This window comes from Corynebacterium otitidis ATCC 51513 (assembly GCF_000296405.1).
Classification (GTDB): Bacteria; Actinomycetota; Actinomycetes; order Mycobacteriales; family Mycobacteriaceae; genus Corynebacterium; species Corynebacterium otitidis.
Genome location: NZ_JH815195.1, coordinates 253,023 through 309,037, shown reverse-complemented (window position 1 = coordinate 309,037; position 56,015 = coordinate 253,023). Strand labels below are relative to the sequence as shown.

General features: G+C 71.9%; 47 protein-coding genes and 1 tRNA gene (1 of these 48 only partly in view). 20 read left to right on the top strand and 28 right to left on the bottom strand.

Going from position 1 to position 56,015, the window contains the following annotated elements; translation table 11 throughout:
• The 6 genes from HMPREF9719_RS08830 to HMPREF9719_RS08805 form a co-directional block, all read right to left on the bottom strand.
• Positions 1-399, bottom strand: the 5' portion of a protein-coding gene (locus HMPREF9719_RS08830) for a serine/threonine-protein kinase (protein WP_174269543.1). Its footprint begins 1,179 nt before the window's first position; 399 of the gene's 1,578 nt are visible here — the first part of the coding sequence; the start codon lies at positions 397-399; the stop codon falls past the left edge of the window.
• A gap of 79 nt (positions 400-478) precedes the next feature.
• Entirely contained in the window at positions 479-1,909 is a 1,431-nt protein-coding gene (locus HMPREF9719_RS08825) for a peptidoglycan D,D-transpeptidase FtsI family protein (RefSeq protein WP_004601648.1), read from the bottom strand.
• A gap of 10 nt (positions 1,910-1,919) precedes the next feature.
• On the bottom strand, positions 1,920-3,338 hold the full coding sequence (locus HMPREF9719_RS08820; protein WP_004601647.1) for an FtsW/RodA/SpoVE family cell cycle protein: 1,419 nt from the start codon (positions 3,336-3,338) through the stop codon (positions 1,920-1,922).
• Positions 3,339-4,862, bottom strand: coding sequence for a PP2C family protein-serine/threonine phosphatase (locus HMPREF9719_RS08815; RefSeq protein ID WP_004601646.1), 1,524 nt, complete (start codon positions 4,860-4,862; stop codon positions 3,339-3,341).
• A complete protein-coding gene (locus HMPREF9719_RS08810; protein WP_004601645.1) occupies positions 4,859-5,335 on the bottom strand; it encodes an FHA domain-containing protein FhaB/FipA in 477 nt (158 codons plus the stop codon). The genes HMPREF9719_RS08815 and HMPREF9719_RS08810 overlap by 4 nt, the downstream gene beginning before the upstream one ends.
• A 15-nt stretch (positions 5,336-5,350) precedes the next feature.
• A complete protein-coding gene (locus HMPREF9719_RS08805; protein ID WP_004601644.1) occupies positions 5,351-6,349 on the bottom strand; it encodes a DUF3662 and FHA domain-containing protein in 999 nt (332 codons plus the stop codon).
• A 307-nt stretch (positions 6,350-6,656) separates the two neighbouring features.
• Here HMPREF9719_RS08805 and HMPREF9719_RS08800 point away from each other — a divergent pair.
• Both HMPREF9719_RS08800 and HMPREF9719_RS08795 read left to right on the top strand, forming a co-directional pair.
• Positions 6,657-6,740 (top strand) — tRNA-Leu (locus HMPREF9719_RS08800).
• 177 nt (positions 6,741-6,917) lie between these two features.
• A complete protein-coding gene (locus HMPREF9719_RS08795; protein ID WP_004601643.1) occupies positions 6,918-7,685 on the top strand; it encodes an SDR family NAD(P)-dependent oxidoreductase in 768 nt (255 codons plus the stop codon).
• A gap of 146 nt (positions 7,686-7,831) precedes the next feature.
• On the opposite strand, the gene HMPREF9719_RS08790 is transcribed toward HMPREF9719_RS08795, so the two are convergent.
• Together HMPREF9719_RS08790 and HMPREF9719_RS08785 are read right to left on the bottom strand one after the other, a co-directional pair.
• The gene (locus HMPREF9719_RS08790; protein WP_004601642.1) at positions 7,832-8,407 is read right to left on the bottom strand and encodes an NADPH-dependent FMN reductase; all 576 of its coding nucleotides are present in this window, start codon (positions 8,405-8,407) and stop codon (positions 7,832-7,834) included.
• 74 nt (positions 8,408-8,481) lie between these two features.
• Complete coding sequence (locus tag HMPREF9719_RS08785) at positions 8,482-9,738, bottom strand: alpha/beta hydrolase (RefSeq protein WP_004601641.1); 1,257 nt, start codon at positions 9,736-9,738, stop codon at positions 8,482-8,484.
• 112 nt (positions 9,739-9,850) lie between these two features.
• Here HMPREF9719_RS08785 and HMPREF9719_RS08780 point away from each other — a divergent pair, with 112 nt between their 5' ends.
• Entirely contained in the window at positions 9,851-10,486 is a 636-nt protein-coding gene (locus HMPREF9719_RS08780) for a mismatch-specific DNA-glycosylase (RefSeq protein WP_004601640.1), read from the top strand.
• A gap of 48 nt (positions 10,487-10,534) precedes the next feature.
• Here HMPREF9719_RS08780 and HMPREF9719_RS09555 read toward each other — a convergent pair whose 3' ends face one another.
• Positions 10,535-11,065 (bottom strand): O-acetyl-ADP-ribose deacetylase, encoded by a 531-nt coding sequence (locus tag HMPREF9719_RS09555; RefSeq protein WP_004601639.1) that lies wholly within the window; start codon positions 11,063-11,065, stop codon positions 10,535-10,537.
• Positions 11,066-11,114: 49 nt separating this feature from the next.
• Here HMPREF9719_RS09555 and HMPREF9719_RS08770 point away from each other — a divergent pair, with 49 nt between their 5' ends.
• Positions 11,115-12,218, top strand: a complete 1,104-nt coding sequence (locus tag HMPREF9719_RS08770; protein ID WP_004601638.1) for an NAD(P)-binding domain-containing protein — start codon at positions 11,115-11,117, stop codon at positions 12,216-12,218.
• On the opposite strand, the gene nrdF is transcribed toward HMPREF9719_RS08770, so the two are convergent.
• Together nrdF and nrdI are read right to left on the bottom strand one after the other, a co-directional pair.
• Entirely contained in the window at positions 12,215-13,234 is a 1,020-nt protein-coding gene (gene nrdF, locus HMPREF9719_RS08765) for a class 1b ribonucleoside-diphosphate reductase subunit beta (protein ID WP_004601637.1), read from the bottom strand. The two genes, HMPREF9719_RS08770 and nrdF, sit on opposite strands and share 4 nt — an antisense overlap.
• Before the next feature lie 97 nt (positions 13,235-13,331).
• Positions 13,332-13,817, bottom strand: a complete 486-nt coding sequence (gene nrdI / locus HMPREF9719_RS08760) for a class Ib ribonucleoside-diphosphate reductase assembly flavoprotein NrdI (RefSeq protein ID WP_004601636.1) — start codon at positions 13,815-13,817, stop codon at positions 13,332-13,334.
• Between the two features lie 257 nt (positions 13,818-14,074).
• Between nrdI and HMPREF9719_RS08755 the strand changes: the two genes are divergently transcribed.
• Entirely contained in the window at positions 14,075-14,539 is a 465-nt protein-coding gene (locus HMPREF9719_RS08755; protein WP_004601635.1) for a hypothetical protein, read from the top strand.
• Positions 14,540-14,684: 145 nt separating this feature from the next.
• Here HMPREF9719_RS08755 and HMPREF9719_RS08750 read toward each other — a convergent pair whose 3' ends face one another.
• From HMPREF9719_RS08750 to HMPREF9719_RS08730, 5 genes are all read right to left on the bottom strand, one after another.
• Positions 14,685-16,193 (bottom strand): flavin-containing monooxygenase, encoded by a 1,509-nt coding sequence (locus HMPREF9719_RS08750; protein WP_004601634.1) that lies wholly within the window; start codon positions 16,191-16,193, stop codon positions 14,685-14,687.
• Between the two features lie 62 nt (positions 16,194-16,255).
• Complete coding sequence (locus tag HMPREF9719_RS08745) at positions 16,256-17,110, bottom strand: alpha/beta fold hydrolase (RefSeq protein ID WP_004601633.1); 855 nt, start codon at positions 17,108-17,110, stop codon at positions 16,256-16,258.
• Between the two features lie 188 nt (positions 17,111-17,298).
• Positions 17,299-18,690 (bottom strand): M20/M25/M40 family metallo-hydrolase, encoded by a 1,392-nt coding sequence (locus HMPREF9719_RS08740; protein WP_004601632.1) that lies wholly within the window; start codon positions 18,688-18,690, stop codon positions 17,299-17,301.
• Positions 18,668-19,837: an LLM class flavin-dependent oxidoreductase gene (locus tag HMPREF9719_RS08735; RefSeq protein WP_004601631.1), complete on the bottom strand. Its 1,170-nt coding sequence runs from the start codon at positions 19,835-19,837 to the stop codon at positions 18,668-18,670. The genes HMPREF9719_RS08740 and HMPREF9719_RS08735 overlap by 23 nt, the downstream gene beginning before the upstream one ends.
• A 97-nt stretch (positions 19,838-19,934) precedes the next feature.
• A complete protein-coding gene (locus HMPREF9719_RS08730; RefSeq protein WP_004601630.1) occupies positions 19,935-22,022 on the bottom strand; it encodes an acyl-CoA dehydrogenase family protein in 2,088 nt (695 codons plus the stop codon).
• A 155-nt stretch (positions 22,023-22,177) separates the two neighbouring features.
• Between HMPREF9719_RS08730 and HMPREF9719_RS08725 the strand changes: the two genes are divergently transcribed.
• The 3 genes from HMPREF9719_RS08725 (at position 22,178) to HMPREF9719_RS08715 (ending at position 25,882) form a co-directional block, all read left to right on the top strand.
• Positions 22,178-23,449: an acetyl-CoA C-acetyltransferase gene (locus HMPREF9719_RS08725; protein WP_004601629.1), complete on the top strand. Its 1,272-nt coding sequence runs from the start codon at positions 22,178-22,180 to the stop codon at positions 23,447-23,449.
• An 85-nt stretch (positions 23,450-23,534) separates the two neighbouring features.
• The gene (locus tag HMPREF9719_RS08720) at positions 23,535-24,905 is read left to right on the top strand and encodes a 3-oxoacyl-ACP reductase (RefSeq protein ID WP_004601628.1); all 1,371 of its coding nucleotides are present in this window, start codon (positions 23,535-23,537) and stop codon (positions 24,903-24,905) included.
• A gap of 95 nt (positions 24,906-25,000) precedes the next feature.
• Positions 25,001-25,882 (top strand): MaoC family dehydratase, encoded by an 882-nt coding sequence (locus HMPREF9719_RS08715; RefSeq protein ID WP_004601627.1) that lies wholly within the window; start codon positions 25,001-25,003, stop codon positions 25,880-25,882.
• On the opposite strand, the gene nadC is transcribed toward HMPREF9719_RS08715, so the two are convergent.
• Entirely contained in the window at positions 25,856-26,797 is a 942-nt protein-coding gene (nadC, locus tag HMPREF9719_RS08710) for a carboxylating nicotinate-nucleotide diphosphorylase (protein ID WP_004601626.1), read from the bottom strand. The two genes, HMPREF9719_RS08715 and nadC, sit on opposite strands and share 27 nt — an antisense overlap.
• A gap of 250 nt (positions 26,798-27,047) precedes the next feature.
• Here nadC and HMPREF9719_RS08705 point away from each other — a divergent pair, with 250 nt between their 5' ends.
• Positions 27,048-28,118, top strand: a complete 1,071-nt coding sequence (locus HMPREF9719_RS08705) for a 2,3-butanediol dehydrogenase (protein ID WP_004601625.1) — start codon at positions 27,048-27,050, stop codon at positions 28,116-28,118.
• A 144-nt stretch (positions 28,119-28,262) separates the two neighbouring features.
• Here the strand turns inward: HMPREF9719_RS08705 and galE are convergent, their stop codons facing one another.
• Entirely contained in the window at positions 28,263-29,264 is a 1,002-nt protein-coding gene (galE, locus tag HMPREF9719_RS08700) for a UDP-glucose 4-epimerase GalE (RefSeq protein WP_004601624.1), read from the bottom strand.
• 595 nt (positions 29,265-29,859) lie between these two features.
• On the opposite strand from galE, the gene HMPREF9719_RS08695 reads away from it, so the two are divergent.
• From HMPREF9719_RS08695 to HMPREF9719_RS08660, 8 genes are all read left to right on the top strand, one after another.
• Positions 29,860-30,462: a superoxide dismutase gene (locus HMPREF9719_RS08695; protein WP_004601623.1), complete on the top strand. Its 603-nt coding sequence runs from the start codon at positions 29,860-29,862 to the stop codon at positions 30,460-30,462.
• Positions 30,463-30,681: 219 nt separating this feature from the next.
• A complete protein-coding gene (locus HMPREF9719_RS08690) occupies positions 30,682-31,824 on the top strand; it encodes a zinc-binding dehydrogenase (RefSeq protein ID WP_004601622.1) in 1,143 nt (380 codons plus the stop codon).
• Between the two features lie 127 nt (positions 31,825-31,951).
• A complete protein-coding gene (locus tag HMPREF9719_RS08685) occupies positions 31,952-33,442 on the top strand; it encodes a flavin-containing monooxygenase (protein ID WP_004601621.1) in 1,491 nt (496 codons plus the stop codon).
• Positions 33,439-34,533, top strand: a complete 1,095-nt coding sequence (locus HMPREF9719_RS08680) for an alpha/beta hydrolase (RefSeq protein WP_004601620.1) — start codon at positions 33,439-33,441, stop codon at positions 34,531-34,533. Before HMPREF9719_RS08685 ends, HMPREF9719_RS08680 begins: the two co-directional genes overlap by 4 nt.
• 14 nt (positions 34,534-34,547) lie before the next feature.
• Positions 34,548-35,564, top strand: coding sequence for an alpha/beta hydrolase (locus HMPREF9719_RS08675; RefSeq protein ID WP_004601619.1), 1,017 nt, complete (start codon positions 34,548-34,550; stop codon positions 35,562-35,564).
• 9 nt (positions 35,565-35,573) lie between these two features.
• Positions 35,574-36,434 (top strand): polyphosphate kinase 2, encoded by an 861-nt coding sequence (gene ppk2, locus HMPREF9719_RS08670; protein ID WP_004601618.1) that lies wholly within the window; start codon positions 35,574-35,576, stop codon positions 36,432-36,434.
• Between the two features lie 410 nt (positions 36,435-36,844).
• A complete protein-coding gene (locus tag HMPREF9719_RS08665; RefSeq protein WP_004601617.1) occupies positions 36,845-37,333 on the top strand; it encodes a ferritin in 489 nt (162 codons plus the stop codon).
• A gap of 285 nt (positions 37,334-37,618) precedes the next feature.
• Positions 37,619-39,229 (top strand): bifunctional hydroxymethylpyrimidine kinase/phosphomethylpyrimidine kinase, encoded by a 1,611-nt coding sequence (locus HMPREF9719_RS08660; protein WP_237737909.1) that lies wholly within the window; start codon positions 37,619-37,621, stop codon positions 39,227-39,229.
• Between the two features lie 124 nt (positions 39,230-39,353).
• Here HMPREF9719_RS08660 and HMPREF9719_RS08655 read toward each other — a convergent pair whose 3' ends face one another.
• The 4 genes from HMPREF9719_RS08655 to hutU form a co-directional block, all read right to left on the bottom strand.
• Complete coding sequence (locus HMPREF9719_RS08655; RefSeq protein WP_004601615.1) at positions 39,354-40,331, bottom strand: LPXTG cell wall anchor domain-containing protein; 978 nt, start codon at positions 40,329-40,331, stop codon at positions 39,354-39,356.
• A 410-nt stretch (positions 40,332-40,741) separates the two neighbouring features.
• Positions 40,742-41,476, bottom strand: coding sequence for a hypothetical protein (locus HMPREF9719_RS08650; RefSeq protein ID WP_004601614.1), 735 nt, complete (start codon positions 41,474-41,476; stop codon positions 40,742-40,744).
• A gap of 269 nt (positions 41,477-41,745) precedes the next feature.
• Positions 41,746-42,936: an imidazolonepropionase gene (hutI, locus tag HMPREF9719_RS08645; RefSeq protein WP_004601613.1), complete on the bottom strand. Its 1,191-nt coding sequence runs from the start codon at positions 42,934-42,936 to the stop codon at positions 41,746-41,748.
• Positions 42,937-44,616 carry a urocanate hydratase gene (gene hutU, locus HMPREF9719_RS08640; protein WP_004601612.1) on the bottom strand — a complete coding sequence of 560 codons (1,680 nt, stop codon included), beginning with the start codon at positions 44,614-44,616 and terminating at the stop codon, positions 42,937-42,939.
• Positions 44,617-44,791: 175 nt separating this feature from the next.
• On the opposite strand from hutU, the gene hutG reads away from it, so the two are divergent.
• Positions 44,792-45,778 (top strand): formimidoylglutamase, encoded by a 987-nt coding sequence (gene hutG / locus HMPREF9719_RS08635; protein ID WP_004601611.1) that lies wholly within the window; start codon positions 44,792-44,794, stop codon positions 45,776-45,778.
• A gap of 25 nt (positions 45,779-45,803) precedes the next feature.
• On the opposite strand, the gene HMPREF9719_RS08630 is transcribed toward hutG, so the two are convergent.
• Positions 45,804-47,162, bottom strand: coding sequence for a YjiH family protein (locus tag HMPREF9719_RS08630; protein WP_004601610.1), 1,359 nt, complete (start codon positions 47,160-47,162; stop codon positions 45,804-45,806).
• Between the two features lie 254 nt (positions 47,163-47,416).
• Between HMPREF9719_RS08630 and HMPREF9719_RS08620 the strand changes: the two genes are divergently transcribed.
• Positions 47,417-48,952: a peptide MFS transporter gene (locus HMPREF9719_RS08620; protein WP_004601609.1), complete on the top strand. Its 1,536-nt coding sequence runs from the start codon at positions 47,417-47,419 to the stop codon at positions 48,950-48,952.
• On the opposite strand, the gene HMPREF9719_RS08615 is transcribed toward HMPREF9719_RS08620, so the two are convergent.
• From HMPREF9719_RS08615 to HMPREF9719_RS08600, 4 genes are all read right to left on the bottom strand, one after another.
• Positions 48,953-49,540 (bottom strand): DNA-3-methyladenine glycosylase, encoded by a 588-nt coding sequence (locus HMPREF9719_RS08615; protein WP_004601608.1) that lies wholly within the window; start codon positions 49,538-49,540, stop codon positions 48,953-48,955.
• 65 nt (positions 49,541-49,605) lie between these two features.
• Positions 49,606-50,022 carry a phage holin family protein gene (locus tag HMPREF9719_RS08610; protein WP_004601607.1) on the bottom strand — a complete coding sequence of 139 codons (417 nt, stop codon included), beginning with the start codon at positions 50,020-50,022 and terminating at the stop codon, positions 49,606-49,608.
• A gap of 130 nt (positions 50,023-50,152) precedes the next feature.
• On the bottom strand, positions 50,153-51,523 hold the full coding sequence (locus tag HMPREF9719_RS08605; protein ID WP_004601606.1) for a dicarboxylate/amino acid:cation symporter: 1,371 nt from the start codon (positions 51,521-51,523) through the stop codon (positions 50,153-50,155).
• Between the two features lie 169 nt (positions 51,524-51,692).
• Positions 51,693-52,850 (bottom strand): ROK family protein, encoded by a 1,158-nt coding sequence (locus tag HMPREF9719_RS08600; RefSeq protein ID WP_004601605.1) that lies wholly within the window; start codon positions 52,848-52,850, stop codon positions 51,693-51,695.
• A 333-nt stretch (positions 52,851-53,183) separates the two neighbouring features.
• Between HMPREF9719_RS08600 and HMPREF9719_RS08595 the strand changes: the two genes are divergently transcribed.
• Positions 53,184-54,875 (top strand): DUF885 domain-containing protein, encoded by a 1,692-nt coding sequence (locus HMPREF9719_RS08595; RefSeq protein ID WP_004601604.1) that lies wholly within the window; start codon positions 53,184-53,186, stop codon positions 54,873-54,875.
• 57 nt (positions 54,876-54,932) lie between these two features.
• On the opposite strand, the gene HMPREF9719_RS09860 is transcribed toward HMPREF9719_RS08595, so the two are convergent.
• On the bottom strand, positions 54,933-56,015 hold a 1,083-nt coding region (locus tag HMPREF9719_RS09860), incomplete at its 5' end, for an ATP-dependent helicase C-terminal domain-containing protein (protein ID WP_004601603.1).

Here is a 56,015-nt window from a genome sequence, read left to right as displayed (position 1 = left end):
GGCCTGCTCGAGAAGGTCGAGGCTGAGCTCCTCGTCGAGGGAGCCCTCCCGGGCGATCAGGTCGGCGAGCGTCTCGCCGCGCACGTACTCCATGATGATGAAGCAGTGCGTCGTGCCCGCCTGGTCGGTGACCTCCCGGTAGTCGTAGGTCGCAACCACGTGGTCGGAGTCGATGGCGGTCGCGGCCTTCGCCTCGTTGCGGAATCGCTCGAGGAATTCCGGCGCGTTGGAGAACTCCGGGCGCAGCGCCTTGACGGCGACCTCCCGGTCGCGCGCGACGTCGTCGGCGAGCCACACGGTGGACATGCCGCCGTGGCCGATGACCCACTGCAGCCGGTAGTCCTCGCCGAGGAGGAGCTGCAGGCGCTCGCGCTCGGGGTCGCGGCCCGGCCCGGCCATGATCTCGGTGTCGTCGCTAGCCACGTCGCCTCCTTCTCAACTCCTCACTCGTCGTTTCCCGTTCTACCGTGCCCGGCCGCTAGCCGAGCGCCGCCTGGATGACGGCGCGGCCCAGCGGCGAGGCGACCTTCCCGCCCGTGGCGGATTGGCCCTGCCCGCCGCCGTCCTTGACGACGACGGCGACGGCGATGTCGGCGTCCTCCGTGGGGCCGAAGCCCACGTACCACGTGTGGGGCGCCTCGCCCTCGGCGCCGTGCTCCGCGGTGCCCGTCTTCGAGGCGATGTCCTCCCCGTTGTAGCCGGTGGTGTTCTTCTCCGACTCGATCATGAGCCCGCGCAGCTGGCCGGCGATATCCTCATCGACCGGGGCGTTGAGCTCCTTCGGCTCGATCGCGTCGATCTCGTTGAGGTCCGGGCCGGTGATCCGGCTGACGACGTGGGGCTCCATGCGGTGCCCGTTGTTCGCGACGGTCGCGGCCATGACCGCGGCCTGCAGCGCCGACATCGTCACGTCGCGCTGCCCGATCGCCGACTGGCCGACCGCCGCCTGGTCGGGCAGCTCGCCGAGCTCGCCCGAGGAGGTCGGAAGGCCTAAGTCGTAGTTCTCGCCCACGCCGAAGTCCTCGGCGGTGGATCGGAACTCGTCCTCGCCGACCGCGAGGCCGAGCTGCACGAACGCGGTGTTGCACGAGAGCTTGAACGCCGTCTCGAGGCTCACGTCCGAGCCGTCGGTGCACGCGTTGCCGTTGTAGTTCGTCAGCTCGGTCTCCGTGTTGGGCAGCGTGATCTGCGGGGCGCCGGTGAGCTGGCTATCGACCGTGTAGTCGCCCTTAAGCCCCGCGGCGGCGGTGATGATCTTGAAGATCGAGCCCGGCGGGAGGGTCTCCTGCGCCGCGTGGTTGAGCAGCGGGTTCGACGGGTCGGCGTTGAGCTCCTCCCACGCCTGCTCGGCGGTGTCGCCGTTGGCGAGCAGGTTCGGGTCATAGGACGGCGTCGAGGCCATCGCCACGACCTCGCCGGTCGAGGGCCGAATCGCGACGATCGAGCCCTCGTAGCCGTTGCTCGCGAGCTGGTCGTAGGCGACCTGCTGGACGTTGGGGTCGAGGGTGAGCTCGACGTTGTTGCCCGCCGGGTTGTCGCGCGTGAGGTGATCGAGCAGCTGCCGGGCGTAGAAGTCCGTGCCGTTGAGCACCCCGTTGTAGGTCTCCTCGAGCTGGGAGGTGCCGTACACGTCGGAGACGTAGCCCGTCACCGGGCTGAACTCCACGGCCTGGTCGCCGTACTCGCGCTGGTAGAGCTCGTCGGCGTCCTGGTACGACGACGCGAGCGTCGCGCCGCCGGCGATGATCTGCCCGCGCGGGGTGGACTTCACCTCGAGGAAGTTGCGCTGGTTCGCCGCGTTGAGGGCGTACTTCTCCTGGGAGAAGCCCTGCACGATCGTGAGCTGCAGGATGAGCGCGAGGACGAGGACGAAGGAGAACGTCGCCGTGTGCGAGATCGCCTTGTTCACCGGGGATCACCTACTCCGAGCTCGAGGAATCGGGGACGCGGGGGATGTAGCCCGTCGAGGGGCTGTCGTGGCGCTCGCCGGCGGCCGGCTGGGCGTCCTGGCGCTGGGCGCGCTCGGCCTGCTCCTCGGCGCTGGGCTGAGGGCGCTGCGCCGAGTCGGAGATCCGCATGAGGATCGCGAGCAGGATGTAGTTCGCCATGAGCGAGGAGCCGCCTGCCGACATGAACGGCGTCGTCAGGCCGGTCATGGGCAGCAGGGCGCTGATCCCGCCGACGACGACGAACACCTGGATGATGAGCGTGAGCGACAGGCCCGAGGCGACGAGCTTGCCGTAGCCGTCGGAGACCTGCACCGCGGCGCGCAGCCCCCGGGTGACGAGCACCGCGAAGAGCAGGATGATCACGGTGAGTCCGAAGAGCCCGAGCTCCTCGCCGACGGCCGCGAGGATGAAGTCCGACTCGACGACGGGGATGAGCTCGGGGTAGCCCTCGCCCAGCCCGGTGCCGGTGAACCCGCCCCAGGACAGCCCGAAGAGCCCCTGGGAGAGCTGGTAGCCCGTGCTGTCGAAGTTCGCCAGCGGGTCGATGAAGTTCGAGAAGCGGTCCTGGATCTTGTCGGAGATGAAGTAGATCCCCGCCCCGCCGATCGCGACGAGCGCGACGCCGATGATGAGCCACGAGGCCCGAGACGTCGCGAGGTAGATCATCCCCAAAACCGTGACGAAGAGCAGCAGCGCCGGCCCGAAGTCGTTGGAGACCCCCATGATCGCGATCGCGACGGCCCAGACGAAGAGCACCGGCGCGAGGTCCCGAAGCCGCGGGAAGTCGATGCCGAAGATCCGGTAGCCCGCCACGGTGAACAGCGCGCGCTTGTTGACGAGCAGCTGCGCGAAGAACAGCAACAGGAGGATCTTCGAGAACTCGCCCGGCTGGAGGCTGAACGGCCCGATGGTGATCCAGATGCGGGCGTCCGCGTTGATCGCCGCTGGCCACACGAGCGGCAGCGCGAGCAGCACGAGCCCGACGAGCCCGAACAGGTAGGAGTAGCGCGCCAGCGGCCGGTGGTCGCGCACCAGCGTGAGCACGAGGGTGAAGAGCACGACGCCGACGAAGCTCCACAGCACCTGCCTAGAGGCGAGCGTCGAGCCGTTGGCGAGGTCGATGCGGTAGACCATGACCAGCCCGATCCCGTTGAGCAGCGCGGTGACCGGCAGCATGATCTGGTCGGCGTGCGGCGCGATGAAGCACAGCGCGACGTGCGCGAGCGCGAAGAGCCCCACGAACCCGGCCAGCAGCCCGGCGAGCTCGCTGATGACGGCCTCGCCCGAGGACACCTCGAGCGCGGCGAGCATGACCGTGACGACGATCGCCGCGGCGATGAGCAGGCCGATCTCGATGCGCCTCGAGACCAGAGTCTTGAGCACCTGCATCTAGTTCACCTCCCGGCAGTCGGCCCCGCTGCTCGGCCGGGGCTTCTCGGACTCGGTCGGGTCGTCTTCAGCCGGCGACCCGGAGCCCGAGGGGGATTCCCCGGACTCGGTGGCCACGCACGGCGGCAGCGCCTGGTCGGCGAGCCGGCGCAGCTGGCCGGTGACCTCCTCGTAGCTCCCGCCCGGCAGCCCGCTAACCGAGCGCCTCGCCGAGTCGGGCAGGTCGTCGAGCGTGAACGTCGGGCAGGAGGCCTCGCCGCTCGACTCGGCGCCCGTGATCCGCAGCGAGCCGTCCTTGGTCAGGCACGCCTTCTGGTAGGGCTCGTGGAGGTCGCGGCCGAAGAGCGAGGAGTCGATGCCGCGCTCGATCTGCAGCTCGCCCTCGGCGTTCGCGCTGATGAAGTAGTTGCCCTGCGCGTAGCTCAAGGCCGCCCAGCCGCCGCCGAGGACGGCGATGAGCACGAGGAGCGCGACGATGATCGCCCAGGTCACCTTGCGGCGCGGGTGAGGCTCCTCGTCGTCCTCGCTGTCGCCGTCGTCGTCGGTGGCGACGCGGTTGCTGCGCGGGTGGTCGCGGACCTCCCCGCTCGCGGCGATGGTCTTCGGCATGCGCCGCAGCGCGGCCGCCCTACTCGCCGCCGTGTCGGGGCGGGCCGGCTCCTGGTCGGAGTCGACGAGCGCGCCGACCTTGAGCGGCCGGCCCTCGCCCGGCTGGGGAGAGGGCTCAGTCGCGCCCTGCTCGGCGACCTCCCCGACGACGACGGTGACGTTGTCCGGGCCGCCCGAGCGCAGCGCGAGCTCCACGAGCCGCTGCGCGGCGTGCTGCGGGCTGCCCTCGCCGAGCGCCTCCCGGATGGTGTCCGGGGTGACCGGGTCGGAGAGCCCGTCCGAGCACAGCAGGTAGCGGTCCCCGGGGCGCGCGTCGAGCACCTGAAGGGTCGGCTCGACGGGCCGGCCCGTGTAGGCCTTGAGGATGAGCGAGCGCTGCGGGTGGGTGGAGACCTCCTCCGGGTCGAGCTGCCCGGAGGCCACGAGCGACTGGACGTAGGTGTCGTCGATGGTGATCTGGGTAAGCTCCCCGTCGCGCAGCCGGTAGCCGCGCGAGTCGCCGACGTGGCAGAGCCCCAGCCGGGTGCCGTCGAACATTAAGGCGGTGAGCGTGGTGCCCATGCCCTCGGTCTCGGGGCGCTCCTCGATGGTCTCGGCAAGCGCCCGGTTCGCGGCCTCGGCGGCGCCAGCCATGAGCGCGAGCATCGACTCGCCGGGCTGCTCGTCGCCGGTGCGCGCCGCGGCCGCGGCGTCGCGGCCGGCCTTATTGGCGGCCTCCTCGACGAGCTCGGTGACGTCGCGGTCGAGGTGCTCGAGGTGGGTGATGAGGATCTGCGAGGCGACCTCGCCCGCGGCGTGGCCGCCCATCCCGTCGGCGAGCGCGAGGAGGTGCGGGCCGGCGTAGGCCGAGTCCTCGTTGTTCGAGCGCACCAGCCCGCGGTCCGAGTAGGCGGAGAAGCGAAGTTCGAGCGTCACGAGGCCAACCTCACCGTCGTGCGCCCCACCCGGATGTCCTGGCCGACGTCGACCCGCTCGGGCTGGTCGATGCGCGCGCCCGAGAGGTGGGTGCCGTTGCGCGAGTCGAGGTCCTCGACGAACCAGTGGTTGCCGCGGCGGAAGACGCGCGCGTGCCTGGAGGAGGCGTAGTCGTCGCCGAGCACGAAGTCGCAGTCCTCGCTGCGACCCAGGACGAGCTCGTCGATCGTGGAGATGTCCATGTGGGAGCCGGCGAGCGGCCCCTCGACGATGGTGATGCGCGTGGCGGGCTCGCCGCGCCGCTGCGCGGCGGCGCGCGGCTGCTTCCTCGAGGGACGCCCGGAGCGGGACCGGCCGCTCGAGCCGACGGCCTTCGTCGAGTCCCGGCGCATGGCGCGCACCGCGAGGAACACGAACAGCCACAGCAAGACGAGCAGCCCGATGCGGAAGCCCGTGACCACGAGTGAATCCATGTGTGCCTCCCGGGTCTACTGCTGGTTGGGCCAGATGATGCGGACTTCGATGTGCGAGTGCCCCATGGTGATGACGTCGCCGTCGGCGAGGAGCCAGTTGTCGATGGGCATCTCGTTGACGGTCGTGCCGTTCGTGGACTTCAGGTCGACGAGCACGGCGTCCTTACCGTCCCAGGTGATCTCCGCGTGCTGGCGGGACACACCCGTGTCGGGGAGGCGGAAGTCGGTGCCGTTGGCGCGGCCGATGATGTTGGAGCCCTCGCGGACGAGGTAGCTGCGCGAGGAGCCGTCCTGGAGCAGCAGGCTCACCGTCGGGCCCTGGGCGGCGTTCTTGTCCGCGTCGCCGGCGGGGGAGTCGCCCCGCTCGGCCGCGGGGCCCTGGCGTGCGGCCATGAGCTCCGTGGCGGCCTGCGCGGCCTGCTCGTCGCTGCCCCAGCCCCCGCGGGAGGGGGCGGGGCCGTCCGTCGTGCCGGACTCGTCTGCCATGGGGCTGCTCCCGTCTGTCGTCTCGCTGCCCGTGCCGGGCTCGACGGGGCCACGGTAGTCGCCGCGGTCCCCGCTTGGCACGTCGTCGTCCCCCTCGGGGCCGTCGTTGTCGTCGGTGTCGATGGTCTGGAAGCCGCTGACGTCCTCCGGGTCGGGGTCGCTCCACGAGGAGGCCCGCAGCTGCCCGGTGTGCATGCCCGTCTCCTCGGCGATGATGACCACCGGGGGCCCGTCGAGGGTCCAGACGTTGTTGCGCGCGAAGCGCCCCAGCCGGCCGGCGAGCTCCTCGGGCAGGCGCGGCGACTCCTCCTCGAGGCCGTCGAGGTCCTTCGCCGAGACGCCGACCTGGAAGACGTTGGGTCCGTACTCGACGCCCTCGTCGAGGACGAGGTTGTCCTCGAGCTCCTGCTTGAGGAGCTCCTCGATCTCCGCGGGTACGAGCCGGCCGCCGAAGACGCGGGCGAAGCCGTTATCCAGCCCCCGCTGGAGGGCGCTGTCGAACCGCGCGAACTTGCCCAAGATCGACATCGACGCCCTCCTTTACTCGTCTTCCTTCGTCGGCGTTCGGCTCGGTCTGTCGCGGGGCCCGCCGCGCGCCGGCGGCGCGCCCAGGTCAACCCGCTGGTAGGCACATGTTCCACACATTATAGGGTCCGGCGGGGCGTTTTGATATCGCCGGCGCGCGCCGCGGGGCCCGCGGCCGCGGCCCGCACCGAGCCTGACCGGCGGGTTCCCCGCGCACCTGGTGGTTTGCGCTTTGGGGCGGGTGGTCCTAAGGTGTGCCCCACGGTCGAGACAGACCGAGCCGGCAGGCTTACTTCGTTGGGCCGTCCGAGGGCGAGTGGCGGAATGGCAGACGCGCTGGCTTCAGGTGCCAGTGTCCTTTACGGACGTGGGGGTTCAAGTCCCCCTTCGCCCACAGCGGGGAGACAGAGATCTCCCGATTGAGGCCCCGTCCCGGGGGTAACCGGGGCGGGGCCTTTTGTCGTGCGCTTCCTTCCCGCGCGAGCGGCGCCCGGCCCGGAGGGCTTAAGGATCCCTAGACTGACTGGCGAGAGCAACACCTAAGAACACTCGCTAGGGAGGGGTCAGCATCATGGCCGAGAAGAGCAGGTTCAACGGAGAGGTCTCGCTGGTTACGGGCGCGGGCTCGGGGATCGGCGCGGCGATCGCCCGGCGGCTCGCCGCCGACGGCTCGACGGTCGTCGTCACCGACATCGACCTCGACGCCGCGACGAAGGTTGCCAAGGAGATCGAGGACGCCGGCGGCGAGGCCATCGCCCTGAAGCTCGACGCGACCTCCAAGGAGGACAATGAGGCCGCCGTCGCCGAGACCGTCGAGCGCTTCGGGGCCCTCCACCACGCGGTGAACAACGCCGGCATCACCCCGAAGCCGGCCCGCGTCGGGGAGACCGACCTCGACAACTGGGACAAGGTCATCGACCTCAACCTCAACGCCGTGGCCTACGGGCTGCACTACCAGCTCAAGCAGATGGCCACGCAGGAGGACCCGTCGCGGGCGTCGATCGTGACGATGTCCTCGATCCACGGGCAGACCGCGGTGCCGGGCGCGGCGGCCTACGCCACCGCCAAGCACGGGGTGGTGGGCCTGACGAAGAACGCCGCCGCCGAGTACGGCAAGGAGGGCATCCGCGTCAACGCGCTCGCCCCGGGCTACGTCGACACCCCGCTGCTTAAGGACCTCGACGACAACTACCGCGAGGGGCTCATCGCGAAGCACCCGCTCGGCCGCCTCGCGACCGCCGATGAGGTCGCCGCGTTCACCTCGTTCCTGCTCAGCGATGAGGCGTCGTTTAGCACCGGCGGCTACTACCTCCTCGACGGCGGCTACAACGCCGTCTAAGAAATCACCGCCGCCCCGGGCCCGGCAGGGCCTGGCGCACGGGGCTCGAGAACACACCACCCCGCCTCCCTCGGGGTGCGGCCGGAACGCCGCGGCGGCGCCCGCCGCAGGGGAGGCGGGGTGGATTCTTTGCTGGTCGGCGGAGCCTACTTGCGCGGGGTGTGCTCCTTGACGACGTCCGCGAAGCGCGAGACGTAGTCCGCGACGAAGTCGCGGGTCTTCTCGTTGTTGAAGCGGCCGTCCTCGTCGAGCAGCGTCGGCGACTGGCCGAGGAACACCTCGGGCTGGCCGGGGCTCGTCACGCCGAAGTACGACAGCGCGAGCCTGAGGTTCTTCTGCGAGCTGTAGCCGCCCATGCGGCCCACCGAGTGGCTGATGATGCCCACGGGCAGGTCCTTCCACGCGACGTCGCTGTTCGGCTTCGAGCCGATGTCGATGGCGTTCTTCAGGCAGGCGGGGATGGTGCGGTTGTTCTCCGCGGTGACGAAGAACACCCCGTCGGAGGCCTTGAGCTTTTCCCGGAAGGCGGTGTACTCCGCCGGGGTCTCCTTGTCGGTGACCTCGGGGTCGTCGTAGTCGAAGTCGTAGAGCGGCAGGTCGCGGATCTCGACGATCTCCGGCTCGAAGCCCTCGGGGAAGAGGCCGAGGACGTTGTGCGCGATCTTCCGGGCGTAGGAGCCGCGCCGCAGGCTGCCGATGATGACGCTGATCTTGTAGGCCACGAACTTACCTTTCCAATCGGTTGAACTCTTGTGGCCTTTATAGCAGCAGCGCGCGCCGCCGGCCGGGCCCCCGGCTAGCCCTCCGGGCCCGCGCCGGGCCCGAAGGCGCCGTGATCGGCGAAGAATCGAAGCATCGTCTCGCGCAGCACCTGGTTCCACACCCCGTGGAAGCTCAGCGCCGAGGCGTGGTCCGCGCGCGGCCGCACGATCTCGGTGAGCTCGCGGCCGTGAGCGGCCATCGCCTCGCGGAAGGCGGGGTAGCTCTCGGGAGGGACGAGCCGGTCGGCGTCGCTGCGCGCGAGGAACGTCGGCTGGGAGTTGTCGTCGACGAGGTTCGCGACCGTCACGGCGTTCGCGCGGTCGGGGTGCTCCTCGGGCGGGCCGCCGAGGTACTTCTCGACGGTCTCGCGGGAGCCGGGCCCGGCGGCCGGGTCGGGGTTGGTGGCGATGGCGCGCGGGTCGATCGCGGGGGAGTCGGCGTAGACCGCGCGGGGCACGGCGGGCTCGCCGCCGCAGTCGGGCCGCGTGCGCCCGGAGGCGGCGTCGTAGCTCGCGGCCATGGCCAGCGCCCCGCCCGCGGACTCGCCGTAGGTAAAGAGCCGGCCCGGGTTCCCGCCGAGCTCGGCGGCGTGCTCTGTGACCCAGGACAGCGCGCAGGAGACCTGACCGGCGGCGAGCCGCCACGTCGGGCGCTCGTGCGTGGCGAGCGTGTAGTCCGGCGCGAGCGCCACGAAGCCCTGCTCGGCGGCCCAGCGCATGTTGCGCGCCTGGGAGGAGCGGTCCATCGAGTCCCAGCCGCCGCCGTGGATATAGAGCAGCACCGGCGCGCCCGCCGCCGGCCGGTGCTCGGGGAGGTAGACGTCCATGAGCAGCTCCCCGTCGGGGCCCGAGTCGTAGACGACCGTCTCGTCCGGCGCGGCGCCCTCGTCGAGGCCCGCGGGGCGAAGCGCCGCGAGCGGGTCGACGTCGACGCCGAGGTCCCGCGCGGCGGCGACCTGCTGGCCGAAAAGCGTCGCGAAGCCCACCGTCGAGGCGACGAGGAGCGCCCCGGCGGCGAGCCCCAGCCGCCGCGCCCCGGCGAGTGTCACGAGCCCGGCTGCCCCCGCGAGCCCCGCGGCGCCGACGGTCAGCGGGCCCGCGTACTGCGGGGTGACGAGCGTTCCCACCCCGAGGTACGGCACGCGCGGGAGATAGGGCGACGCGGCGAGCCACCCGGCCACCAGCCCGCAGCCGGCGAGCAGCCCGCCTGCGGCGGCCGCCGCCCCGCGGCCCAGCCGCCGCGCGATGCGCCTGGTGCCCGTAGCCGGTTCCGCGCCGCGCCCCACCGCCATCAACCCCTCCCCGGATCCGGCGAATAATAATCTGGCCCGGAGGATAGGCCGCCGCGCGTCCCCGCGCGAGCGGCCGGGGCCGCGCGGCCGACGCGGCTAGCCTGGGGCGGGTATGAGTACCGCGCGACCCTCACCGCTCCGCGGCGCGCGCCCCACCAAGGCCGACCTCGAGCGCTTCGCCGGCCGGCCCGGGCCCGCCGCCGACGACCTCCTGCCCGAGACCGGCGAGCCGATCCGGCTGCTCATCGTGGGCATCAACCCAGGCCTGTGGACCGCGGCGGTCAACGCGCCGTTCGCCAGGCCCGGCAACCGGTTCTGGCCCTCGCTCGCGGCGGCCGGCATCACCGAGCGGGAGGTCGACGCCTCCCGGGGCTTAAGCGACGAGGACGAGGCCATGATCCTCGGCCTGGGCATCGGGATGACCAACCTCGTGCCGCGCGCGACCGCCCGCGCCGACGAGCTCACCAACGAGGAGCAGTGCGACGGCGCGGCGCGGCTCGCGCGGCTGGCGGCGAGCCGCCATCCCGCTGCGGTCGCCGTGGTCGGGGTGACGGCCTTCCGCACGGCGTTTCGCCGGCCCAAGGCGAGCCTCGGGAGGCAGGACACGGAAGGCCTCGAGGCCGGCGGCGAGGAGTGGCCCGGGGGCTCGGCGCTGTGGGTGCTGCCCAACCCGAGCGGCCTCAACGCCCACGAGACGGTCGACTCGCTCGCCGATCGGTGGCGCGAGGTGTGGCGCACGCTCGACTAGGCGCTCGCGGCCGGCCTCGGCGGCGATTGGTCCGCGGGTACCGGACAGTTATTCGCCGAGCTGGGCGCGGAACGCCGCCTCGGCGTTGTCCCCGAAGGGCACGAAGACGACCTCCTCGACGCTGCCCGCCGGAGAGCCGGCGTCCTTCGCCGCGGCGCGGCAGGACTCCACCGCGATGCGCGCGGCGTCGTCGATGGGCCAGCCGTACACCCCCGCGGAGATCGCCGGGAACGCCACTGAGGCCGCGCCGAGACTGGCCGCGAGCTCCAGCGACTCGCGGTAGCAGGACGCGAGGATTTCGGAGCGGTCCTCGCCCTTGGCGAAGACGGGCCCGACGGTGTGGATGACCCAGCGCGCCGGGAGCTTCCCGGCGGTGGTGGCCACCGCCTGGCCGCGCGGCAGCCCGTCGGGCAGCTCGGTCTCGCGGAGGCGCCGGCACTCGGCGAGGATCTCCGGGCCGCCGGCGCGGTGGATCGCGCCGTCGACGCCCCCGCCGCCGAGCAGCCCCGAGTTCGCCGCGTTGACGATCGCGTCCGCCCTGGTGGTGGTGATATCGCCGGGCTGCACAGTGAGTTTCATGCACCCCAGGTTAGGTGTGGGCCCGCGGCCGTGGTTCTACGGTGGAGGCGTGGAGAGCGTCGATATTGTCATCATCGGTGCCGGCCAGGCCGGCCTGGCCGTGGGCTATCACTTGCGCCGCGCGGCGCGCCGCTGGGCGCGCGACGGCCGGCCGGGGAAGCCGCCGAGCTTCGTGCTGCTCGACGCGGAGTCGCGGCCCGGCGGCTCGTGGCAGCACTACTGGGACTCGCTTCGCATCTTCACCCCGGCGGGCATGAGCTCGCTTCCCGGGATGCTCATGTCTCAGCCCCCGGGCGGTGGGAACCCCAGGGCCGCCGACGTGGTCGACTACTTCTCCTCCTACGAGGATCGCTACGACCTCCCGGTGGTGCGCGCCACCCCGGCGCTGTCCGTCACCCGGGGCGGGCCGGGCTTCGTCGTCGATACCCCGCGCGGCCAGTGGGGCGCGCGGGTGGTGGTGAGCGCGACCGGCACGTGGACCAACCCGCATATTCCTCGGCTGCCGGGATCGGACGAGTTCGCTGGGCGGATCTGCCACACGGTCGACTACCGCACGCCGGAGGAGTTCGCCGGCCAGCGCGTCATGGTTGTCGGGGCGGGTAACTCCGGCGCGCAGATCGCCGCGGACCTCACGGACGCGGCGGAGAAGGTGTGGTGGGCGACTACGGAGCCGCCCGAGCTCATGCCCGATGGCATCGGCGGGCGCGAGCTGTTCGCCCACATTAGCCGGTGGCTCGCCGGGGAGGACGTGGGGACGATTCCCGGGAGCATCGTCGCCACCGGCCCGGTCCGCCGGGCCCGCGACCGCGGTCTCGTTGCGCGGGTGCCGATGCCTAAGCGCCTCACCCAGGCCGGGGCGGTGTGGCCCGGCGGCGCCGAGGAGCGGGTCGACGCGGTGATCCTGTGCACCGGCTTCCGACCGAGCCTCGGGTATCTCGAGGGGCTCGAGGAAGAGGGCCTCACCCTGGAGCCGCACCCCGCGACCGACGAGGCGCAGCCCACCCGCTCCACCGAGATTCCGGGCCTCTACTTCGTGGGTTACGGGCAGTGGACCGGCGCCATGTCCGCGACGATCGTGGGGGTCGGGCGCAGCGCGAAGGGCGCGGCGCGCGCCGTGCTCGACGACCTAGCGCCGCGGGGGACTGCCAGCTAGAAGTCCCAGTCCTCGTCGGCGGTGTCCTCCGCGCGGCCGATGACGTACGAGGAGCCCGAGCCGGAGAAGAAGTCGTGGTTCTCGTCCGAGCCGGGCGCGAGCGCGGTGAGGATCTCCGGGCGCACCTCGGTCTCCTTAGGCGTGAAGGGCTCGGGCTGGCCGAGGTTCTGCATCGCCTTGTTCGCGTTGTAGCGCACGAAGACGGCGACGTCGTCGGCCATGCCCAGCGGCTCGTAGAGCGGGCCGGAGTAGGCCATCTCGAGCTCGTAGAGCCGCTCTAGGAGGTTACCGACGAAGTCCTCGAGCTCCCCGCGGCGCTCCTCGTGGCGCTCGAGGCCGCGCTGGAACTTGTAGCCCGAGTAGTAGCCGTGCACGGCCTTGTCGCGGAGGATGAGCCGCACGAGGTCGGCGGTGTTGGTGAGCCGGCCGCGCGCCGCGAAGTGCAGCGGTAGGTAGAACCCGGCGTAGAGCAGCAGCGAGGACAACAGCGTCGCGGAGGCCTTGCGCTTGAGCGGGTCGTCGCCGACGTAGTGCACCATGACCGCGCGCGCCCGCGCCTGGAGCTCGTCGTTGTCCACCGCCCAGCGGTAGGCCTCGTCGATCTCCGGGGTGGATGTCAGAGTCGAGAACACCGACGAGTACGAGCGGGCGTGCACCGACTGCATGAACGCGATGTTGGTGTAGACGGCCTGCTCGTGCTCGGTCATCCCGTCGGCGATCTGGGAGACCTCGCCCACGGTCGCCTGCACCGTGTCGAGCAGCGTGAGCCCGGTGAACACCCGGATCGTCTGGCGGCGCTCGATGTCTGAGAGCCGCTTCCAATCGGGCAGGTCGTTGGCGAGCGGCACCTTCTCCGGCAGCCAGAAGTTCGACGTCAGTCGACTCCACACCTCGAGGTCCTTCTCGTCCTCGACGCGGTTCCAGTTGATCGGGCGCATCTTGCCCTCCGGCTGGCGCCGGAACTCCGGCGGCGTAATGGAGATCTCGGCGAGCGGGTTGCGGGGGCTCGGGTTCATCGCGGTCCTTTCTGTGAGGTCGCCCCGCCTGCGGCCGCGGCGCCGAGCCGAGGCGGCAGGTGGGACGTGGGGTCTGTTGGGGGAGAGTCTTGGGGCGCTAGCTCGCGCCGGGGGCGCCCTCGGCGAAGAAGCGCTCGATGCCGTTGCGCACCCGCTCGACGTCGCGGCTCGTGCCGAGCAGCTCGAAGCGGTAGAGCTCCGGTACGCCGCACTTCGCGGCGACGATCGGCCCGGCGATGCAGTAGTCGGCGCCGAAGTTGCGGTTCCCGCTGGTGATCACCCCGCGGATGAGCGAGCGGTTGGTCTCGTCGTTGAGGAACGCGATGACCTGCTTCGGCACGGCGCGGCGCCGGGAGCCGCCGCCGTAGGTGGGCAGGATGAGCACGAACGGGCGCGAGACCCGGATCATGCCCTCGACCTTGGGGCGCAGCGGGATGCGCGCGGCCGGGATGCCGATCTTCTCGACGAAGCGGCGGGTGTTCTCGCTCGCGCTGGAGAAGTACACGACCCTCGGCGACTCCTCCGGCGGGATCTCCACGACCGGCGCCGGGCCCCTGCCCGGCGCCTCGTCCTTCGCGGTCAACGCACGCTCCTCTCCGCTCGGGTCCCGCCCGCGCCGGGCGGCCACGAGAGAAAGATATGTCGTAAGAATCTTAAAAGTCCAATGCAATGAACTTTCGGGGGGTGGCGCCAGCCCGACGCGCGGCGGGGGCCGGCCCGCGGGTCGTGGCGGGGTGCGCCGGGCGGCGCTAGCCTTGATAAGGAGGCTTTAAGAAAGCCGGGGAGGCGCCCCTCGAGGGGCGCCTCCCCGGCGACGACGAACGAGAGGACTGATTGATTATGTCCCTGCCCGCGCTCATCCTTCGCGGCACCGCCGGCGCCTTCCTGCTCCAGTCCGGCTGGGGCAAGAAGGATCTTCCTAAGAAGGGCTACGAGGGCCTGCAAGAGATGGCCAAGACCGGGGTTCCCCAGGTCGCGGACCTCGACCCGACGGTCTTCGGCAAGGTGCTCGCCTACGGTGAGCTCGGCCTGGGCGGCGCGCTCCTTACCCCGGTCGTCTCCAACCGGCTCGCCGGCCTCGGGCTCACCGCCTTCTCGGCCGGCATGCTCACCATGTACTTCCGCAACGACGAGATGACCCAGGACGACGGGATCCGCCCGAGCGCCAAGGGCGTCACGCTCGCCAAGGACAGCTGGCTGCTCGCCATCGGCCTGGCCCTCTTCTTCCTCAAGGACAAGAAGAAGGCGAAGAAGGACCGCAAGAAGAAGCGCAAGGCCGAGGCCAAGCGCTCCGAGGACAACTAGCGCCACCCGCCCGGCGCCGCGCCGGGCGCCGGCCCCGCGCCGCGGGGCCGGTCAACGCACGACCAGGCCCCGCCCGGCAGGATGACCGGGCGGGGCCTGAGGCGTCTGAGCCGGGGGCTGCGGCGCTAGGTAGTAGCGGCCGGCGCTAGGAGGCGGCGCTCGCCGCCGGCGCGGGCGCGAACTCGTAGCCCTCCGGGTCGAACTCGCCGTTCTCGTCGCGGAACGCGTAGGCGAAGTCCGGCCAGATCGTCGTGAGCTTCCCGCTGCGCGGATCGACGTACCACGAGTCGCAGTTGCCCTCGAGCCACACGGTGCCCATGGCGTGCTCGTCGATCTCGTCGACGTAGGCCGACTCGGCGTCCTCCCGCGTCGTGATGACCTCCGCGCCCTGGGCCCTGATGTGGTCGAGCGCCCCGAGGACGAACGCCGCCTGCGACTCGATGATGTGGACGATCGAGTTGTGGCCCAGCGACGTGTTCGGCCCGTTGATGGAGAACAGGTTGGGGAAGTTCGCCACCGTCGTGCTGTGGAAGGCCTGCATCCCGCGGCGCGACCACTGGTCGGCGAGCGTCTCGCCGGCGGCGTTCTCCACGAGGGCCGCGTAGGGCGGCTCGGTGATCTCGAAGCCGGTGGCGAAAACGATGACGTCGGCCTCGTAGGTCTCGCCAGAGGCGGCCTTAAGCGTCGAGCCCTCGACCGACTCGAGCGCCGAGGCCTCGAGCTCCACGTTGGGCTGCTGCAGCGCCGGATAGAAGGTGTTGCTCATGAGCCGGCGCTTGCAGCCCAGCTCGTAGTTGGGGGTGAGCTTCTCGCGCAGCTCGGGGTCGGGCACCTGGCGGCGCAGGTGATCGAGCGCCTGGCCGCGGCCCTCCTCGAGGAACTCGGGGATCCCGCGCCGGGCCGCGAAGGTGCGCTCGTTGTTCCAGAACAGCCGGTCGCGCAGGCTCTTCATCGTCGCGGGGTCGCGCCTAAAGAGCGTCTTCTCCTGCTGCGAGTAGGAGTCCTCGACGCGCGGCCCGATCCACGCCGGGGTGCGCTGGAAGACCGTCAAGGAGCCGGCGACCTTGGCGATCTCGGGGACGATCTGGATCGCCGAGGCGCCCGTGCCGACGACGGCGACCCGCTTGCCCGAGAGGTCGGCGTCCTGGTCCCACCGCGCGGAGTGGAAGACCTCCCCGGTGAAGCTCTCCAGCCCCGGGATGTCGGGCAGTTTCGGGTCGCTCAAGTGCCCGGTCGCGGTGACGAGGAACTGCGCGACGAACTCGCCCGCGGGGGTGGCGACGTGCCAGCGGGCCTCCTCGGGCACCCACCAGGCGCGCTCCATCGGCGCGTCGAAGACGACGTGCTCGTAGAGGCCCTCCTCGCGGGCGGTCTCCTTGAGGTAGTCGAGGATCTCCGGGCCGGGGGAGAACACGTGCGACCAGTCGGGGTTCGGCCGGAACGAGAACGAGTAGAGGTGGGAGGGGATGTCGCAGGCGGCGCCGGGGTAGCGGTTGTCGCGCCACGTGCCGCCGACCTCGTCGGCGCGCTCGATGATGGTGAAGTCGTCCTCGCCGCGCCGCTTGAGCAGCGCGCCGAGCGCCAGGCCGCCGAATCCGGCGCCGACGATGAGTGTCGTGGTGGTCGTGGTCGTCGTGGTCGGGCTGGTGGTCATGGGGTCGTCCTCCTAGGAGGGTGCGGCACCCGGCCCGGGTGGCCGGGCGGGCGCGGGGGTCGTTAGGACCCGGGTCGGGGGATGATCGTGCCGGCCGGGTGGCGTTCGGGGTCGTCGATGAAGCGCTGCACGTGGTGGCTGAGCTCCGCGGGGCGCTCGTGGACGATCCCGTGGCCGGAGTCGACGTCGGCGAGCCGGGAGTTGGGGATCGAGCCGAACAGCGCGCGCTGGTGGTGGGCGGGCACCATGATGTCCGCGGTGCCCGAGACGATGAGCGTGGGCTGTTCGATGGTCGGGGTGAGCTCCGTGATGTCCACCCGGCGGTTGAGGTCCATCTGCTGGTCGCCGAAGGACCCGAAGGAGATCCGCCCGAGGGCCTCCTCGAGCTGCTCTTTGGGCTGGCCGGTGAGGAACGCGCCGCTGTAGACGCAGAAGCCTGTGAAGCGCTGCAGCCCGGTGGTGTCGGCCTTGCGCAGCGCCCACCACGTGTCGTTGCGCAGGATCTGCTGGATGTCGGTCTTCTGCCAGCCGGCGACGAGCACGAGCCGGCCGACGAGGTCGGGGCGGGCCGCGGCGAGCTGCGCCGCGACGACCGCGCCGAGCGAGTAGCCGAGCAGCACGACCTTGCCGCCGGGGGCGGCGCGCTCGATGACGCCGGCGACCTGCCCGGCGAGCGCCTCGACGGTGAGGTCGCCTGCACCCTCGCTGGTCTGCGCCCAGTCGACGGCGATGGTGCGCTGCTTCGTGGCGAGCACCGGGTAGAGGAAGCCGAAGTGCGACCTCGCGGTGCCGCCGGTGCCGTGGACGAGGACCACGGTGTCGCCGGGGCGGCCGTGCTCGTCGCCGGAGTCGTAGAAGGTGATCTCGGTGCCGTCGACCGTCGCGCTCTTCGGCTCGAAGTCGGTGGATGCTGCCATCCCGCTTCCTTTCCCGGGCGCGCAGGGCGGCCCGCGGGTCGCTGAAAATGTGTCGTCTACATCACATCACTGTGTGCTACGACACTGCAGCGGGAGCGGGGAAGTGGCCGCCCGGAAAACTGTGATCCTCGTCACTAACGAGGCGGGCGACTCGCACGGCCCGGAGGCGCGCCGGGTCGCGAGGGGTGTTAGGCCAGCGGCGGGGTGTCGAGGAACCGGGCCGTGAGCCGGGCGTACGCGCCGACGGTGAGCTCGAGATCTTCGAGGTAGAGGTGCTCGTCGTGGGAGTGGAGCTGCCCGTTGACCTCGGCGAGGGTGCGGCCGCCGCCGTGGAGCGCGAAGCCGTAGCCCACCCCGCCGAGCCGGCGCGCGAAGCGCAGGTCCGAGCCGCCGGTCGCGAGCACGGGCACGACCTCGGCGTCGGGGAAGGTCTCGTGGACGGTCTCGACGATGGCGTCCCACAGCGGGCCCTCCGCGGGCGACTCGGAGGCGGGCTCGGTGATGAGGTGCTCGATCTCCACCTCGTCGGCGAGGTCCCCGAGGCCGGCCTTCAACACCTCGTCGATGTCGTCCTGGGTCTGCCCGGGCAGCGGGCGGATGTCGAGCTCGAGGTAGCCGCTCGAGGGCAAAACGTTGATCGGCCCGCCGGCGCGCGCCACCGTCTGCGCGATCGTTAAGTGCGAGAACGCGTCCGCGTATGCGGCGAGCGGGCCGAAGCGCTCGTAGGCGTCCCGGTCGGTGCCCTCGAGCAGCGCTCGCTCGGTCTCCTCGTCGAAGCCGAAGGCGCGCACGAAGCCCTGCCAGTAGTCGTTGTCGGTGACCTTCGGCTCGATGGCGTCGATGCGGCGGGCCACCTCGCCGAGCAGCGCGACCGTCGAGCGCTTGCCCCGGGGGGTGGAGCCGTGCCCGGCGTCCCCGGAGACGTGGATGCGCCGCTGGCCGGCACCCTTCTCCCCGACGTTGATGACCACGGCGTCGCGGTCGTGGCCCGCGAGCTTCGCGATGGGCAGGTGCCCGCCGCCGGTCTCGGAGAGCGCGTTCTTCCAGCTGAACGCGTCCGGCTCGTTCTCCGAGAGCCACTTCGCGCCGAGCCCGCCGCGGGCCTCCTCGTCGGCAAGCGCGACGAAGGTGAGCGTGCCGCGCGGCCGCTGGTCCTTCGGGAGCCGCGCCACCGCGCGGGTCACGCCCGCCATCGTCGCGGTGATGAAGAGCATGTCGACCGAGCCGCGGCCGTAGAGCTTCCCGTCGGCGATCTCCGCGGCGAAGGGCTTCTTCGTCCACTGCTCCTCGCTGACGGGCACGACGTCGATGTGGCCGAGGAAGGTCAGCGGCTCGGCGGCCTCGGGCTCGCGTCCCGGGACCGTCACCGCGAGGGACTGGCGGCCCGGGTGCGGCTCGAAGTGCTGGAACTCGACCTCGTCGGCGACGGGGGAGAAGAACTGCTCGAGCGTCTCGACGTTGCGGTACTCCTCGCCGGAGTCGGCGGTGAGGTCGTTGACGCAGGCGTTGCCGATGAGCTCGGTTAAGAGACTGAGCACATCGTCGTAGAGCGAAAGATCAGTCGTTGTCATGGGCTCCATTATCCGCGGCGTCCGGGTGGTTGGTCACGGAATAGCCGAGCCGCTGCAGCTCGGGGACGACGCCCTCGCCGACGGCGTAGGTCTCCTCGAGGTGCGGGTAGCCGGAGAGCACGACGTGCTTGAGCCCCGCCTCGCGGTACTCGGCGATGCGCTCGGCGACCTGCCGGTGGGAGCCCACCAGAGCGGTGCCCGCGCCGCCGCGGATGAGCCCCACCCCGGCCCAGAGGTTCGGCGCGATCTCCAGCGAGCGGGCGTCGTCTCCGGTCTTGAAGCCCGAGCCCTGGTTGTGCAGCTCGGTCATGCGGCGCTGCCCCTCCGACTGGGAGGTCGCGAGCTTCTTCTGAATCTCGCGGACCTTCTCCTCGTCGACGCCGTCGAGGAGGCGCTGGGCCTCCGCCCACGCTTCGTCCTCGGTCTCCCGGGAGATGACGTGCAGCCGGATGCCGTACTCGAGCTCGCTCTCGTCGCGCCCCGCGGCCTTGGCGGCCGCCGCGACGCGGGAGAGCTTCTCCGAGACCGCCGGCAGCGGCTCGCCCCACGTGAGATAGACGTCCGAGTGCTTGCCCGCGACCTCGATGCCCTTCTTAGAGGACCCGCCGAAGTAGATCGGCGGCACCGCGTAGGGTAGGCGCGCGAGCTGGCTGCCGCGGGTTTGGTAGTACTCGCCCTCGTAGTCGAGCGGGGTGTTCTCCCGCCACAGGTGCGAGGTGATCTCTAGCGCCTCGTCGGCGCGCTCGTAGCGCTGGATCTTCGTCGTGTCGTCGCCGAAGGTCAGCTGCTCGGAGTCCTCCCCGCCGATGACGACGTTGAGCAGCAGCCGGCCCTTCGAGAGGTCCTGGAAGGTCTGGGTCTGCTGCCCGATGAGCACCGGGTTGATGATCCCGGGGCGGAAGGCGATCAGGAACTTCAGCCTCGAGGTCTCGGGGATGAGCGCGCTCGAGGCGACCCACGCGTCGTTACACCACTGCCCGGTGGGCACGAGCATGGACTCAAAACCGTTGGTCTCCGCGGCGAGCGCGATCTGCTTGAGGTAGGCCAGGGAGGGCTCCCGGGGGCCCGCCTCGAGCCCGCTGCCGTGGCCGCCGGCCATGATGTTTCGGGAGTCGCCGTAGGTGGGGAGAAACCAGTGCAGCGTGATCTCAGTCATTCCCCAACTGGACCATGCGGTCTAGTCGGCGGGGAAGGCATCGATCCACGCTGAGTGGAATCCTCCCGGGCCCCGGCGTTAGCCGGGACCTGAGCCTTTAGCGGCGCTTCGCGCGCCGGGCCGCGGCGCGCAGCTCCCGCTCGGTGACCGGCCCCGCGGCGCTCGCCCGGGAGCGCGCGGCGTGCTCCTCCTGCTCGGCGTGGCGCTCGTCCTCCGAGCCGTCGACGGCGGGCGCGGCCCAGTGCCGCCGGTCGTAGCCGAAGGCCGCGACGATGTCGGAGAGGTGGGGGCGCAGCCTGGGGTAGTGTTCGCGCACGAGCCCCGGCAGCGCGCGGCCCTGGGTGGGGGAGAGGTAGCCGTGGGAGAGGTACCAGCCGGCGTGCTCCTCGATGGTGGCGAGCGCGAAGAGGGAGCGCAGCTCCTCGGCGACCCGGCGGGTCTCGCCCTCGGGCAGGCGCTCGATGCCCCGGGCGAAGGCCTCCTCGAGCGCGACGTGGGTGTGGGCCTCGGCGGCCTCGAGGAGCTCGACCTGGTGCTCGAAGGCGACCTTCTCGTTGCGCAGCGCCTTGTCGCGGCCCGCGGAGCGCAGCGCGAGCACGAGCGACTCGGTCGCCTCGTGCGCCCGCCTCGCGAGCAGGCCGGCCTGGACCTCCCGCTCGGCGAGCCGGGCGCGCCCGCCGAGGTCCTTCCCGCCGCTCGCGGCGAGCCCCGCGAGCCGGGGGATCGGGGTGTGGCGGGCAAGAAGCGCCCGGGCGCGGCTGGCGACGAGCGCGCCCACCGAGGCGGCCCCGCCGCCGGTGAGCGCGCGGGCGTGGTCCTCAAGGATGCGCTTGCCGGCGAGCTGGCGCAGGACAGTGTTGTCGCCCTCGAAGGTGGCGAAGACGTCGATGTCCTGGCGCAGCTGGGCGACCCGGTTGGCGGCGATGAAGCCCGCCCCGCCGAGCGCCTCGCGGCACTCCTGGAGCGCGTCGAGTGCGAGCCACGTCGCGTACGGCTTGAGCCCGGCAGCCGCCGTCTCCACGCGGCTGACCTTGTCGTCGTCGCGCTCCTGGGCGGCGAAGGTCTCGGCGAAGAGCTCCTCGAGCTCGCGGGCGGCGAGGGTGGCGGCGATCGTCTTTGCGAACAGGGGAAGCAGGCGGTGCTGGTGGGCCTGGTAGTCCATGATCGCGGTCTCCCCGCCGCCGCGGGGCTTGGAGAACTGGCGCCGCTCGAGCGCGTAGGTCGTCGCGATGCCGAGCCCGAACTGCGCGGCGTTAAGAGCCGAGCCCGAGAGCATGATCCGGCCCTGGACGAGCGAGGCGATCATCGTGAAGAAGCGCCGGCCCGGGGACTCGATGGGGGAGTGGTAGCGACCCTCCTCGTCGACGTCGCCGTACTGGTTGAGGAGGTTCTCGCGCGGGACGCGTACTCGGTTAAAGGACAGCTGGCCGTTGTCGACGCCGTTGAGCCCGGCCTTGGCCCCGTCGTCGGTGATCTCCACGCCGGGCAGCGGGGCGCCGTGCTCGTCGCGGATGGGCACGATGAGGGCGTGGACGCCGTGGTCGATGCCGCGGGTGACGAGCTTGGCGAACACCACCGCCGAGGTGGCGTCCTCGGCGGCGTTGCCGAGGAAGCGCTTCGCGGCCGCGGCGGTGGGGGTGTCGACGACGAACTCGCCTGCCTCCCCGTCGAAGGTCGCGGTCGTCGCGAGCGAGGCGACGTCGGAGCCGTGGCCCCACTCGGTCATCGCGAAGCAGCCGAGCGTCTCGAGGCGGTGGGCGCTCCGGTAGGCCTCCTCGTGGCGCTCGGTGCCGAGCCGGTGGATCGTCTCGGCGTAGAGCCCCCACTGCACGCCCGCCTTGACCTGGAGCGAGGCGTCGGCGGCGATGAGCTCCTGCGAGTGGGCGAGGTTGGTGCCGAGGTCGTCCGGGCCGACCGGGGCCTCGCGCGAGAGGTCGAGCGGCCAGCCCTCCCCGGCGAGCTCCGCGACGAGCGGGAGCGCGGCGAGGGTCTGGGCGCGGTGCTCGGCGATACTCGCGGCGGCGGGCCGGCGGAACTCGGGGCGCGCGGCGATCTCGCGGGTCGCCTCGCGCCTCTCTCGCCAGCGCCCGTCGAGCAGCCCGCGCAGCGCCTCGACGTCGAGGCCCCGCTCGGGGCGCGCCTGGTCGGGTCGGGCCTCGGCCTGCGGTCGGTGACGAAGGGTCATGATCGGTTCAGCCTCCTCGGTCGGGGTGGTGTGGCGTGCACCGTAGCAAGCAATGTTGATAAGTGCTATAACTCACAATACATGGAGAAAAACTTCTAACTCACAAAACATCCGCGGGGGAAGCCCGCGGACCGAGCGGAAAGGACCACAGAGGGATGAGCCCACGCGTCGCGATCCTCGGCGGCAACCGCGTCCCCTTCGGCCGGGCGTATAAGGCCTACCGAAACGTCGGCAACCAGGACCTCCTCACCGCCGCGCTCGACGGGCTCGCCGCCCGCTTCGGGCTCGCCGGCGAGCGCCTCGACGAGGTCGCCGGCGGCGCGGTCATCAAGAGCTCGAGGGACTTCAACCTCACCCGCGAGTCCGTCATCGGCTCCGCGCTCGACCCCGCCACCCCCGCCGTCGACGTGCAGCGCGCCTGCGCCACGAGCCTCGAGGCCGCCACCCTGGTGGGCAACAAGATCGCGCTCGGCCAAATCGACGTCGGCGTCGCCGCCGGCTCCGACTCGGTCTCCGGCGCGCCGCTCGAGGCCTCCCCCGGGATGCGGCGGGCCGCCCACCGGCTCGGCGCCGCGCGCTCCGCCGGCGACCGCGCCCGCGCGATCGCCGGGCTCCGGCCCCGGGACCTCCTGCCGGCCGCGCCGGGCGGCGGGGAGCCGCGCACTGGGCTGTCGATGGGCGAGCACCAGGCGCTCTCCAACGAGCGGTGGGGCATCACCCGCGAGGAGCAGGACGCCATCGCGCTGCGCTCGCACGAGCGCCTCGCCCGCGCGTGGGACGAGGGCTTCTTCTCGGACCTCGCGACGAGCTTCCAGGGCCTCTCGCGCGACGAGAACCTCCGCGAGACCTCCATGGAGAAGCTCGCGCGCCTCAAGCCCGCCTTCGGCGGGGAGAACGGCACGATGACCGCCGGGAACTCCACGCCCATGACCGACGGCGCCGCGAGCGTGCTGCTCGCCAGCGACGAGTGGGCCGAGAAGCGCGGGCTTCGAGTACTCGCGCACGTCGTCGACGTGCAGACCGCCGCGGTCGACTTCGTGCGCGGCGCGGACCTGCTCTCCGCGCCGATCTTCGCGCTGCCCCGCCTCCTTGAGCGCAACGACGTCTCGCTCGCGGACATCGACCTCGTCGAGATCCACGAGGCCTTCGCCGGCACCGTCGCGATGACGACGAAGGCGTGGGCCTCCGACGAGTTCTGCCGCGAGCGCCTCGGCCTCGACGGGGCGCTCGGCCCCATCGAGGAGGAGCGCCTCAACGTCCACGGCTCCTCGATCGCCGCCGGCCACCCCTTCGCCGCGACGGGCGCGCGCATCCTCCCGACGCTGGCCAAGGCGCTCTACCAGCGCGGCCCCGGCGCCCTGGGGCTGATCTCCGTGTGCGCCGCCGGCGGCCAGGGCGCCGTCGCTCTGCTGCGCTCCGCGGCCTAAGGCCCGCCGCGGGCACGAGCAACCAGGACCCACTCTGATCGCGAACGACGGCGAGACGAGCTCTCGCCTAGGAAGGCGCCACGAGATGACCCACACGAGCACCTATGATTACCTCGCCTCGACCCCGCCCGGCGGGCTGCTCGCGAAGCGGCTCGGCCTGCCCGTGCCCACCGAGCTGCCCCGGCTTGCCGATCGCCCCGGGCCCGTGCCCGGGCCCGTGGTTCTCCTCGGCCGCAGCGCGGCCGCGGAGGGCCTCGCCCAGCGCCTCGTCGACGGCGGCGCCGAGGTCCACCGCCACGTCGAGACGCTGCGCGACGGCCCCGTCGGGGCGATCGTCGTCGTCGCAGACGACCTCGAGCGGCCCCGCGACATGAAGGACCTCATCGCCGGGCTGCCCCAGGCGTTCGTGCGCCTCGCGCGCGGCGGCCGGGTCGTCGCGCTCACCCGCGAGCCCGCTCCCTTAAGCGAGGGGACCCCCGACCGGGCCGCGGCGCTCGCCCGGGCGGCCGCGCTCGGCGGCGTCGAGGGCTTCGTGCGCACAGCCGCGAAGGAGGCCCGCCACGGCTCGACCGCGAACCAGGTGCTCGTCGCCGACGGCGTGCCGCTCGACGCGCCCGCGGTGGGCGCCGCCGTGGACTTCCTGCTCTCCGCGCGCTCGGCGTTCGTCTCCGGGCAGCGCATCCGCGTCGCCGCGCCGGGCCGCGCGTCCGCCGACCCCGAGAAGCCCCTCGACGGGGAGTTCGCGCTCGTGACGGGCGCGGCCCGCGGCATCGGCGCGGAGATCGCCCGGGTGCTGCGTAGGCTCGGCGCCGAGCTCGTGGTCCTCGACCTGCCCGCCGCCGGGGAGGGGCTCGCCGCCCTCGCCAACGAGATCGGCGCCACCCCCGTCCAGGCGAGCGTCACCGACCCGGCTGCCGCCCGCCAGGTCGCCGAGGCGCTGCCCGCCGGCGCGAAGAACCTCGGCGTCGTCGTCCACAACGCGGGGCTCACCCGGGACCGCTCGATCGCGCGGATGAGTGAGAAGGAGTGGTCCGACGTCGTCGACGTCAACATCGAGGCCCCGCTCGCGCTCACCGCGGGGCTCGCCGAGGCGGGGCTGCTCGCCCCGGACGTTCGCCTCGTGGGGCTGTCCTCGACCTCGGGGATCGCGGGCAACGCCGGTCAGGCGAACTACGCCTACACCAAGGCCGCGGTGAGCTCGTTCGTCGCGGCGCTCGCGGCGAGCCTCGGGGAGGGGGCCACCGCCAACGCCGTCGCCCCCGGCTTCATCGAGACCGACATGACCGCGGCGATCCCCCAGCCCAAGCGGGAGATCGCGCGCCGGGTCAACAGCCTCGCGCAGGGTGGGCTGCCCCTCGACGTCGCCGAGGCCGTGGGCTTCCTCGCCGCCCCGGAGGCCACCGGCCTGCGCGGCGAGACGCTGCGCGTCTGCGGCGACAACCCCGTCGGCCGTTAGGGAGAGGCCGCGCCCCGCCCCTCGGTGCGCTCGCCGGCAGGCGGGAGACCGACCGACACGACGACCCAATTTAAGGAATCGGAGGCCACGAACCCATGGACCACACCGAGCTGTCCCGCCCGCCAGGACCGGGGGCGCTCGCGATCGCCGCCGCCCGGCAGCTCGCCGGGAAGCGGCGCGGCGAGTTCCGCCGGCAGAGCGCCCACGCGCCGCTGAGCGTCGACCCCGCGCGCCACGCCGCGTTCAGCCGCGCGGTCGGCGCGGGCGTCTCCGACGCCCTGCACCCCGGCTATCTCCACGCGCTCGTCTTCCCGCTGGTGACGTGGCTGCTCACCCGCCCGGACGCGCCGTTCCCCGCCGCGGGGATCGTGCACTTAAGCAACGAGGCCACCCTCGAGGAGCCGGTGTGCCCGGGCGAGGAGCTTCACGGCGTGGCGCTTTTGGAGCGCCTCGAGGAGCACCACGCCGGCACCGTCGTCGTCGCCCGCGCCGAGATTTACCAGGCCGGGCGCCGGGTGTTCAGAGAGACCGCGGAGTACCTCGCGCGCGGGGTGTGGCTCGCCGGCCACCCGGACCGGCCCGAGCGCCCCGAGTTCGTCCCGCCCGAGCCGACCGCGACGATCGGCTTTGGGCCCCGGGACAACCGCGAGTACGCGCGCGCCTCCGGGGACTGGAACCCCATCCACCTAAGCCGCGCCGCGGCCAGGCTCGGGGGGATGCGCCAGCCCATTGTCCACGGCATGAACCTCGCCTCGCGGCTCGCGTCGATGGGCGGCGCGGCCTTGAAGCGCCCGCACCGCTGGCGCGTCGAGTTCGGCGCGCCCGTGCCGATGCCCGGCACCGTCGCCGCGCGCGTGGCACCCGCCGGCGAGGACGTGGAGCTTTTGGCCTGGCGCCCGCCGCGGCGCGGCCGGCCGGCCCGGCCGCACGTCACCGGCTTTGTGACCGAGCTAGCCGAGGTCGAGGCCGAGGTCTAGCGCGGGCGCGCTGTGGGTGAGCGCCCCGGCGGCGATGGAGTCGACGCCGGTGGCCGCGAAGCCCGCGAGCGTCTCCAGCGCGATCCCGCCGGAGGCCTCGAGGGGCACGCCGGGGGCCTTCTCGTCGCGCAGCGCGACGGCGCGGGCGACTTCGGCGGGGGAGAAGTTGTCGAGCAGCACCTGGTCGGGCTCGTGGCCGAGGACCTCCTCGAGCTGCGAGAGCGAGTCGACCTCGACCTCGCACCACAGGCCCGGGTGGGCGGCGCGCACCCGGGTAAGCGCCTCGACGACGCCGCCGGCGCCGGCGACGTGGTTGTCCTTGACCATCGCCTGGTCGGAGAGGTTGAAGCGGTGCGGGCTGCCCCCGCCGTGGGCGACGGCGCGCTTCTCGAGGAGCCGCAGCCCGGGAAGGGTCTTGCGCGAGTCGCGGATCGCGGGCCGGGCCACCCCCGCCTGACTGGCCGCGTCGGCGGCGCGGGCCACCCAGGAGTGGGTGTAGCTCGCCACCCCGGAGAGGTGGGTGAGCGCGTTGAGGACGGTTCGCTCGACGGAGAGCAGCGCGGCCGTGGGGCCGGAGAGCGTGCCGACCGCGGCGCCGGCAGCGAGCTCGTCGCCGTTGGCGGCCGCGGGGGACCAGGAGAGGCGCCCCGCGCCGGGCAGCAGGCCCGCGACGGGCTCCTCGGCGGCCGCGGCGAGCACGGCGGGCACGACCTCGAGGCCGCTGACCACCCCGCCGGAGCGCGCCGCGATGACGCCTGAGGCCTCGTGGCCTGCGGGGATCGCGGCTGAGGTGGGGTCCCCGCCGGGCAGGAGGTCCTCGGCCAGCGCCGTTTGGGCGAGCCGGCGGGCCGCCTCGGCGACGGCTTCCTCGTCGTCGAGGCCCCGGGCGCGGGGCAGGTCGCGGGTGGTGCTCAACGGGCGCTCGCCCTCCTTCTCGTCTCGGTCGGCGCGGGCGGGCCGCGCCCGCGCGGGTCGCGTCCCTCGTGAGTCTACGGCGACGCCGCCGCCGCGACCCGAAGGCCGCCTGCCGCCGCCCTCTTTTAGTGATAAATGTTGTCGTTAATGCCTTCTTGAAATCCTCGTGGAAGCGGCGCGTATGTTTGGTAATTGGGCGTGAGAAACCCAGTTCCGAATATGACAACAATATTCATTAAAGGAGCGCGAGATGAAGGCAGTTCGGTTCTACGGTAAGGAAGACCTCCGCGTCGAGGACATCGACGAGCCCGGCGATCCCGCCGAGGGCGAGGTCCAGGTCGAGGTCGCCTGGGTCGGTATCTGCGGCAGCGACCTGCACATCTACCAGGAGGGCCCGCGCGGCTCGGTGCCGACGGCGGATAAGGCCAACCCGATCAGCGGCGCGACCCTTCCCATCACATTCGGCCACGAGTTCTCCGGGACCGTCACCAAGGTCGGCTCCGGGGTCGAGGGTCTTTCCGAGGGCGACGCGGTCGCCGTGCTCGACCCGGTCTCCTGCGGGGAGTGCGCGCCCTGTCAGGAGGGCCGCACCAACCTGTGCAAGAACATCACCGGCTTCGGCCTGAGCCGCAGCGAGGGCGGCCTCCAGCAGCGGCTCAACATCCCGGCCGCCAACGCCTTCCGCGTCGGCGACATGCCGCTCGAGCAGGCCGCGATGATCGAGCCGATGTCCGTGGCGACCAACGCGGTGCGCACCGCGGGCGCGGGCGAGGGCGACGTCGCCGTCGTCGGCGGCGCCGGTCCGGTCGGGCTCTTCGCCGCGGCGATCCTCGGGGCGCGCGGCGCGACGGTCATCGTCTCCGAGCCGTCGACCACCCGCCGCGAGACCGCCCAGTCCGCGGGCTTCGCCGACCACGTCATCGACCCGACGAGTGACGACCTCGGCGAGCTCGTCGACAAGGTCAGCGACGGCAAGGGCGCCGACGTCGCCATCGAGTGCACCGGTGTCGGCCCGGTGGTCGGGCAGCTCCTCGAGGTGCTCAAGCCCGGCGGGCACCTGCAGATCGTCGCGCTGCACAACAAGAAGATCGAGGTGGACGGCGACCTGCTCAACAAGGGCATGAAGTCCATCGGCGGCACGATGGGCTACACCGGCGAGGACTACGACGAGTCCATCCGCCTCATCAACGAGGCCGGCATGGACGTCAGCCCGCTCATCAGCGCCCGCATCGAGCCCGAGAACATCGTCGAGGAGGGCTTCGACCGCCTCATCAACGACACCGAGTCCACTGTCAAGGTGCTCGTGAAGATGGGCGAGTAAGACGCCCCCAGGCGGCGCGCCCGGCCTTCCCGGGCGCGCCCCTGTAGACGCGACGGCCCCCGGCCGCGGGATTTACCCAGCGACCGGGGGCCGACTCGTGGGGCCCGCGGCCGGCGCGGCGGCCGTGGGCCCGGGCGGTGTTGGTTAGTCCGCGAGGTCGGGGAGCTTCTCGCCGCGCACGTCGAACCAGGCGAGCGTGTCGCGGATGCCCTCGGCGATGGTGTGCTTCGCCTCCCAGCCGAGGCGTTCCTTGGCCCGCGAGCTGCGGGTGTAGGAGCCGGCCTGGTCGCCGGGGCGCGGCGGGCCGACGACGGTCTCGAGCTTCTCGCCGGTGACCTCGTTGAAGGCCTCGACGAGCTCGAAGACGGTCGTGCCGGAGCCGGTGCCTAAGTTGATGACCGCGCTGTCCTCCCCGACGAGCGCCGCGGGGAAGTTCTCCAGCGCGCGGACGTGCGCGTCGGCGAGGTCCCAGACGTGGATGTAGTCGCGGATCCCGGAGCCGTCGCGGGTCGGGTAGTCGGCGCCGGTGACCGTGAAGGCCTCGCCGGCGTTGCGCGCCTCGATGAGCTTGCCCAGGGCGTGCGAGGGGTACTTCAGCTGCAGGCCGGTGCGCCGCTTCGGGTCGGAGCCGATGGGGTTGAAGTAGCGCAGCGACACGACGGTGAGGTCGGTGCCGCGGGCGACGTCCTGGAGCATCGCCTCGACGACGGCCTTCGTGCGCGCGTACGGGCTCGTCGGCGCGAGCGGGGAGTCCTCGTCGACGGTGAAGTCCTCGGGCACGGCGTAGATCGACGCCGAGCTGGAGAACAGCAGCTTCGTGCAGCCGTTGGCGAGAAGCGCGTCGGCGAGCTCCAGGGTGCCGGAGACGTTGTTGCGGTAGTAGCCGATCGGGTCGGCCACCGACTCGGGCACGACGATCTTCGCCGCGCAGTGCAGGGTCGCCTCGATGTCCGGGTGCTCGGCGAAGATGCGGTCGACGACCGCCCGGTCGGCGATGTCCCCGCGGTAGGTGGGGCGTCCCTCGGTGAACTCCTCCCGGCCCGTGGAGAAGTCGTCGAGGACGACGACCTCGTGGCCGTGGTCGATGAGCGCGGAGCCCACCGTGCTCCCGATGAAGCCGGCGCCCCCTGTGATGAGGACCTTCATGTGCGGTCGTGCCACCTTTCCAATCGAACGCTGCGCGGGTTGTGCCCCTTAAACCTACCGGGGCCGGGACCTATCCCTAGCCGCGAGCGCCCCCGGGCGCGCCGCCGCGCCCGCGCCCGAGAAGTTCGGGTAGACGAACTTATAAGTTGCGGTCTCTCCGTTTCCATGCCTATACTTCGGGCGAGCGCACGCCAGACGTGCCTCGTCGGCGCCCGGGCCGCCGGGATCGGGCAGTCCTTCCATCTTGAGGCAGAGAACAGGTCAGCGGGACTCGTACCCCGCGCTCGCCGACCGGCGGCCCGGGACGCGCGCCGGCGCCCCTCCCTTCGAAAAGGGAAGTGAGGCGCCGCTATTGACGTGCGCTATCTCACGTATGCGAGCCGCCGCTCACGTTATAATCGCGGCCAAGGATCGCGCGGATTAACCCTGACGATCCGGGGCGGGTACGAGCGCCCCGGGGGCACGCGGCCGCCGCAGTTACCGGCGGCCGGCAACCGCCCAACGCACACTGCCGGGCGATCCAGACCTGTTCGACCCGCCGCCGGGCTTTTCGGCGGCGGCGCCTCAAGCAACCTTAGGAAGGACTGGTAGAGCGATGGCCGTCTACGAGCTGCCCGACCTGCCCTACGACTACGACGCGCTCGAGCCGCACATCTCCGGCGAGATCATGCGCATCCACCACGACAAGCACCACAACACCTACGTCCAGGGCGCCAACGCCGCCCTGGAGGCGCTGGAGAAGGCCCGCGAGGAGGGCACCAACCCGGACCAGATCCGGGCGCTGTCGAAGAACCTCGCGTTCAACCTCGGCGGGCACACCAACCACTCGATCTTCTGGAAGAACCTCTCCCCGAACGGCGGCGGGAAGCCCACCGGCGAGCTCGGCGAGGCGATCGACCGCGACTTCGGCTCGTTCGAGAAGTTCCAGGACCAGTTCACCTCCGCGGCGCTGGGCCTGCAGGGCTCCGGCTGGGCGGTGCTCGGCTACGACAAGATCGGCGAGCGCCTCGTCGTCGAGCAGATGACCGACCAGCAGGGCCAGCTGAGCATCGACCTGGCCCCGATCCTCCTGCTCGACATGTGGGAGCACGCCTACTACCTGCAGTACTACAACGTCAAGGCCGACTACGTGAAGGCCGTGTGGAACGTCTTCAACTGGGACGACGCCGCCGAGCGCTACGCCGCCGCGCGCAAGTAGCACTCCCAAGGCTCAACGCCTCGATTCCCGCGGGGCCCGGCACCACGCCGGGCCCCGCTTTTTTCGTGCCAGGGGCCGGCCGCGGAGAGCCGCCGGGCGCGGCCCGGAATTATTTTCCCGCAAAAAGAGGAATGCATTTTCACTAGTCGGGATGGCGCACACTTCTTTTGATTGCTACCGTGAGTCGCATAACAGAAACAATCTCAGGAGGTTTGCATCATGACCCAAGCGCTCGCACCCGACGACGCCGGCCGGCGCACCATTCGCGGCGCCGTCCTCGAGACCCAGGGCGCCGCCCAGCCCTACGCCGAGTCCAAGCCGCTCGCCGTCTCCGAGCTGTCGGTGGAGGCGCCGGGCGAGGACGAGATCTTCGTGCGGATGACCGCGGCCGGGGTGTGCCACTCCGACCTCTCCGTCGTCAACAACGACCGCCCCCGCGAGCTGCCCCTGCTGCTCGGCCACGAGGCCACCGGCGTCGTCGAGGAGCTCGGGCCCGGCGTCGACGACCTCGAGGTGGGCGACCACGTCGTCATGACCTTCCAGCCGCGCTGCGGGGAGTGCAAGGGCTGCCGCGGCGGCGGCCGCTTCCCCTGCGAGAAGGGCGGCGTCTCCAACGCCAACGGCACCCTGCTGCGCGGCACCCGCCACCTCAAGCGCGGCGACGAGACCGTCGACCACTTCATCGGCGTCTCCGCGTTCGCCACCGGCGCGGTCGTCGACCGGCACTCCGTCGTCAAGATCGGCAAGGACGTGCCGCCCGCGATCGCCTGCGTCTTCGGCTGCGCGTTCCTCACCGGCGGCGGGGCGCTGCTCAACGTTCTTAAGCCCGGCCCCGAGGACTCCGTCGCCGTCGTCGGCCTCGGCGGCGTCGGCATGGCCGCCGTGCTCGTCGCCAAGGCGCTCGGCATCAAGGAGCTCATCGGCGTCGACCTCTCCGAGGAGAAGCGCAAGCAGGCCCTCGACTTCGGCTGCACGAAGGTCTACAGCCCCGAGGAGGCCGTCGAGGAGGGCGTGCGCGCCGACGCGGTGCTCGAGGCGGTGGGCCACCCCTCGGCCTTAAAGACCGCGTGGGACATCACCGCGCCGGGCCAGACGACGTGCACGATCGGCCTGCCCCACCCCGACGCCACCCTGGAGATCAAGCCCTTCCAGCTCACCGCGCAGGCCCGCCGGCTCGTCGGCAGCTACCTCGGTTCCGCGATCCCCGAGAACGACATCCCCCGCTACGAGCAGCTGTGGCGCGAGGGCCGCCTCGACGCGGAGAAGCTCATCTCCTCCTCGATCACCCTCGACGAGATCAACGAGGCGATGGACACGCTCTCCCAGGCCAAGGCGCTGCGCCAGATCATCCACTTCGACTAGGTAGGCGACGCCGGGACCGCGCGCCCCGAGCCCGCCCACGTGGCCGGGGCGCGCCGCCCGGCCGCGTGGCCGCGGCGTCGCCGCGGCCCGCCCCACGCCCCACGACACCGAGAGGCTTTCCCACCACATGACCGACACGACCTCCACGACCCCCACCACGACCCTCGACGCGCTCATCGTCGGCGCCGGCTTCAGCGGGCTGGGCCAGGCGGCCGAGTTCCTGCGCTCCGGGCGGGAGAACTTCCTCGTCCTCGAGAAGTCCGACCGGCTCGGCGGGGTGTGGCGCGACAACACCTACCCCGGCGCCGCGTGCGACACGCCCACGCCGACGTACTGCTTCAGCTACTACCCGATGGTCAAGGCCACCCGGCTCTACGCCGGGCAGGACGAGATGATCGGCTACCTCAACGACTTCGCCGAGCACTTCGGGCTCGAGCGGTTCATCCGCTACGGCCAGGCAGTGAGCCGCGCCGAGTGGAGCGAGGAGGACCGCGCCTGGTACGTCGCCACCGAGTCGGGCGAGACCTACAGGGCCCGCGCGCTGGTGTTGGGCTTCGGGCAGCTCGGCGTGCCGAAGATCCCCGACTTCCCCGGGGTCGAGAGCTTCGAGGGCGACTCGTTCCACTCGTCGCGCTGGGACCACTCCGTCGACCTGGCCGGCAAGCGGGTCGCCTCGATCGGGGCGGCGGCGTCGGCGATCCAGTACGTCCCCGAGGTCGCGAAGGTCGCATCGAACCTCACGGTCTTCCAGCGCAGCGCGAACTACATCATGCCGCGCGACCCGGTGATCTTCTCCGAGGAGGAGCTCCGCGAGCACGAGGAGCGCCCCGAGACGTTCATGAAGCTGCGCGACGAGATCTTCGAGACCCGCGAGGCGGAGTTCTCCCGGGTCAAGAAGGGCACCGAGCTCGCGGAGAAGAGCGCGGGCATCGCGATCGACCACATGCGCTCCCAGATCGACGACCCGGAGCTGCAGGAGAAGTTCGTTCCCGACTACGAGTTCGGCTGCAAGCGCATCCTGCGCTCGAACGACTTCTACCCGACCTTCAACCGGGACAACGTCGACCTCGAGACCAGCCCCATCGAGGAGATTACGCCCAAGGGCGTGCGCACCGCCGACGGCGTGGAGCACGAGTTCGACGTCATCGTCTACGGCACCGGCTTCCAGACGCAGCGCTCCCAGGGGTCGACGAGCGTCGTCGGGCGCGACGGCATCGAGCTCGACGAGCGGTGGGGCGACAGCCCCGAGGCCTACCTCGGGATCGCCGTCGACGGCTTCCCCAACATGTTCGTGCTCTTCGGGCCGAACACGGCGCTCAACCACCACTCGGTCATCCTCATGCTCGAGCCGCAGAACCGCTACGTCGCCGACGCCGTCGAGCGGGCCGTCGCGCACCCCGAGACGCCCCTCGAGGTCGGCGCGAAGACCGTCCACGACTTCGTGGAGAAGACCCAGAAGGACCTCGAGGGCGTGGCCTACTCGGGCAGCTGTTCCTCCTGGTACAAGAACTCCGCCGGGCGCGTGACGACGATGTGGTCGGGCACCGTGCGCGAGTACGAGGACCTCGTCAACCCGCACGACTTCTCGCCCTACCTTAAGGAAGACGCCGCCCGATGACAGACCCGAGCGCCGCGCCCGGCCCGGGCACCACGCCGATCCGGCTGCTGCCCGGCGCCGACGAGCACACCGGCCGCCCCGTCGCCGAGGACGCCGCGGGCCCGCTGGAGTTCTTCCGGCAGCACGGCTCGCGCTCCTACCACCAGTTCCCGCTCGACGAGCTGCGCGCCGCGTTCGCGAAGATCGCCGTCGACGCGCCGCTGCGCGAGGACCCCACCCTGCCCGCGCCGCGGTGGCGCGACTTCGACCGGGGCGAGTTCGTCGTGCGGGTCTACGACCCGCGCCCCGAGATCGAGGCCGATAATCCCACGCCGGGGGTGTTCTTCTTCCACGGCGGCGGCTGGGTGATGGGCGACGTCGACACCCACCACCCGATCGCGAACCGCTGGGCGGCGCGTACCGGGCTGCCGGTCGCGGCGATCAGCTACCGGCTCGCGCCCGAGCACCCCTACCCGGCGGCGATCGAGGACTCCCGGGCGGGGCTCGCCTGGTTCCTCGACCACTCGGCCGAGCACGGCCTGAAGGTCACGTCGGTGAGCCTGGGCGGCGACTCGGCCGGCGGGACGCTCGCCGCGGTGCTTACCAACGAGCTCGCCGCGGCGGCCGCCGCGGGAGGGGACGCCGTCCCGCTGGACAGCCAGGTGCTCATCTACCCGGCGGTCGACGCGTCGCGCGGCGGCGCGGAGAACCCCTCGAAGCGCCGCCTCGAGCGGGGCTTCCCCATGACCACCGAGACGGTGGGGTTCTTCTCGGACAGCTTCCTGCCCGAGGGCGTCGACCGCACCGCACGCGACATCAGCCCGCTGCTCCACGAGCTGCCGGCCGGGCTGCCGGACAGCTACGTCCTCACCGTCGACAACGACCCGCTCGCCGACGAGGGCATCGACTACGCGGGCAAGCTCGCCAAGTCCGGCGCGTACGTCTACCACGAACACCTGCCCGGCTACGCGCACGGCATCTTCTCCTCGGCGGGCGTCATCCCTACCGGGGAGCGCTACATCAACGAGGCCGCGGACTTCGTCGCCGCGCGCGCCGGGCTGGGCCGGGCGCGCCGCGAGGCGGGCCGCGGCGCCACACCAACACAGAATTAAGAGGACCCATTTCCATGGCGAAGACAACCTTCCACACCTTAAGCGACGAGTACTCCGGCCGGCCGATCGCCGCCGACTCGTGGCCGAATATCGAGGCCCGCCGCGAGCAGGAGGCCCAGGCGGCGGCCTCCGGGGCGCCCGCGCCCACCGTCGCGGAGCTTCGGGAGAACTACCGCAAGACCAGCCTCGTCGAGACCGTCGACGTGCCCGCCGAGCCCAGGACCCGCGACTTCGAGGTCGGCCCGTGGCGCGCCCGGCTCTATGACCCGCGCCCTGAGGCCGAGGCCGGCGAGGAGACCCCCGTGATCGTCTACCTCCACGGCGGCGGCTGGGTGATCGGCGACCTCGAGACCCACCACCCCCTCAACCGGCGGCTGTCTGCGGTCTCGGGGCTGCCGGTGGTCTCCGTGGACTACCGGCTCGCCCCCGAGCACCCCTACCCCGCGGCGGTCGAGGACTCCCGCGCCGCGGTCTCCTGGGTGACCGACGCGGCGGCCGAGCACGGGCTGAAGGCCACCCGGCTGGGCATCGGCGGCGACTCGGCGGGCGGCACGCTCACCGCGGTGCTCTCCAACGAGATCGCCGCGGGCTCGCTTAACACCCACGGCGTCGAGCTCGGCGCGCAGGTGCTCTTCTACCCGGCGGTCGACCTCACCAAGGAGCACCGCGAGTCCTCCCCGTCCTACCAGCGGATCGCGCGGGGCTTCCCGCTCACCGCCCAGACGATGGAGGTCTTCTCCAGCACGTACCTGCCGGCCGGCACGGACGCCTCGGCCGCGGACATCTCCCCGCTGCTCCACGACCTGCCCGAGGGGCTGCCCGCGACCTACCTGGTCACCGCGGACAACGACCCGCTTGCCCACGAGGGCGCCGAGTACGCGGCGAGGCTCGCGCAGGCCGGCGCGGAGCTCACCTACGCCCACCTCGTGGGCTACGCGCACAGCCTGTTCACCTCGCTGAAGTCGATCCCCACCTCGGTGCGCTACCTCGACAAGGCCGCGGCGTTCTTCCGGGAGCAGCTCGCGTCCTAAGATCGGGGTATGAGCGAAGAGAGCGCCGCCCGCGGCGACGAGCCGACCCGGCCGCCGAAGCTGAAGAAGAAGGCCTACAAGTCGGAGCTCAAGCGCCTGCAGGCCGAGCTCGTGGCCATGCAGGAGTGGATCATGGACACGGGCGGCAGGCTCGTCCTCCTCATGGAGGGCCGCGACGCCGCCGGCAAGGGCTCCGCGATCAAGCGGGTCACCCAGTACCTGCGCCCGCGGAGCTGCCGCGTCGAGGCGCTGCCGAAGCCCACGAGCCGGGAGCGCGGCCAGTGGTACTTCCAGCGCTACATCGAGCGGCTCCCCACGGCGGGAGAGATCGTCATCTTCGACCGCTCGTGGTACAACCGCGCCGGCGTCGAGCGCGTCATGGGGTTTTGCACCGACGAGGAGTACGAGCTCTTCCTCAAGCAGGCCCCGGAGGTCGAGCGCCTCCTCGTCGAGGACGGGATCATGCTGCGCAAGTACTGGTTCTCCGTCTCCGACGAGGAGCAGCTGCGCCGCTTCGAGTCGCGCCGCAACGACCCGCGCCGCAGCTGGAAGCTCTCCTCGATGGACATGGAGTCGATCTCCCGCTGGGAGGCCTACTCCAAGGCCAAGGACGTCATGTTCCACTACACCGACACCGAGCACGCGCCCTGGTACACGGTCGAGAGCGAGGACAAGAAGCGCTCCCGGATCAACATGATCTCCCACCTGCTGCACTCCGTGCCCTACCAGCACAGCCACGACGACAAGCCCCCGGTGCCCGAGCGGCCGCCGAAGGAGGGCTACGACCGCCCGCCGCGCGGCAAGCAGACCTACGTGCCCGACGTCGCCGCCTGGCTCGAGAAGGACCGCCTCGACGGCGACGACGACTAGCCGCATCCCCTGGCGCGGGGTTCTCCTCGCGCCGGGGACAATCCCCGCGCCGCCCCGGCCCGCGCACCACGTGGGCCGGGGCGGCGCGGGCTCTCGGGCCGCGGTTTCGGGAAACCGCAGGTCGCGGGGCCGGTAGCGGTCGACCGCGCCGGCCGCGCGGGGCCCGGCGGGGTCCCCTTTCGCCGCCGAGGCCAGCCTCACCACGAAGAAGATGTGACTAATAACACATTGAGGTGTGGGCCGGTAACAGGACGCGATCCATGTCTATATGCCCGAACATAAGGGCCGGGAATCGGCCTCTCATGTTCGCGATTCTGCACCGGGTCAGATGTGGGTTCCTTAAGAAACCCCTGCTTAGAGGGCCCTTTCCTTAGCTGACACGCTCAAAAAACACCGGTACTGTTTGGGCCATGTCCTTCAACGAGAAGCTTTCCAACGCCATCAACGAACAGGTCACCCTCGAGCTCGAGGCGGCCATCACCTACCTCCAGCTCTCCTACGCGCTCGACGACCTCGGCCTCACCGGGATGCGCGACTGGATGCGCAAGCAGTCCGACGAGGAGCTCGAGCACGCCGCGAAGTTCTCGCAGCACCTCCTCGACCGCGGGATCCGCACCCAGATCCTCGACATCCCGGCCCCGAAGGTCACCATCAACTCCGCGCGCGACGCGTTCGAGGCCTCCCTCGAGCACGAGCGCAAGGTCACCAACGCCATCCGCAACCTCGCGGCCATCCAGGCCGAGGTCGAGGACTGGGACTCTCGCGGCCTCATCGACTGGTTCCTCGACGAGCAGATCGAGGAGGAGTCCACCGTCTCCGAGATCCTCGACCGCCTCGACATCGTCGGCAACGACGGCTCCGGCATCCTGCGCATCGACGCCGAGCTCGGCGAGCGCTAAGCCGCACACAACCCCGCCGGGTAGCCCTCGGCGATCCCCTTCCGCCGCCCGCGGCGCCTCCTTTGAGGCCGCCCGGGCGGCCTTTCGCGTCTCTGGGCCCTCCCCGTGGTTTTGTGGCCCGATGTGAGCCTCGCCTCGTGTTGCTAGCCTGGAGACACGCAAGGCACGGGGTGCGCGCCCCGAAACCTCTCACCCCGGCGGCCGCCCGACGGAGGTGGGGGAGCGGCGGCGCGCTGAGAACACACCCGCAACGAGGAACCTGCTCTAGCTAGCACTAGCGAAGGGATGGCCGAGAACATGATGACCCAGTCCACGCCAGCTTCGAACCCAGCGCGCCGCGCGGTGCCCCGGGTGCTCACCATCGCCGGGACCGACCCCACCGGCGGCGCCGGCATCCAGGCCGACATCAAGGCCATCACCGAGGCGGGCGGCTTCGCCCTCTCGGTGGTGACGGCCGTGGTCTCCCAGAACACCCGGGGCGTGCGCGAGGTGCACGGCATTGACGAGCACACCATCGGCGCGCAGCTTAGCGCCGTCGTCGACGACGTCGAGGTCGACGGCGTGAAGATCGGAATGCTCGGCACCGCAGCGACCGCCCGCGCGGTCGGCGAGTTCCTCGACGAGCACGACTTCCCGGTCGTCGTCCTCGACCCCGTCATGGTCGCCACGAGCGGCGACCGGCTCCTCGACGAGGACGCCGAGGGCGAGGTCATCGACCTGTGCCGCAGGGTCGACGTCATCACCCCGAACCTCAAGGAGCTCGCGGTGCTCGCCCGCGCCGAGCAGGCAGGGAGCCTCGACGAGGGCGTCGCCCAGGCCAAGCCCCTGGCCGCCGAGTGGGGCACGACGATCGTCGTCAAGGGCGGCCACCTCACCGGCCGGGAGGCCGGCAACGTCGCGGTCGCCCCCGACGGCTCGACCCGCGCGGTCTCCGCCCGCCGCATCGACACGACCACCACCCACGGCACGGGCTGCACGCTAAGCTCCGCGCTCGCCACGAGGCTCGCCGCCGGCGAGGAGACGGGCGCGGCGCTGGAGTGGGCGACCCGCCTCGTTCACGAGGCGCTCGCCGCCGGCGAGGAGCTCGGCGTCGGGAAGGGCAACGGTCCGCTCGACCACAGCCACCGCAGCAGGCGGCTCGCCGCCGCGGCGGACACGAGCCCGTGGCCGGCGATCGCCGCCGCGCCAGAGGAGATCGACGACCCCGCCGAGGTGGGGGACTTGAGCGGCGAGGGCCCCGAGCCGCACGTCCTCGCCGCCGGCCCGTGGACCGAGGCGCTGTGGCGCGCCGGCCGCGGCGTCTACCGCGAGACCCTAGAGCTGCAGTTCATCCGGCAGCTCGCCGACGGCTCCCTCCCGGAGAGCCAGTTCCGGTTCTACCTCTCGCAGGACGCCCGCTACCTCGAGGAGTACTCGGGCGCGCTCGCCGCGCTCACGGCGCGGGCGTTCGACCCGGCCGACGGGGTGGCGTGGGCGCGCTCCGCGCAGCAGTGCCTCGACGAGGAGGCCGAGCTGCACCGCACCTACCTCCACGGCGAGACCCACGTCCCGCTCTCCCCGGTGACGCTGGCCTACACGAGCAGCCTCAAGGCCGCGACGCTCGGCCGGGACTACGCGGTGGGCGCGGCCGCGGTGCTGCCGTGCTTCTGGATCTACGCCGAGGTGGGCCTCGACCTCGCGAAGAACAACTCCGAGGACCACCCGTACACGGAGTGGCTGAGCGCCTACGGCGACGGGGAGTTCCTCGACGACACCCGCGCCGCCGTGGAGCGCGTCGAGCGCGCGCTCGCGGGCGCGGGCCCGAAGGCCCGCGCGGAGGCGCTGCGCCAGTACCTCTACGCCGCCTACTACGAGCGCGAGTTTTTCGCGCAGGCCACCCGCGCGAGCGTCGCGTAAGCGCCCGGGGCTCTAGACCCGAACCGAGACAGCAAAGGACCCCGCCGGTGGGGAAACCCACCCGCGGGGTCGAATCGCGCTGCGCCTGAAGCGCGCGCCCCGGAGTGCGGGGCGGTTAAGGCTGCTACGCGTTCTTTCGCTTCGCGGCGAAGAGCGCCGCGCTGCCGAGAACCAGCGCGGCGAGGCCGGCGCCGACGCCGGCGGTAGCGCCGCTCACGCCGGTGTTCGCGAGCTGCTGGGGCGCGGCAGCGCCCTGCGGGGCCTGCGGCGCGGGCTGGGCGGGCTGCTGCGCGGGGGCCGGAGCGGCTCCCTGGGGTGCCTGGCCCTGCCCGTTCGCCTCGCCCGCGTCCTGGGCCGGGGCCTCGTCGACGGGACCGGCGGGCTCCTCGGCGCCGTCGCCCGCGGCGCCCTCGCCGACGTTCTCCTCCGGGGCGCCCTCGCTGTTCTCGGGGCCCTCCTCGGCGGAGCCGGACTCGTCCTCGTCGGTGGTCTCGTCGTCCTCAGTCGCTTCGCCGTTGTCCTCGGTGGTCTCTCCGTTCTCTTCAGTCGTCTCGCCGTTGCCCTCGGTGTCCTCGGCGTCGCTGTTGCCGCTCTCGTCGGTCTCGGTGTCCTCGCCGCCGGTCGCGCTCTCCTCGGTGGCCCCGCCGTTGTCTTCGGCGTTGCCGTCGGTGCCGGCGCCGTCGCCATTCTCGCCTTCAGCGTTGCCGTTGCCCTCGGTGGTGTCGCCGTTCGCGGGGGAGCCGTCCTCGTTGGCGGTGGTCTCGTCCGGGTCGTCGTCCGCCCCGTCGCCGTTGGTCTGACCGGTCTCGTCTTCTTCCTCGTTGGCGACTGGCGCGATGTTCGCCCCACCGCCGGTTGCGGCGGCGTCGCCGGCCAAGTGGCCGTGCACGTCGGGGCGGGGCGTGACCGGGCCCGTCCCGAGCTCCGGGACGCCGCCCTGCTGCGAAGTGGCGGCGGCGTCCCCGGCGCCCGCGGGCTGGGTCTCCTCGGCGCCGGCGGCGCCCAGCCCGGCGGCGAGCACCAGGGTGGTGGCCGCGCCGGCGCCGATCAGGGCGCGGCGCCAGGCGGGAGCGTTCGTGCGGGCGGGGGTGCTGGCGGTCATGAGGGTGCCTTCCTTACTTCGGTATTCGTGTCGCGTGGCCGGTCGGCGGCGCCGCAGGTTCTCGCCTCGCGGGGCGGTGCCGGGGCGCCGTAGCGGCTCGGATGCCGACGATCCTAAGAGGAAGCTGGCAGAGAAATAAGGGTTTCTCTATTCGCGGAAATAACGGGGGAGCCCCCGAAAAACGTATAACTAGAACGCTATAAAAAGTGGTGAACGCGTTCGTGTTCCCGCCGCGTCGTGAGTGATGAGGAAATGGGGGCCGCCGTTCGGGAGAGACGACGAAGCGCCGCCGCGACCCCCGCCCCTGACCGGGGCTGTGTAACGGGATCGCGGCGGCGCGAGAGATTCTCGGCTACGGCTCCCACCCTGCGCGGTGCGTGGGGCGGGTGGGCCTGGGCCGAAAACGCGTGCTAGGCGTTCTTGCGCTGCGCGGCGACGAGCGCGGTGCCGCCGAGCGCGAGCGCGGCGAGGCCGGCGCCAACGCCGGCGAGGGCGCCGCTCACGCCGGTGTTGGCGAGCTTGGCGGGCTGCTCGGCGGAAGCGGGCTGGGCCTGCTCGTTCTTCGCGGCCTCCTCGTCCTTCTTCTCGGACTCCTCGGCGGCCTCGCCCTCGGTCTTCTCCTCCTCGGAGATCTCCGCCTCCTTGGGCTCCTCCTCGGGGGCCTGGTTGGCCTCGTGGATGGCGACCAGGCGGTCGAGCTCGCTCTCGACGATGGCGTAGTAGCCGGCGACGGTCTCCTCGTCGATGCCCTCGGCGGCGACGTTCTCGTCGATGATCGCGCGGGCCTCCGCGAGGAGGTAGTCGGCGGTCTCGCGGGAGATACCGTTGGTCTCGAGGCCGGCGGTGACGGCCTCGATGGCGCCGTCCTCGTCGAGGGCGCCCGCGGCGACCTGCTCGAGGATCGCGTTGAAGCGCGCGATCTGCTCCTCGCTCAGACCCGGAACCTCGGCGAGGTCCTGCTGGATCTGCTCCTGGAGGGTGGGCTCCTGGTTCTCGTTCTCCTGCTGCTGGGTGCCCTCCTGCTGGGTGTTCTCGACCTGCTGCTGGGTGGCCTCGGGGTCGTTGGTCTCCTCGGCGATCGCGGTGGCCGGGAGGGAGAGGGCGAGCGCCGCGGCCGCGGCGGGGAGGGCGTAACGGAGCTTCATGGAGTCCTGCTTTCTCATGCGTAAGGGAAAAGCCGCGCCCGGGTGGGCGTCGTGCTCAGCTAAGAATACGAAAACCGCCGCCGCGCACCAATCGCCGAGCCTGCCATTTTCCAGCCGCTGAGCTGCACCGTTATCTTTTCGTTATAAAAACCGCAGGTAGTTGACGGGGTTGCCAGTTAAGTCCCGGGAGACTGAAATGCGCCTCCCCGCCACCCACCGCCCGCGGGCGGGGGCGGCTGGCGGGGGGTAGCGCCGCGGGGCGCGGCCGGCTAGGCGACGCGCCGCGCCGCCTTGTAGGTGCGCCACGCCAGCGGCACGCCCGGCCGGTAGGCGAGATCGATCGCCTGGTCGGTGTCGAGCACGTGGATGTCCGCGCTCGCCCCGGGCACGAGGGTGCCGCGCGCCGGGCGGCCCTGAGGGTCCTTGCCGCCGCCCACGTCGTGGCGGTTAAGGGCGCGCGCCCCGCCGGCGGTGGCGGCCTCGATCGCCTCGTCGAGGGTGAGGTGCTGCTGCAGCACCGCGGTGGTGATGCAGAACGCGATCGACGGGGTGTACGAGGTGCCCGGGTTGAGGTTCGAGGCGATCGCGACCGTGGCCCCCGCGTCGAGCAGCCGGCGGGCCGGGGCGAGCGGCTGGCGGGTCGACAGGTCGCAGGCCGGCAGCACGGTGGCGACGGTCTGCGAGGAGGCGAGCGCCTCGACGTCGTCGTCGGTGAGGTAGTTGACGTGGTCGACGCTCGCCGCCCCGAGCTCCACGGCGAGGCGCACACCCGGGCCCTCGCCGAGCTGGTTGCCGTGCACCCGCAAGCCCAGGCCGGCCTCCTTGCCGGCCTCGAGCACGCGGCGGGATTGCTCCTCGTTGAAGGCGCCGCGCTCGCAGAACACGTCGATCCACCCGCAGTGCGGCGCGACCGCCTGAAGCATCGGGCCGGTGACCTCGTCGAGGTACTCGCCGGGGTCCGCGCCCGGCGGCACGAGGTGCGCGCCGAGGAAGGTGACGTCGTCGGCGTGCTGTGCGGCGATGCGGGCGCTGAGCTCCTCGGCCTCGGTGTTGAGCCCGTAGCCGGTCTTCGTCTCCAGGGTGGTCGTGCCGCCGGAGTTGGCGAGCGCGACGCGCTCGGCGACGAGCCGGGAGAGCTCCTCCTCGCCGGCCTCGCGGGTCGCGCCCATGGTCACGGCGATGCCGCCGGCGGCGTAGTCCTCGCCGGCCATGCGGGCCTCGAACTCCTCGCCGCGGTCCCCGGCGAAGACGAGGTGGGTGTGGGAGTCGACCCAGCCGGGCACGACGGCCCGCCCGCCGAGATCGACGCGCTCGTCCGCGGGGCCGAGGTGTTCGGCCTCGGCGGCGGGCCCGGCGAAGGCGACGACCCCGTCCTCGGCGACGAGCGCCGCGTCTTTCACCGTGCCCGCCTCGGAGACGGTGCGCAGCTCGGAGATTCCGGTGAAGATCGTGGCTGTCATCTAGTCCTCCCGCGAGTGGAAGTCCATGGGGATGTCGACGCCGCGCTCCTTGGCGACGTCGGCTGCGCGATTGTAGCCGGCGTCGGTGTGGCGGATAACCCCCATGGCCGGGTCGTTGGTGAGCACGCGCTCGAGCTTCTTCGCGGCGAGCTCCGTGCCGTCGGCGACGGTGACCTGACCGGCGTGGATGGAGCGGCCCATGCCCACCCCGCCGCCGTGGTGGATCGACACCCACGTCGCGCCCGAGGACGCGGCGGTCAGGGCGTTGAGCAGCGGCCAGTCGGCGACCGCGTCGGTGCCGTCGAGCATGCCCTCGGTCTCCCGGTAGGGGCTCGCCACGGAGCCGGAGTCGAGGTGGTCGCGGCCGATGACGACGGGGGCCTTGAGCTTGCCCTCGGCGACGAGCTCGTTGAACTTCAGGCCGGCGCGGTGGCGCTCGCCGTAGCCGAGCCAGCAGATGCGCGCGGGCAGGCCCTCGAACTCGACGTATTCCTCGGCGGCGTCGAGCCACCGGTGGAGGTGCTCGTTGTCGGGGAAGAGCTCGCGCAGCGCGTCGTCGGTGACCTTGATGTCCTCCGGGTCCCCGGAGAGTGCCACCCACCTAAAGGGCCCCATGCCCTCGCAGAACAGCGGGCGGATGTAGGCGGGCACGAAGCCGGGGAACTCGAAGGCGCGCGAGTAGCCCGCGTGGCGGGCCTCGTCGCGGATGGAGTTGCCGTAGTCGAAGACCTCGGCGCCCTCGTCCTGGAAGCCGACCATCGCCTCGACCTGCGCGGCCATGGACTCGCGGGCCTTCTTCGTGAAGGTCTCCGGGTCGGCCTTCGCCTCCCTGGCCCAGTCCTCGAGCGCGATCTCCCGGGGGAGGTAGCTCAAGGGGTCGTGGGCGGAGGTTTGGTCGGTGACGATGTCGATCTCGAGATCGCCCGCGCGGTGGCGGCGCAGCAGCTCGGGGAAGATCTCGGCGGCGTTGCCCACCACGCCGATGGAGCGGGCCTCGCCCGCGCGCTTCGCGGCGACGGCGCGCTCGACCGCCTCGTCGAGGTCGTCGTGGACCTCGTCGAGGTAGCGCTTCGCGACGCGCCGCTCGAGGCGGGCGCGGTCGACGTCGGCGATGAGGCACGCCCCGCCGTTGAGCGTCACCGCGAGCGGCTGGGCGCCGCCCATCCCGCCGCAGCCGCCGGTAAGAGAAAGGGTGCCGGCGAGCGTGCCGCCGAAGCGCTTCTTCGCGACCGCGGCGAACGTCTCGAACGTGCCCTGGAGGATGCCCTGGGTGGCGATGTAGATCCACGACCCGGCGGTCATCTGCCCGTACATGATGAGGCCCTCGTCCTCGAGGGCGCGGAAGTGCTCCCAGTTCGCCCAGTCGCCCACGAGGTTGGAGTTCGCGATGAGCACCCGGGGCGCCCACTCGCTCGTGCGCAGCACGCCGACCGGCTTGCCGGACTGCACGAGCAGCGTCTCGTCGCCCTCGAGCCGCTTGAGGGTCTCGACGATGGCGTCGAAGGCCTCCCAGCTGCGGGCGGCGCGCCCCGTGCCGCCGTAGACGACGAGGTCCTCGGGCCGCTCGGCGACCTCGGGGTCGAGGTTGTTCATGAGCATCCGAAGCGGCGCCTCGGTCTGCCAGGACTTCGCGGTGAGCTCCGTGCCGCGCGGCGCGCGCACCTCGCGTGGTTGAGACATCTGCCCGGTCACCCTTCCCAACGTGTGGTGTCGATGCGGGCCCGGCCTGGGGCGTGGACACTGCCGCGCTTGGGGCCCGTCACTGCCGAGCGCCATCGTAATACGCGACATATAAGCCTCGCCGCACGGCGCGGTTCACGGCGCGGCGGGTCGCGCGCCGCCTAGGGTGGGCGCCATGGCTGGCTTGGAGAACAGTGCACTCGACCGCTGGCAGGCGCGCGACGACGGCCCGGGCGCGGAGAACGCCCGCTGGGCGACGGAGGTCGCCGCCCTTCCCGACCCGCCCGCCGGCGGCGGGCGCGACCTCAACGGCGCGGTCGTCGTCCAGGGCTTCGCGAGCGACGAGGGGATCCGCCGCAACCAGGGCCGCCCCGGCGCCGCCGCCGCGCCCGACGAGATCCGCGGCGCGCTCGCGGGGCTCGCGGTGCACCGCCCGCTTCGGGCCTACGAGGCCGGCACCGTCACCTACGAGGGCGAGGACCTCGAGGGCGGCCAGGAGGCGCTGAGCGACCGGGTCGCCGCCCACGCGCGGCGCGGCGCGCTCACCGTCGTGCTCGGCGGGGGCCACGACACGGCGTTCGCCTCCCACCGGGGGCTCTACCGCGTCGCCCGCGAGGCCGGCGAGAGCGTCGGCATCCTCAACCTCGACGCCCACTTCGACCTGCGAGACGAGCCCCGGGCGACCTCCGGGACGCCGTTTTTGCAGATCGCGGGGCTCCACGAGGAGGCCGGCGACGAGTTCCGCTACGCGGTGGCCGGCATCTCCCCGGCGAACAACACGCGCGTGCTCTTTCAGACCGCCGAGCGCCTCGGGGTTCGCTACCTCACCGACGACGAGACCAACGACGCCACCGACGAGAAGCTGCGCGCGCTCGTCGACGACGCCGCGGCCGGCGTCGACCGGCTGCACTTAAGCATCGACATGGACGTGCTGCCCGCCTCGGTCGCGCCCGGGGTGAGCGCCCCGGCCGCCGTCGGAGTGGCGCTGGGCCGCATCCGCGCGCTCGTGCGCGCCGCGGCGGCGACGGGCAAGCTCGCGCTCCTCGACGTCGTCGAGGTCAGCCCCCGCTTCGACGTCGACGGGCGCACCGCGAAGGTCGCCGCGCGCCTCGTCGACGACACCGTCGGCGCGCTTCCCGCGCGCCCGGGCGAGGGCACCTAGGCCCCGCCTCCCCCGGGAAGGCCAGCTATCCCAGCCACCCGAGCGCCGCGAAGCCCTGCGCGAGCGGCCCGGCGATGAGCACGGTGAGCGCGACGCGCTCGGCCCGCACGGCGACCAGCTGCGGCACGGAGACGGGGATCCTCGTGGCGAGGATGCAGGGCACGAGCGCGGAGAAGAACACGATCGCGCTCACTGACGTCACGCCCACGACGAACGCCGTGACCGGGTCGGCCTGGTCCCCGACCTGGGTCGCCGGCAGGAGCATCTCCGCGATGCTCAAGGCCAGCGCCTCCCCGGTGCCGGCGGGGTCGGGCAGGCCCACCAGCCACGCGAGCGGCGCGAAGAGCAGCCCGAGCCACGCGAACGCCGGGGTGTAGGTAGCGAGCAGCAGCGCCGCGAGCCCCACCGACAGGATCGACGGGGTGATCGCCGCGGACATCCGCACCCCGGCTAAGAGGTTCTGCCCGATCGCGCGGTGCAGCGGCGGGGCAGTCTTGAGCGTCTCCCTGGCGCTTGCCCACGCGGCCTTGATCAGCGAGCCCTCGGGGCGGCGCTCGGGCTCGGGCGTCGCGCCGGGGCAGGTCTCGTCCGGGATCCGGGAGAGCGGCGGGATGCGCGCGGTGATCGCGGTGACCGCGAACGTGACGATCAGAGTCGTGACGAAGTAGAGCGCCCAGTGCCCCATGAGCCCGAGGGAGCGCGCGACGACGACCATGAACGCCGCCGAGACCGTGGAGAAGCCCGTCGCGATGATCGCGGCCTCCCGCTTGGTGTAGCCGCCGTCGCGGTAGACCCGGTCGGTGACGAGCAGGCCGAGCGAGTAGCTGCCCACGAAGCTCGTCGCGGCGTCCACCGCGGAGCGCCCCGGGGTCCGCCACAGGGGCCGCATGACCGGCTGCGCGAGCACCCCGAGGAGCTCCATGAGCCCGAAGGACAAAAGGAACGCCAGCGCCGCCGAGCCGATGGGCACGATGAGGCCCACGGGGACGACGAGCTTGTCGACGAGGAAGGGCACGAGGTCCTCCCGCGCGAGCGGCCCGGGCAGCGCACCGACAACGGCGAGCGCCCCGACGGCGAGCCCCGCGACGCTGAGGACCAGCGGCAGCGCCGCGAGCACCCCGCGCCGCCACGCGCCGCGGCGCGCCTCCCGGATCGCGCCGTAGGCCATGAGCGCGAGGAACGCCGGCGGGAGCAGGACGGAGAGGTGCTCGCGCACGAGGGTGACCGCGTGGTCGACGGGGATGGAGACCTTCCCGTCCATGGGCACGGGCAGGAAGAACGCGGCGATCCCGATCGCCCCGTAGAAGGCGAGCCGCCACGGGCTCGCGCGCCAGCCGCCCCGCTCGGCGCGCCCGCCGCGCGGCGGGCTCGACAGGATCGCCATGGTGCCTCCCGGTCCTTCCTCGCGTGCCCCTAAACCCGCGCCGGCCCGGCCCGCCCGGGGTGGCGGGGCGGGGAGCCCCGGGGACGGGTGTGTCGCAGATTACGTAGAAGAAATCATATAACGGGCAACAAGTTTGTTCGTGCCGGTGGGGCCGGCTCGGCGCCCGGCCGGCGCCTCCCCGGCGGGCGGGGAGCGGGTGGGATGTGGGTTAAGTGGACTTGGAAAAGTGATCTAGCCGGCGTGATAATGCGGCAATGTCCACCACCGAGGACGGCCGCGGGCCGCAGCGAAGCCACACCCCACCCGACGCGCACGGCGGGGCGGTCCCGCCGGCCGGCGTGGACCCGGAGCGCACGTTCTTCGGCCACCCGATCGGGCTGTCCAGCCTGTTCAGCATCGAGCTGTGGGAGCGCTTCAGCTTCTACGGGATGCAGGGCATCCTCACGTTCTACCTGTATTTCTCCGTCGCCGACGGCGGGCTCGGCCTGCCGCAGGCGACCGCCCTGTCGCTCGTCGGCGTCTACGGCGGGTTCGTGTACTTAAGCTCCGTGGCGGCGTCGTTCGTCGCCGACCGGCTGCTCGGCGCGGAGCGCACCGTGCGCTACGCCGCGGTGCTCGTCATGTTCGGCCACCTCGCGCTCGCGCTCGTACCGGGGCTCACCGGCCTGGCGATCGGGCTGATCTCCATCGGGCTCGGCTCGGGCGGCGTGAAGACCGCCTCCCAGGTCGTGCTCGGCCAGCTCTACTCCGCCGAGGACCGCCGCCGCGACGGCGGGTTCACCCTCTACTACCTCGGCGTGAACATCGGCGCGCTCGTCGGGCCGCTGCTCACCGGCTGGGTGTGGGGCCGCGAGGGCTTCCACTGGGGCTTCGGGCTCGCCGCGGTCGGCATGGCCGTGGGGCTTATCCACTACCTGCTCACCCGGAAGAAGAACCTCGGCACCGCCGGCCGCGAGGTGCCCTCGCCGCTGCCGAAGAACCGCTACCTGCCCTGGGGCCTCGGCGTCGCGGCCGCCGCGATCGTCGTCGTCGCGCTCATCGCCACCGGCGTGGTGCGCCTCGAGTGGCTCTCGACGATCATGGCGGCCACCGCGGCCCTCGCCGCGGCCGCGATGCTTATTAGTATGTACCGCTCCCCGAAGGTCACGCCCGAGGAGCGGCGCCGGCTCATCGGCTTCATCCCGCTGCTCGTGTCCTCGGCGGCGTTCTGGGCGATCTACCAGACCCAGTTCACGATGCTCGCCGTCTACTTCGAGAGCCGCGTCGACCTCCAGGTCTTCGGCATCGAGATCACGCCCGCGCAGCTCGACTCGATCTCCCCGTTCTTCGTCGTCGTGTTCTCCGTGCCGTTCTCCATCATGTGGACCAAGCTCGGCGATAGGCAGTGGTCCTCGCCCATGAAGTTCGGCGCGGCGAACCTCCTCATCGGGCTCGGCCTGCTGCTCTTCGTGCCGTTCGTCGGCTCCGGGGCGAACGCCACGCCGGTGTGGCTCGTCGTCGCGGCGATCTTCCTCTTCGTCATGGGCGAGCTGCTGCTCTCCCCGGTGGGCAACTCGCTCGCCACGAGGGTCGCGCCGCGCTACTACTCCTCCCGGCTGTTCGCCGTGTGGCTCATGAGCGTCTCGGTGGGCAGCTCCCTGTCCGGCTCGTTCGGCTCGATCTTCGATATGTCCACCGACGCGGGCGAGGCCGCTTTCTTCACCACCGCGGCGGGCGCGACCATCGTCGTCGGCCTCGTCGTGCTGCTGCTGCGCGGCTGGATCCTTCGCCGCCTCGAGCCGATCCGCTAGCTAGACCGCGGCGCGCCGCGTCCGCGGCGAGGAGACCGTCGGGTCGCCGGGGAGCCAGAAGCGCAGCGGCGCCTCGGTGTTTTTCGAGATCCCGATGCGCGGGCCCTGCACCCACTCCGGCTCGGCCTCGCGGGCACGCAGCTCGAGGCCCGCCGCCCCGGAGCCGTCGAGCGGCTCGCCGTTGAGGTCCGTGGTGAGCCCGAGCGCCCTGCCGAGGTTCCCCGGGCCCCGTGCGAGGCGCTCGTCGGGCACGTCTCCGCGCCGGCGCCTAGCCTCCGCGAGGCCGCCTATGATCTCCCCGCCGCGCATGAGGCAGCCCTGCCCGGTGCCCTCTGCCCCGCACACGAGGTTTCCGGCCCGGTGGATGCCGTAGGAGATGTAGACGTACAGCCGCCCCGGCGGGCCGAAGAGCTGCGCGTTGCTTCTCGTGAGCCCGCGGTGGGAGTGGGCGGCCGGGTCGCCGCTTGAGAGGTAGGCCTCCACCTCGGTGAGGCGCACCGCGACCGGGCCCAGCCGCAGGACGCAGCCCAGCAGCTGCGGGGCCACCCGGTCGGCGGGCTGGCCGAGGTCGATGCCGGCGAGGATCATCGGCGAGCCTCCTCCCTCGGGCTTCGGGTCTGGTCGCGCCCGGGCGGGGCGCTGCGCGCGCACCGCTAGCGCGGGGCGCTCAGGGCGCCGACGAGCGGGCCGAGGAGCCAGTTGACGAGCCCGAGGATGATCGCCCCTAAGAACGCGGCGCCGAAGCCGTCGATATAGAGGCCCAGGCCCACCGCGTTGGCGACCGCCCCGGCGAACAGCAGCGCGATGGCGTTGATGACGAGCGCGAAGATCCCCAGCGTGAGGATGGTGAGCGGCAGGCCGAGTAGGTGGAGCACCGGGCGCACCGTCATGTTGACGAGCACGATGATGCCCGCCGAGGCGAGGAACACGATGAGCCGGTCGTAGCCGCCGTCCCCGACGAGCGGCTCGATCGGGGTTGCGACGGCGAGCCCGTCGATCAGCGCGGTCGCCGCCCACAGCGCGACGGCCGTGCCCGCCGAGCGGACGAGCAGGTTCCACAGGCATCCCATCGAAAGCGGCGGCCTCCCTTGAGGTAGTAGCGGCGCGCGCCCCGCCCCGGGCGCCCGGCGATCGGTCGCCGGTGACAGGGGAGGGGCGCGCGGCTGTCGCGGGCCATTCTAACCCGCGGGAGGCCGGGATTTAGGCGTCCTGGAGCTGCTCGTCCCGGTCGCGCCACGTGGCCTCGTCGATGATGCCGGCGCGCTTCGAGACGACGGCGGCGACGAGCGCCTGGCCGGTGACGTTGGTCGCGGTGCGGCCCATGTCGATGATCGGTTCGATCGCGAGCAGCAGGCCCACGCCCTCGAGCGGGAGGCCCAGCGTGGAGAGCATGAGCGTGAGCATGACCGTCGCGCCGGTCGTGCCCGCGGTCGCCGCCGAGCCGATGACGCTGACGAAGATGATGAGCAGGTAATGGGTGATGTTGAGGTCGATGCCGTAGAACTGCGCGACGAACAGCGCGGCGACCGATGGGTAGACCGCGGCGCAGCCGTCCATCTTCGAGGCCGCGCCCAGCGGGATCGCGAACGAGGCGTACTCGGTGGGCACGCCGAGGTTCTCCTCGGTGGTGCGCTGGGTGACCGGCATGACGCCCATCGAGGAGCGGGTGAAGAAGCCCAGCGAGGTCACCGGCCACACGCGGCGGAAGAAGCCGAAGACCGGCAGCCGGTTGAACGCCAGCGTCGCGGGGTAGATCACGCCCATGACGATCGCGAGGCCGAGGTAGATCGCGAGCACGAACATGCCCAGCGAGCCGAGGGCCTCCCAGCCGTAGGAGACGACCGCGTCGCCGATGAGCGCGGCCGTGCCGATCGGTGCGAGCCGGATGATCCACCACAGGATCTTCTGGATGACCTTGAGGAAGGACTCGTTGAACTCGATGAAGCTCTCCGCGGCGCGGCCCGCCTTGATCGCGGCGATCCCGAACACCAGGGCGAGGACAAGGATCTGCAGCACGTTGAAGTTCAGCTCGACGGAGCCGTCCCCGTCCGCCGAGCCGTCGAGGCCGAGGATGTTGACCGGCACGATCGACTCCAAGAACCCGGTCCAGCTGCCGTGCGTGTCGGGCGCCTCGGCGAGGCTGGGGTCGACGGTGCTGTTCTCGCCCGGGCGGAGCACCTCGCCGACGAGGATGCCCGCGAGCACGGAGAAGAACGCCGTGATCGCGAACCAGATGAGCGTCGAGACCGCGAGGCGCGCGGCGTTGGCGACCTTGCGCAGGTTCGCCACCGAGGTCACCACCGCGGTGAAGACGAGCACGGGGATGAGCAGCATGAGCAGCTGCACATAGATGCCGCCCACCTCGTCGAGTAGCCCGCCGAGCCACGAGGTCTCCTCAGGCTCGGCGGGCTCCATGGAGCGGGCGATGAAGCCGAGCGCGAGCCCGACGATGAGCCCGGCGACGATCTGGACGCCGAAGCTCGTCATCCACTTCGGCAGGCGGCTCGCCAGGGGGCGGCTGCCGCCCTCGGTGAGATTGGTGGTGTCAGCGGTGGGGGAATCCCCAGCCATGAGCCCTCCTTGCAACCAACGCGCGCGCCGGCCCGCCGGGCGCCCCACGCCTCCCGGGCCGGTCTATCTTGTCTAGACAGGTCAGTATGACACCGGCCCGCGGGCGGGTCAATATCCCGACCCGGCCGGGAAGCCGGCGGGAGGGCGCCGCGCCGCAGGAGGGCTAGCCCTAGTTCACGTCGTGGGGGATGGGTGCGGCGTAGGCGAGCGGGTCTTTAATCGGCGCGTCGAGCGCCACGGCCCGCGCGATGGAGGTGACGATCTCCGCGTGGGTGGGGATGAGGCGCAGCTCGATCTCCCGGCCGAGCGCCGCGCGCACCGACTCGGCGAAGACGGGGCGGGCGCGCTTGTCCTCGGTGAACGCGGAGCCGGCGAGCACGAGCGACTCGGCGCGGTGCTCGTCGATGAGCTGGGCGCTAATCTCCCCGAGCAGGCGGGCGCGCTCGTCGAGCACGGCGCGCACCCCGGGCTGGCGCGCGGCCTCCGCGACGACGTCGGCGAACGTCTCGCCGCGCGCGCCGCGCTCGCGGGCGCGCTCGATAACGCCCTGCGTGATGAGGGTGTTCTCGGGGCGCTCCCCGCCAGGCTCGCCGCCGTCGGCGGCGGGCAGCGCGTCGACCTGGCGCACCCCCTCCGGGTCGGAGAGCGCGGCGCTGAGCGAGTCGTCGGCGAACAGCGCGAGCTGCCTCTTGCGGGGCTCGTCCTTGGGGCGCGGCTCGGTGTGCTGCATCTCCGAGCCGAGGATCGCGGGCACCGCGCCGGCGATGGTCACGGGCACGGAGAAGTAGTAGTTGAGCCGGCCGGCGAAGTCGACGTCGTGCCAGCCGAGGTTGGGGGCGTTGACCACCCCGTCCGGGCTCACGTAGCCCGAGGTCGTCACCCCGACGTGCGCGAGCGGGCGCTTGAGCCCCGTGGTGATGCGGTGCAGGCCCGCCGCGAGGTGCTCGAGGAAGGAGTTCTGGTCGAACTCGGCGACGTTGATGTCCAGCGAGATGTCGCGCAGCGTGCGCCCGCGCAGGTCGTAGATCGCGAAGTACGTCTCCGAGGTGCCCACGGCGATGCCGGCGAAGACGACGGGCTGGTCGACCATCTCGATGGGGATGGTGGGCCGGCCGCGGCCCTTGATCTGGCGCTTGTCGTTGCGCGGGCGCACGAGCCCGGCCTCGATCAGCGTCGTCACCGCGCGCGTGACCGTCGGCTGGGAGAGCCCCGTCGCGGCGACGAGGTCCGTGCGCGAGGCGAGGTCCGTCTGGCGCAGCTTGTGGAAGCACTGGGAAACCGGGGTGCTCGGCCGCGTGAAGGGGGCGACCGCGGTGAGAGCTGGCATGGATTACATTCTAAGGACAAATAGACAAGGCAGTCTAATAGGGCCCCGACCGGGGCGGACCTCTTTGACCATTCCCCGCGTCCCGATCGGTCCGCCGCCCGGAGCCGAGCGCCCGCCCGCCGGCGGGGCCGGGGCAGGCCGCGGCGGGCTCCCCTGACCTTGGGACACCCTAGGCCGGGGGGTAGCGCGCGTGCGTGCCGGCGCGGGCGCGGGGAGGAAGAGGCGCAGGTCGGGCCGGTGCGCCCGGCCCTAAGGCGGGGTGGAAAGCGCAGGTCGCGGGAAGTTTTTAGCTGGGTGGCACCCGTCTTTGCTCGAGGTTTAAGATACCCAGCTATGAGTTCCGAGATTTCCGCGAACGACGAGGTCGCAGGCGAGCGAGAGCCCTCGCTGCTCGACTGCGCCTGCGAGACCTTCGTCGGCGATCTGGCGGCGCTGAGCCCCACCGACGCCACCGCGTGGGGCATCGACGGCTTCGACGGCGAGCTGCAGGACTTCTCCCCCGACTATTGGAACGACGTCGCCGAGCGCAACCGCGAGATGTGCATGGACGTCGACGCCTTCGACGAGAGCACCGACGCCTCGGACGACGAGGACGACTTCGACGACGTCGACCACGTCACCGCCGAGGTGCTGCGCGACCGGCTCTACCTCGACCTTGACCTGCACCACAACGGCGAGGACCTCCGGCTGCTCAACAACATCGACTCGCCGGTGCAGACCATCAGGGACACGTTCCTGCTCATGGACACCGACACCGACGACGAGCTCGAGGCGCTGCGCTCGCGGATGTCGAAGGTGCCCGCCGCGCTCGAGGGGTATCGCGAGTCGCTCATCGAGGCCGCCGCGCACGGGCACGTCGCCGCCCACCGCCAGGTCGACAACCTCGTCAACCAGTGCGAGGACCTCGCGGACTCGGACTCCATGCTCGAGGGCCTCGGGCTGCCCGCTGACTCCAAGGAGGTCGTCGACGCGAAGGCCGCGTTCGGCGCGTTCGCGGACTGGCTCGGCGAGGAGCTCGGCCCCCAGGCCCCGCACCACGACGCGGTGGGCCGCGACCGCTACGAGCTGTTCTCGCGGAAGTTCGTCGGCGACAAGGTCGACCTCGACGAGGCCTACGAGTGGGGCATGAACCGGGTCATGGAGATCCGCTCGGAGCAGGAGGCCATCGCCCGCAAGCTCTACGGCGAGGGCACCTCGGTGCGCGAGGCGCTGCACAACCTCAACCAGGATGAGCGCTACCTCGTCCACGGCGTCGACGAGATCCGCGAGTGGATGCAGGACGTCGCCGACGACGCGATCGCCGGCATCGACGGTGATCACTTCGACATCCCCCCGGAGATCGCCACCATCGAGTGCAAGATCGACCCGGCCGGAACCGGGGCGATCTTCTACACCCCGCCGAGCGACGACCTACTGCGCCCGGGGCGCATGTGGTGGTCCGTGCCGGAGGGGCAGACGACCTTCCACACGTGGCAGGAGCTCACCACCGTCTTCCACGAGGGCGTGCCCGGCCACCACCTGCAGTGCGGCGCGACGCTCGCGGAGGCGAGCGCGCTGAATTTCTGGCGCCGCTCGGCGTGCTGGATCTCCGGGCACGGGGAGGGCTGGGCGCTCTACGCGGAGCAGCTCATGGCCGATCTCGGCTACCTCGACGACCTGGGCTACCGGATGGGGCTGCTCGACTCGCAGCGGCTGCGCGCCGCGCGCGTCGTCCTCGACATCGGGGTGCACCTGCAGAAGAAGCTGCCCGACGCCAACAGCGTGTGGGACTCCTCCATCGCTAGGGCCTTCCTTCGGGAGAACACCGCGATGGACGACGCGAACCTCAACTTCGAGCTCGAGCGCTACCTCGGCTGGCCGGGCCAGGCGCCCTCCTACGCGCTGGGGCAGCGGATGTGGGAGCAGATCCGCGACGAGGCGCTCGCCGAGGGGCAGTCGCTCGCCGAGTTCCACAGCCGCGCCCTCAAGCTCGGCAGCATGCCGATGTCGATCCTGCGCGGCGAGGTCCTCGACGAGGCCGACTAGGCCGTCCCAGCTTCCCCGGCCCGGGGAGCGAAAGGGGGATCAAGGGGCGCCGCGTATCTAGCGGCGCCCCTTCTTCGTGCGCGCCGTCGCGGTCGCCGACCACGGGTCCTCGGGCCACGGGTGCTTGGGGTAGCGCCCGCGCATCTCGGCGCGCACCTGCGGGTACGCGCCGTTCCAGAAGCCCTCGAGGTCGTCGGTGATGGCCAGCTCCCGGCCGGCGGGGGAGAGCAGCCGGAACTGCACCGCCTCTCCCGCGAGCCGAGGTGAGGCCGCGAGCCCGAAGCACTCCTGGAGCTTGACGCGCACCACTGGCCGCCCGGAGGAGTAATCCACCCTGGGCCGCCCGCCGCTGGGCACCGGGAGGCGCTCCGGGGCGAGCTCCTCGAGCCGGGTGGCCTCCGGCCAGGGGAGCAGCCCCTGGACCGCGGGGTAGACGTCGATGCTGGCGGCCGTTTTGCCCCGCGCGAGCTCCCCGATGGGCCCGGCGAGCCACTCCTCGGGATCCGCGGCGTCGATATCGGGCCACGGTGCGCCGAGCCGGGCGCTAAGGAAGCGCAGCCGCTCGATAAGCGAGCGGGCCTTCTCGGAGGGCTCGAAGAGGCCAAGGCCCGCGTCGCGCACGGCGCGCGCCGCGAGCTCCCGGGCGCGCGCGGGAGGCACCTCCGCGGGGCGGGAGGACAGCTCGATCGCGCCGAGCCGCCTCGTGGCCCGGGCCTTGAGCCGCCCGCCGGACACCCCCGCCTCGAGGTCCTCGGACACGCCTCCGATCTCGAGGGCGTCCTCCTCGTCGAGCCGCGCGGCCGAGCGGATGAGCGCCGAGGCGCCGCCCTGCCGCGAGGCCTGCCGGGTCGCCTCGGCGACGGCGAGCCACGCGCAGCCCGCCAGCCCCACGTCCCCGGAGAGCCGGGCGCGCGCCCCGCCGGCGAGCAGGTAGGTGTCCTCCCCGACGAGCCGCGCGACGCGCTCGGGGTACGCGGCCGCGACGACCCGCCCTGGCGACGGCTCCGCCTGCCCGGGCTGGGAGTGCCTCTCCGCGAGGCGCCGAAGGCGCCGGGCCTCGCGGGGCTCGGGCCGGGCCCGGGCGAGGTCCCCGCCAAGGCCCTGGCTCAAGGCCGCGACGGTGCCGGCCGCGCCGGGCCC

Bases quoted from the DNA above. Each gene is read 5' to 3' on its own strand.
- HMPREF9719_RS08820 (WP_004601647.1), bottom strand. From the start codon at position 3,338: ATGCAGGTGCTCAAGACTCTGGTCTCGAGGCGCATCGAGATCGGCCTG.
- HMPREF9719_RS08810 (WP_004601645.1), bottom strand. From the start codon at position 5,335: ATGGATTCACTCGTGGTCACGGGCTTCCGCATCGGGCTGCTCGTCTTG.
- HMPREF9719_RS08805 (WP_004601644.1), bottom strand. From the start codon at position 6,349: ATGTCGATCTTGGGCAAGTTCGCGCGGTTCGACAGCGCCCTCCAGCGG.
- HMPREF9719_RS08795 (WP_004601643.1), top strand. From the start codon at position 6,918: ATGGCCGAGAAGAGCAGGTTCAACGGAGAGGTCTCGCTGGTTACGGGC.
- HMPREF9719_RS08785 (WP_004601641.1), bottom strand. From the start codon at position 9,738: ATGGCGGTGGGGCGCGGCGCGGAACCGGCTACGGGCACCAGGCGCATC.
- HMPREF9719_RS08780 (WP_004601640.1), top strand. From the start codon at position 9,851: ATGAGTACCGCGCGACCCTCACCGCTCCGCGGCGCGCGCCCCACCAAG.
- HMPREF9719_RS09555 (WP_004601639.1), bottom strand. From the start codon at position 11,065: ATGAAACTCACTGTGCAGCCCGGCGATATCACCACCACCAGGGCGGAC.
- nrdF (WP_004601637.1), bottom strand. From the start codon at position 13,234: ATGAACCCGAGCCCCCGCAACCCGCTCGCCGAGATCTCCATTACGCCG.
- HMPREF9719_RS08755 (WP_004601635.1), top strand. From the start codon at position 14,075: ATGTCCCTGCCCGCGCTCATCCTTCGCGGCACCGCCGGCGCCTTCCTG.
- HMPREF9719_RS08750 (WP_004601634.1), bottom strand. From the start codon at position 16,193: ATGACCACCAGCCCGACCACGACGACCACGACCACCACGACACTCATC.
- HMPREF9719_RS08745 (WP_004601633.1), bottom strand. From the start codon at position 17,110: ATGGCAGCATCCACCGACTTCGAGCCGAAGAGCGCGACGGTCGACGGC.
- HMPREF9719_RS08740 (WP_004601632.1), bottom strand. From the start codon at position 18,690: ATGGAGCCCATGACAACGACTGATCTTTCGCTCTACGACGATGTGCTC.
- HMPREF9719_RS08735 (WP_004601631.1), bottom strand. From the start codon at position 19,837: ATGACTGAGATCACGCTGCACTGGTTTCTCCCCACCTACGGCGACTCC.
- HMPREF9719_RS08730 (WP_004601630.1), bottom strand. From the start codon at position 22,022: ATGACCCTTCGTCACCGACCGCAGGCCGAGGCCCGACCCGACCAGGCG.
- HMPREF9719_RS08725 (WP_004601629.1), top strand. From the start codon at position 22,178: ATGAGCCCACGCGTCGCGATCCTCGGCGGCAACCGCGTCCCCTTCGGC.
- HMPREF9719_RS08720 (WP_004601628.1), top strand. From the start codon at position 23,535: ATGACCCACACGAGCACCTATGATTACCTCGCCTCGACCCCGCCCGGC.
- HMPREF9719_RS08715 (WP_004601627.1), top strand. From the start codon at position 25,001: ATGGACCACACCGAGCTGTCCCGCCCGCCAGGACCGGGGGCGCTCGCG.
- HMPREF9719_RS08705 (WP_004601625.1), top strand. From the start codon at position 27,048: ATGAAGGCAGTTCGGTTCTACGGTAAGGAAGACCTCCGCGTCGAGGAC.
- galE (WP_004601624.1), bottom strand. From the start codon at position 29,264: ATGAAGGTCCTCATCACAGGGGGCGCCGGCTTCATCGGGAGCACGGTG.
- HMPREF9719_RS08695 (WP_004601623.1), top strand. From the start codon at position 29,860: ATGGCCGTCTACGAGCTGCCCGACCTGCCCTACGACTACGACGCGCTC.
- HMPREF9719_RS08690 (WP_004601622.1), top strand. From the start codon at position 30,682: ATGACCCAAGCGCTCGCACCCGACGACGCCGGCCGGCGCACCATTCGC.
- HMPREF9719_RS08685 (WP_004601621.1), top strand. From the start codon at position 31,952: ATGACCGACACGACCTCCACGACCCCCACCACGACCCTCGACGCGCTC.
- HMPREF9719_RS08680 (WP_004601620.1), top strand. From the start codon at position 33,439: ATGACAGACCCGAGCGCCGCGCCCGGCCCGGGCACCACGCCGATCCGG.
- HMPREF9719_RS08675 (WP_004601619.1), top strand. From the start codon at position 34,548: ATGGCGAAGACAACCTTCCACACCTTAAGCGACGAGTACTCCGGCCGG.
- ppk2 (WP_004601618.1), top strand. From the start codon at position 35,574: ATGAGCGAAGAGAGCGCCGCCCGCGGCGACGAGCCGACCCGGCCGCCG.
- HMPREF9719_RS08665 (WP_004601617.1), top strand. From the start codon at position 36,845: ATGTCCTTCAACGAGAAGCTTTCCAACGCCATCAACGAACAGGTCACC.
- HMPREF9719_RS08660 (WP_237737909.1), top strand. From the start codon at position 37,619: ATGGCCGAGAACATGATGACCCAGTCCACGCCAGCTTCGAACCCAGCG.
- HMPREF9719_RS08655 (WP_004601615.1), bottom strand. From the start codon at position 40,331: ATGACCGCCAGCACCCCCGCCCGCACGAACGCTCCCGCCTGGCGCCGC.
- HMPREF9719_RS08650 (WP_004601614.1), bottom strand. From the start codon at position 41,476: ATGAAGCTCCGTTACGCCCTCCCCGCCGCGGCCGCGGCGCTCGCCCTC.
- hutI (WP_004601613.1), bottom strand. From the start codon at position 42,936: ATGACAGCCACGATCTTCACCGGAATCTCCGAGCTGCGCACCGTCTCC.
- hutU (WP_004601612.1), bottom strand. From the start codon at position 44,616: ATGTCTCAACCACGCGAGGTGCGCGCGCCGCGCGGCACGGAGCTCACC.
- hutG (WP_004601611.1), top strand. From the start codon at position 44,792: ATGGCTGGCTTGGAGAACAGTGCACTCGACCGCTGGCAGGCGCGCGAC.
- HMPREF9719_RS08630 (WP_004601610.1), bottom strand. From the start codon at position 47,162: ATGGCGATCCTGTCGAGCCCGCCGCGCGGCGGGCGCGCCGAGCGGGGC.
- HMPREF9719_RS08620 (WP_004601609.1), top strand. From the start codon at position 47,417: ATGTCCACCACCGAGGACGGCCGCGGGCCGCAGCGAAGCCACACCCCA.
- HMPREF9719_RS08615 (WP_004601608.1), bottom strand. From the start codon at position 49,540: ATGATCCTCGCCGGCATCGACCTCGGCCAGCCCGCCGACCGGGTGGCC.
- HMPREF9719_RS08610 (WP_004601607.1), bottom strand. From the start codon at position 50,022: ATGGGATGCCTGTGGAACCTGCTCGTCCGCTCGGCGGGCACGGCCGTC.
- HMPREF9719_RS08605 (WP_004601606.1), bottom strand. From the start codon at position 51,523: ATGGCTGGGGATTCCCCCACCGCTGACACCACCAATCTCACCGAGGGC.
- HMPREF9719_RS08600 (WP_004601605.1), bottom strand. From the start codon at position 52,850: ATGCCAGCTCTCACCGCGGTCGCCCCCTTCACGCGGCCGAGCACCCCG.
- HMPREF9719_RS08595 (WP_004601604.1), top strand. From the start codon at position 53,184: ATGAGTTCCGAGATTTCCGCGAACGACGAGGTCGCAGGCGAGCGAGAG.